Here is a 57,671-nt window from a genome sequence, read left to right as displayed (position 1 = left end):
GATGCAGTCCGCCACGACGCTCATGACCGGCCACGTGAACGTGGGCGGCTTCTTCAAGATCACGAGCGGCAGCGCGGCGCCGCTCGTGTCGCAGTACCCGCGGGTCCTCGAGACGGTGCGCGCGAGGGTGCCGGAGGTCGACTACGTCACGGTGCGCGGCCGCGGCTGGGCGAAGGCGGTGTCCGAGCACGTCTCGATGGATCTCGTGCTCGCCGGCGTGGACGTGGCGCACGAGCCGACGTTCCGCAAGGTGCTGCACGTCGTGGAGGGGGACCTCGAGGCGCTCTCGCAGCCGGGGACGGTGCTCCTCTTCGAGGGGCAGGCCGAGCGGCTCAAGGTGAAGGTGAACGACGTGCTGACGCTCTCGGCGCCGACGGCGCGGGGCGTGAACAACACCGCCGACGTGCGGGTCGCGGCCATCGCGCGGAACGTCGGGCTCCTCTCCGCGTTCTCGGCGTTCATCCAGGCGGACACGCTCCGCCAGCTCTACGGGCTCTCCCCCGCCACGACGGGCGCGATCCACCTGTACCTGCGCGATCCGAAGGACGCGCCGCGCGTCGCCGCGCGGCTCAGGACCGCGCTCGCCGAGGCGGGCTACCGCGTGATGGAGCCGGAGGCGCAGCCGTACTGGATGAAGCTCATGCAGACCGTGCCGAGCGAGGACTGGACCGGCCAGAAGCTCGACGTCACCACCGCGGACGACGAGATGGGCCAGTTCAAGCAGTTCATCCTGGCGCTCCGGGTCGTCACCGGGCTCCTCGTCGTGATCCTCATGGTGGTGGTGGTGATCGGCATCCTCAACACGCTCGCGATCGCCATCCGCGAGCGGACCCGCGAGATCGGGGCGCTCCGCGCCATCGGCATGCAGCGGCGGAAGGTCCTCTGGCTCTTCGTGCTCGAGACGGCGCTCCTCGGCCTCCTCGGCACCGGGGCGGGCGTGGCGGTCGCCCTCGCCGTCGCGGGCGCCGTGAACGCCGCGGGCATCGCGCTCCCCGAGGCGGTGCAGGTGTTCCTCGCGCAGGAGCGGCTCCGCTTCCTGCTCGATCCGGGCGCGATCGCGACCGACGCGCTCGTCCTCGCCGCGGTCGCCGTCCTCGCCGCCGTGTTCCCCGCGCGCCGCGCCGCGCGCCTGAAGCCCGTCACCGCCATGCACCACGTCGGGTGAGCCCTCCCATGCACCGTGCCCTCGCGTTCCTGGCGCTCGCCGCCGCCCTCGCCGCCGGCCCCGCCGCGGCCCTCACCCCGCCGGAGCTCGCCAAGGTCGTCGCGACCATCGACGAGCGGCAGCGCAACTCCGGCGACTGGAAGGCCCTCTGCTACATGGAGGCGAAGGAGAAGGGGAAGACCGACGTCGTCTACGAGCTCGTCGTCTACCGGCGCGACGAGGACGACAAGCAGATGTTCCTCTTCACGAAGCCGCGCGCGGAGGCGGGGAAGGGCTACCTCCGCATCGACAAGAACCTATGGCTCTACGACCCCGCCGTCGGGCGCTGGGAGCGGCGCACCGAGCGCGAGCGGATCGGCGGCACCGACACGCGCCGCGGCGACCTCGACGAGTCGCGCCTCGTCGAGGAGTACGACGCGAAGTTCGAGGCGGACGAGAAGCTCGGGGTGTACGGCGTCCACCGCATCCTGCTCGTCGCGAAGCCCGGGGTGGACGTGGCCTTTCCCCAGGTGAGGCTGTGGGTGGACCAGGCGACCCTGAACGTCCTGAAGCGCCAGGAGCTCGCGCTCTCCGGCCGCCTCATGCGCACGGCCTACTACCCGCGCTGGAAGAAGGTGTTCTCGCCGTCGAAGGGCGCGGACGTTTGGTACCCCGAGGAGATGCGGCTCTTCGACGAGATCGAGAAGGGCAACTCGACGCTCATCCTCATCAAGGAGATCGACCTCCGCCCGCTCGCCGCGAACCTGTTCACGAAGGCGTGGCTGGAGTCGAAGAGCCGGTGAGGTCCGCTCGCGCGCCGCCGCAGGGCGGCGCCGGTCGGGCGGCGCTGATCGCGCTCGAGAGCGAAGGCGGGTCGCCGTCGACGCCGCGCTGGAACGGAGAGGACGATGAGGATCGCAGCCGCGTTCGTCGCGCTCACCGCCGCCACCGCGGCGCTCGCGCAGGATCGCCCCACCGAGGAGGAGCTCTTCGGGAAGCCGCCCGCGGAGTCGCCGCAGGCCGGGCAGGAGGAGCCGCAGGAGCCCGCGCCGCGCCGCGAGGAGCCCGCCCCGGCCGCGCGCCCCGAGGAGGCCGAGCTCTTCGGCGGGACCGGCTCCCCGAACGCCGCGCCGCCGCCGGCGGGGCGGCTCGTCGAGCGCGCCGAGAGCGAGACGCTGCGCCTGGGCGGCCAGCTCTACCTGCGCGCGCAGGCGCTCTGGCAGGAGGACGTCCCGCCCGCGGACTGGGCGCTCTCCTCGCCGAACCTGCTCGACCTGTGGCTCGACGCGCGCCCGAACGACCGCGTGCGCGCGTTCGTGCTCGGGCGCATGCGCTACGATCCCACCGCGCCGGTGACCGTCGCGGCGCCCTCCCTCTCCGCGGCGGAGCAGGGGATCCTGGGCTACGGCACCTCCACCGGCGGGCTCGCCGCGGGCGTGCGCGGTCCCCGCGCGGTGCTCGATCAGCTGTGGGTGAACTTCGACGTCGGCCGCCGCGTCTTCGTCACCGCCGGCCGGCAGCACGTGAAGTGGGGGGTCGGGAAGTTCTGGAACCCCACCGACTACCTCCACCCCGTCCGCCGCGATCCGCTCGCCGTCTTCGACGAGCGGACCGGCACGACGATGGTGAAGGTCCACGTCCCCTGGGAGCGGCGCGGCTGGAACGCCTACGGCGTGGCGCTGCTCGACGACGCCGCCGGGGTGGACAGCCCCACGAACCGGCTCGGGCGCGTGGGGGTCGGCGGGAGGGGCGAGGTGGTGCTGGGCACGGTCGAGCTCGGCGCGGACGCGCTCACGCAGGACGGCCACCACCCGCGCTTCGGGATCGACGCCTCCGCCGGCGTGTGGGACCTCGACGTCTACGCGGAGGCGGCGCTCCGCACGGGCCGCGACGCGCCGCGCTGGCGTGAGGTGAGCCCCGGGGCGCCTCTCGTCACGCGCTTCGGGCGCGTCGATCCGCAGGGCTTCACGCCCGCGGCGGTCCTCGGCGGCAGCTGGAGCGCCAAGTACAGCGACGAGGACACGGTCACGGTGGGCGCGGAGTACTCGTTCGACGACGCAGGCTACGACTCGAAGGGCGTCTACCCGTTCCTGCTCGCCGGCGCGCCGGAGCTCACCGGCGATCCCGCAGCCCCGCTCCGCCAGCGCGACCCGACCGCGTTCCGGCCGTTCTACCTGGGGCGCCACTACGCGGGCGCGTTCGTGCTCCTGCCCTCGCCCGGCAGCTGGAACGACACGACCTTCACGCTCTCCGTCCTGGGGAACCTGTCCGACCGGAGCTTCGTCGCCCGGCTCGACCACGCGCTGCTCGCCCTCACCTACCTGCGCGTCGAGTCCTTCGTCGCCGCGTCCTTCGGCGCGCGCGGGGGGGAGTTCCGCCTCGGGCTCGACGTGCCGCTCTCCGAGGTCGCGCCGGGGCTGCCGCCGGACGTCACCATCTCCGTCCCCCCGCCCGTCCTCCAGCTCGGCGTCGCGCTTCGTGTAGCGCTCTGACGCGTTCGAGCGAGGGCACGCCGCCGCGCCCCGAGAGCGGCGTGCGGGCGGAGCCCCGGCGGACGAAGAGGTCCAGCGGGGGCGGGCGCTGCACCGGTCTCGCGCGCCGAGGCTCCCACGGGCGCACTCGTTACCGGAGGAGGTGGCACGTGGCTGAGCTCGGCATGCGCAGGCAGGTGGCAGGCAAGTACGACGAGGTGCTCGCGAAGCTCCCCGAGCTCCTCAAGGGGGAGGGCTTCGGCGTCCTCACGCGCATCGACGTGACGGCGACGATGAAGGAGAAGCTCGGCGTCGACTTCCGGCGCTACCAGATCCTCGGCGCGTGCAACCCGAAGCTCGCGCACCAGGCGCTCACCTACGAGATCGGCCTCGGCGTCATGCTGCCCTGCAACGTCGCGGTGTGGGAGGACGACGCCGGCAAGGTGGTCGTCTCGGCGGTCGATCCGATGCAGACGATCGCCTCGCAGGACCCCAAGCTCGAGCCCATCGCCGCCCAGGTCCGCGAGAGGCTCTCGCGCGTCCTCGCGCAGCTCGGCTGACTGAATGGGCAACTGGGACTTCCTGACGTTCCTGGCGTTCGCGGCCGGCTGGATCCTCCTGCAGCGCGTGATCCTGCCGCGCGCCGGGGTGCCCACCTGAGGGATGCCGCCTCGCCCCCGTGACGGGGCGAACGAGAACGGCGAAGACGTGGACGGCTGCGGGTAGACGGGACGTCGGCTCCCGAGGCAATCGCAGTCGTGTCCGTGCGGGCCCGCAGGGAGGGGCCCCGCCGCGAAGCGACGGGGAGGGATGCAATCCCTCCCGGCGGGGAGCCGTCGCGCGCCCCGCGAAGGCGGGCGCGACGGCTCACGGGCCCCGCCGAGCAGGGGTGGGGCCCCGACGACGGCGGTCAGCCGTCGCCGGGGCGGGGACGCAGTCCCCGTGAGATCAAAACAGGAACTTCTCGCCCTGCGCCCGGAGCGCCGTGATGGCCGCGAGGTTCACGATCGACTGCACCGAGCAGCCCATCTGCAGCACGTTCACCGGCTTCTGCATGCCGATGAGCACGGGGCCGATCACCTCCGCGCCCGCGACGTTCGCGAGCATCTGGTAGCAGATGTTCGCGGCGTCGAGGTTCGGGAACACGAACACGTTCGCGTTGTCCTTGAGCGTGGAGAAGGGGAACTCCGGGACGCGGACCTCGGTGTTCGTCGCGATGTCGACCTGGATCTCGCCGTCGACCTCGAGGTCGGGGCTGTGCTGCCGCACGAGATCGGTCGCGATCGCCATCTTGCGCGGGCTGTCGCCGGCGGCGGAGCCGAAGCTCGAGTACGAGAGCATCGCCACGCGCGGGACGACGTCGAAGTAGCGCGCGAGGTCGCTCGTGGTGAGGGCGATCTCGGCGAGCTCCGCGGCGGACGGGTCCACGTTCACCGTGCAGTCGGCGAAGAACTTGAAGTCGTTCTTCGTGACCACGATGTAGACGCCCGCCGCGCGCTGCCCGGGCCGCGTGCGGACCACCTCCAGCGCCGGCCGCACCGCGGCCGCGTAGCCGGAGGTGAGGCCGGTGACGAGCCCGTCCGCCACGCCCTGCTCGACCATCACGGCGGCGTAGTAGTTCCGCATGCGGACCCGCCGCTGCGCCTCCTCGAAGGTCACGCCCCGGCGGCGGCGGATCTCCCAATAGCGCGCCACGTAGCGGCTGAACTGGTCGCTCGTCATCGGATCGATGATGGTGACGCCGTCGAGGTCGTCGAGCCGCTGGTCGGCGATGGAGCGCTGGATGACGTCCACCGGGCCGAGGAGCACCGGCTCGCAGATCGCCTCCTCGCGCAGGATCTCCGCCGCCTGCTGGATCTTCGGGTGATGGCCCTCGGGGAAGACGATGCGCGTGAGCTTCTTCTTGGCCTTGGAGGTGATGGAGCCCATCACCTGGTTGGCGCGGCTCTGCATCTTGCGCAGGCGATCGCGGTACTCGCCGAGATCGATCTTCTGCCGCGCGATGCCGGTGTCCATCGCGGCCTTCGCGACGGCCGGGGCGACCCACAGCAGCACGCGCGGGTCGAGCGGCTTCGGGATGATGTAGTCGCGGCCGAAGCGGAACTTCTCGCCGCCGTAGGCGCGCGAGACGGAGTCGGGCACGTCCTCCTTGGCGAGCGCGGCGAGCGCGCGGGCCGCCGCCATCTTCATGTCCTCGGTGATGCCCTTCGCGCGCACGTCGAGCGCCCCGCGGAAGATGTACGGGAAGCCGAGGACGTTGTTCACCTGGTTCGGGTAGTCGGAGCGCCCGGTCGCCATGATGACGTCGAGGCGCGCCTCCTTCGCCTCGGGGTAGCTGATCTCCGGGTCGGGGTTCGCGAGCGCGAACACGATGGCGTCCTTCGCCATCGAGCGGACCATGTCCTGGTCCACCATGCCCTTGGCGGAGCAGCCGAGGAGGACGTCCGCGCCCTTCATCGCGTCGGCGAGCGTGCGCGCCTTGGTGTCGGCGGCGAACTCCGCCTTCCACTCGTTCATCCCCTCGGTGCGCCCGCGGTAGATGACGCCCTTCGTGTCGACCATCACCACGTTCTCGCGGCGCACGCCGAGCGAGAGGTAGAACTTGGTGCAGGCGATGGCGGACGCGCCGGCGCCGGAGACGACCACCTTCACCTTGGCGATGTCCTTGCCGGCGAGCTCGAGCGCGTTGAGGAGCGCGGCGCCCGAGATGATCGCGGTCCCGTGCTGGTCATCGTGGAAGACCGGGATCTGCATCTCCCGCTTGAGCCGCTCCTCGATGATGAAGCACTCCGGCGCCTTGATGTCCTCGAGGTTCACGCCGCCGAAGGTGGGCTCGAGCGCCTTCACCACCTTGCAGAAGGCGTCGACGTCCTTCTGGTCGACCTCGATGTCGAACACGTCGATGTCGGCGAAGCGCTTGAAGAGGACGCCCTTGCCCTCCATGACGGGCTTGCCCGCCGCGGCGCCGATGTCGCCGAGGCCGAGCACGGCGGTGCCGTTGGAGATGACGCCGACGAGGTTGCCGCGCGCCGTGTAGAGGTAGGAGAGGTCCTGGTCCTTCTCGATCTCGAGGCAGGGCTCGGCGACGCCGGGGCTGTAGGCGAGCGCGAGATCGCGCGCGGTCGCCATGGGCTTCGTCGCGACGACCTCGATCTTCCCCTTGCGGCCGGACGAGTGGTACGCGAGCGCGTCCTCCCGGCGGATCTTCTTCTTCGGGATGGGCGAGGACGGCGGGTTTTTCGGCGGGGTGAAGTCCGTGGCCATGGTCCTTCCTTCGCGCGATGCGTAAGGGTGGTGGGCGAACACAACGCACATGGCCCGGTAGTGTCAAGGCAACGACCCCGGCGCCGGAGCGCAAGCGCACCTGAGCGCTCCACTTTTGACGCGACGTGGCGAGGGCGACGCGGTGCGGCTTTCGGGGGGCAGGGAGAACGCGAGCGGGCGTGCCGGAGGTCGCCGGCACGCCCGCGTTCACCCACCGTGATCGTCGGCGCTCGAGCTCAGCGCGCGCGCCGACGGCGGAACCGCAGCGTGCCGACGAGCCCGACGAGGGCGAGGAGCCCGGAGCTGCCGCCCGCCGCGCAGCCGCCGCGCACGATCGGACCCGCCGCGCCCGCCTGGAGCGGCGGGGGCGAGGGCGGCAGGGGCGCAGGATCGCCCGGCGGAGTGGGGGCCGTCGCGCCGAGCGCGATGATCCGCTTCGCGAGCTGCTCGCGCGCGGCCATGACCGTCGCAGGCGCGACCTCGGTGGAGTAGGCGTTCGGGAACAGCGCGTCCGCCACCTGTCGCGCGAACGCCTCGTCGCCGGCGTCGGCGAGGAGCTTCAGGTACTCGTAGTCCTCCATCCCCTCGCGGATCATCTTGAGCCGGATCGAGGCGACCGGGATGTCCGTCGTCCCGCCGATCTTCGCGGGTGTGCCCGGGTAGAAGAGCGTCCCGTCGCCGTTCCCGTTGAAGTCCCACTGGTTCGTCCAGGCGTCGTGCGTGAACGCGTACGCCGTCTCCCAGTAGAGCTCACCCGAGAGCCGGTAGCGGAACGAGAGCCACTCCAGCGCGCGGTTCCGCACCGCCGACGCGTCGATCATGTAGCTCGGCCATCCGGTGAAGTACTGATCCGACGAGGACGGCGAGCCGAAGTTCACGGTGCCGCCGCAGCCGTGGCTCATGCAGCTCTGGTACGTCCAAAGCTCACGCCGCGGCGAGCCCGCGAGGAACGCGTCGTACTTCGACCGCTGGTTCCCGGCGAAGGTGCCCGACTTGTCGTCGAGGTAGTTGATCACCGGCACCATCACGTCGATGTCGCTCGTGACCCCGTTCGCGTCGGCCTCCTGGATCGACGTCGTCACGAGCGTGCGGACGTTCGCCGCGCGCGCGGTGGCGGCGCGCCCGGGGATGTCCGTCCAGGCGCAGGTGAGGGGCGGCTCGTCGCAGGTGTACTGGAAGAGCCGGTCGAGCCAGCCCTTCCCGCCGAAGTAGCTGGACCAGCTGCTCGCGTCGTAGAGGAGCTCGTACGCGGTCATGCGCGCGCCGCGCAGCGACGTCGGCGCCGTCCCGTCGAGCGTGGGGCCGTAGAACGTGCCGGCGTGATCGAGGGCGGAGCTGCCGTCGTCGACGTGGGAGAGCGTGATGCGGTGATCGAGCGCGAGCTGACCGTAGCGCGCGCGCAGCGCGGCGAACGCGTCGGCGGCGGAGATGCCGTGGCCGCTCGGGATCGCGCCGTAGGTGAAGCCGAAGGCGGTCTTGAGCGACGCGGTGGAGGGCAGGGTGAACGGCCAGACCGTGAGCGTCACCGGCACGGTCGCGGCCCCGCCGTCCCAGGCCACGCTCACGTTGCCGCTGTAGTCGCCGGCCGGCGCCTCGGGCGGCACGAAGACCTCCACCCAGATCGCCCGGCTCTCGCTCGCCGGCACGCTGAACGGGAAGGCGTTCCGCCGCTCGTTCGCAAGCTCGTCCACGTCGGGCACCAGCGCGTCCGGCCAGGGACCGGTCGCGCCGTCGAGCGCCGAGGCGGTCTGCACCTGGATGATCGCCTCGCGGTAGAGGCGAACGCCGCCGATCGTGCCGGGGCCCGTGAGCTCGCTCACCGTGGCGCGCACGTTCGTCGCCGCGCCGGTGACGACCACCTGGAAGGCCTCGAACTCGTTCCGTGCGGCGGCGATCCGCGCGCTCGAGTCCGACCGCGCCGCCGTCGCGGGCCGGACCTTCTCCGACGCCAGCGCCGTCCAGACCTGGGCGGCGGCGGCGGGGATCGGGGCCGCGATGCACGCGGCAAGGAAGAGGGGGACGATCCGGCGGATGGAATACGGCAGCGTCGGCTCGGGCACTTGCTCGCCTCGTCGTTGCGGCTGGCCCGTGAGGGCGCCCGCCTTGGTGTGCGTGCCGGGAGGCACCTTGGAGCCGCTTGCACACTAGACGAGGTGGCGAGCGGTCCGACGCAAACCGAACGTGAGGCGGCACGATCGTTATTCCCGGAAGGGGGCACGATCGGCATGACGAGCGAAAGGGAGGCGGCCGAGAGGCCGTGAGCGCGCCGTTTCGCGCGCACATCATACCAGCGGGCTAGCGCTGCTGGGTCAGCGTGGCGGGCGTGCTCCGGACGGAACGTTGGAGCACCGACGAATCGGGCGGCCCGAGGTCGGGGTCGACGTCGAGGTCGGGGTCGATGTCGAGGTCGTTCTGGCCGGCATCGCCGCGGCCGAGGTCACGGTGGCGCGCCGCCAGGGCGGGACCTCGCGGTCCTCGGCGGGCACGATGGACGGGGTTCACTTACTGAGACCGGTTCCGTCCGCAGACCCCGCCGGCAACGCGGGGCCGTGCGGACGGGGTTGCGCATGGGCGAGGTCGGCGCGGCCGACCGCGTTGCATTGCGGTCCGTGGGTCGGGCGGTGCCTACCGCGTCCAGTGCCCGCCTGCGGGCGCGAGGTCCCGCCACGGAGGGCGGCGCGCTGCGGGCGGGATGGGTGAGGGGCTCGGGTCGCCGGTCGTCGCGGGTGCGGTCGCGGTCGCGTGTGAGGTCGGGGTCGGGGTCGAGGTCGGTCGGGGTCGAGGTCGGGGTCGAGGTCGGGGTCGGGGTCGGGGTCGGGGTCGAGGTCGGGGTCGAGGTCGAGGTCGGGGTCGAGGTCGGGGTCGAGGTCGAGGTCGAGGTCGGGGTCGGGGTCGAGGTCGGGGTCGAGGTCGCGGTCGCGGTCGGGGTCGGGGTCGGGGTCGACCGTCGGCGTCGAGGGCTTGAGCGGTGCCGCTACGTCGATCGGCCCCCTCTCCTCAGCGCCGCTTCCCCCGCCGCGCAGCCGCCGGCGGGGGCCGCGTCGCGCCGAGCGCGGGGTTCCGCTCGAGCTCCTCGATCGTGCGCGGCCAGTCCTCCTTGAGGAGCCGCGCGAGCGATCGATCCGACAGGATCTGCCCGCCGGTCTGGCAGCGCGGGCAGTAGTTCACCTCGTTCTCCGCCCGCACGATGCGCTGGACCGCCGTCCCGCACACCGGGCAAGGCTGGCGGTGCCGGCCGTGGACCGCCATCTCCGGCCGGAACGCGGTCACCCCCTCGGGGAACTCTCCCGCAGCCTCCCGGCGCAGGCGCTCCGTCCACTCGGAGAGCACCGCCTGCGTCGCCGCGTGCAGCCGCGCGATCTCCTCGTCGTCGAGGCGCGAGGTGAGGGTCACCGGCGAGAGCCGGGCGCGGTGCAGGATCTCGTCCGAGTAGGCGTTGCCGATCCCGGAGAAGAGGCGGGGGTCGGTGAGGGCGCGCTTCAGGGTGTGGTTCTCGCCGGTGAGCGCGGCGCGGAAGGCGCCGAGCTCGGCGCCGAGCGGCTCGAGCCCGCCGCGGTCGAGCGCGGCGAGCGCCGCAGCGCCCCGCACGAGATGGATCGCGGCGCGTCGCTTCGAGCCCGCCTCGGTGAGCACGAGCGAGCCGCCGGGGAAGTCGAGCGCCGCGAGGCCGACGCGGCCTGGGAGCTTCGCGCCCTCCTCGCGCCAGTGGAGCCGGCCCGCGATCATGAGGTGGATCGCGAGGAAGAGGTCGCCCTCGAGCGCGAGCACGACGCGCTTGCCCACGCGCCGCACCCCGTCGACGCGCTTTCCCCGGGCCTCCTCGAGCGGCGGATCCACGGAGCGGAGCACGAACGGGCTCCCCAGCCGGACGCCGACGAGCGGCTTCCCCTGCACGCGCGCGGCGACGGCCTCCACGTACACCTCGATGTCGGGCAGCTCGGGCACGGGGAGATCCTGCCCGAGAGGCCCGCCGTCGTCAGCGCTCGCCCGGGGCGGCGACGCCGAGCCGCCGCATCCGCTTCCAGAGGGTGACCCGCGAGACGCCGAGCAGCTCCGCCGCCCGCGCCCGGTTCCATCCCGTCCGCTCGAGCGCCTCCACGAGCGCGCGGCGCGCGTCGGCCTCGGGATCGCCCGGCCTCGCCCGGCGCTCCGCGCGGAACCCGAGCACGTCGCGCGGGAGGTGCTCCGGCCGGATCTCGCCCGGCCCCGCGCGGAGCGCGGCGTACTCGAGCGCGTTCCGGAGCTCGCGGACGTTGCCCGGCCAGGGGTAGGCGCGGAGGAGGCGCAGCGCGTCCGGCGACAGGCCGCGGGCGACCCGGCCCGCCGGGCCGAGCTCCGCGAGGAAGCGCTCCGCGAGCAGCGGCACGTCGTCGGCGTGCTCCCGGAGCGACGGGACGTGGAGCGGGAAGGCGGCGAGCCGGAAGTAGAGATCGGCGCGCAGGCGACCGTCCTGCACGAGAGGGCGCAGGTCGCGGTGGGTCGTGCAGAGGAGGCGCACGTCCACCACGACCCGGTGCGCATCGCCGGCGCGGCCGAGCGCGCGCTCCTCGACGACGTGCAGGAGCTTCGCCTGCACCGCGGGCGGCGCGTCGCCCACCTCGTCGAGGACGAGCGTCCCGCCGGCGGCGTCCTCGAGCCGGCCGCGGCGCCGGCCGTCGGGGCCGCCGAAGAGCTCGGCGTCGAGCGCCGCCGGGTCGAGCGTCGCGCACGACACGCGCACGAGCGGGCGCTCTGCGCGGTCGCCGAGGCGGTGGATCGCCTCGGCGACGCGGTTCTTGCCGGCGCCGCTCTCCCCGGTGAGCATCACCGGCGCGCTGGAGGTGGCGACGAGCGCGATCATCCGGTGGAGCTCGCGCATCGACGGGTGACGCCCGACGAGTCCGCAGACATCATCCCCGCGGGGTGCTCCGGCGTCGCGGAGCACGACGGGCTCGGTGGGCACCTCCGTCGCGGCGGGCGCCGTCACGTCGGTGAACGTCTCGAGCGTCCCTGCCGGCAGGCCGTCGGCCGCGTACAGCGCGACGGCGTTCTTCACGATGAGCTGCGGCCGCCCGTCCCGCTTGCGGATCGTGCAGCAGCGCGAGGTGCGCGACCGCTCCGCGACGCCGCAGCTCAGCAGCCCCGCGCCGCACGGGCAGCCATTCACGGCGTCCCCGGCGAGGATCGAGCAGCGCTGGCCGATGGCCTCGCTCCGTGGCCAGCCCGTGATCCGCTCCGCGGCCCGGTTCCAGAAGGTGACCGTACCCTCGCGATCGGTGAGGAAGAGCCCCTCCGGGAGCGCGTCGGCCATCCGGCGGAGGGTCTCCACCGAGTCGAGGCCGAGGAATGGCAGGGGGATCGGCGCGAACTCGGGCACGCGGCACGGATGTTAGCACTGGCCCGGCTGGAGGCGGCGCGGTCGGGGCGCCGCTGTGCTAGGAACGCGGCATGGACGACGCCCGACCGCCCGAGACCGCGACACCTCGCCGCGACTTCCTCCGTGTCATCGCGCTCGCCCCCGCGCTCGCCGCCGGCTGCGCGGGTGCGCGCGCCTCCGCGCCCGGCCCTGCCAGCAAGGAGCCGGCCGCGCCCGATGCGCCCCCCGCTCCCGTCGCGGCCGCCGGCCCCGATCCGCTCGCGCCGCTCCGCGCGTTCCCGCTCGCCCTCGACGCCGAGCCCGCCTTCGTCTTCCGCGCGTCGCCGGCGCGCCCGGGAGCCTAGCGTGGCCGTCTCCGACGACGTCCTGTTCTCCGGAGTCCAGGCGCTCTCGCAGAAGCTCCGCGCGCGCGAGCTCTCTCCCGTCGAGCTCGCCGAGGCGTACCTCGCGCGCATCGACGCGCACGCGGCGCGGCTCGGCTGCTTCGTCACCGTGACGCCGGAGCGCGCGCTCACCGAGGCGCGGGCGGCGGAGGCGGAGCTCGCCGCCGGCCGCTGGCGCGGGCCGCTGCACGGGGTTCCGTACGGGCTCAAGGATCTCGTCGACACGAAGGGGATCCGCACCACCTTCGGCGCGGCGCCCTACGCCGGGCGCGTGCCCGACCGCGACGCGGCGATCGTCACGCGCCTCTCCCAGGCGGGCGCGGTGCTGCTCGGGAAGCTCTCCATGGTCGAGCTCGCGGGCGGGCTCGGCTACCACACCGGCGAGGCGGCGCTGAACGGGCCGTGCCGGACGCCGTGGGACGTGGCCCGCTGGGCGGGCGGGTCGTCGTCAGGCGCCGGCTCGGCGGTGGCGGCGGGGCTCGTCGCGTTCGCGATCGGCTCGGAGACCTGGGGCTCCATCACCTGCCCATCGGCGTTCTGCGGCGTGACGGGGCTCCGCCCCACCTACGGGGTCGTGCCGCGCCACGGCGCGATGGCGCTCTCGTACACGATGGACAAGCTCGGGCCGATGGCGCGGACCGCCCGCGACTGCGCGCTCGTGCTCGACGTCATCGCCGGGCCCGACGCGCGCGACCCGAGCGCCATCTCGTCGCCGCCGGCCGTGAAGCGCGTCCGCCCGGACGTGGCGCGCGGCCTGCGCGTCGCGGTGCTCGGGTTCCCCGACAAGCCCGAGCTCGCGCCCGGCGCTCGCGAGGCGTTCGCCGCGGCCGCCGAGGTGCTCCGCGGGGCGGGTGCGCTCCTCGAGCCGGCGTCGCTCCCGGACCTCCCGTACGAGCCGCTCGCCGGGCTGCTCATCGAGGCGGAGGCCGCCACCGCGTTCGAGGAGCTCATCCGCTCCGGCCGCACGCGCGAGCTCGCCGACGCGTCGCACAAGACGAGGAGGCCGGAGGACTACCTGCCCAAGGCGAACGCGGCCGACTACGTGCGCGCGATGCGCGTCCGCGGCGAGATCCAGCGGGCGCTCGCGGGCTTCTTCTCCCGCTTCGACCTCGTGCTCGCCCCGAACCTGCCGTTCGCGCCGCCGCGCGTGGAGGAGAGCTTCGACGCGCTCTTCGCGAGCCCCGACCCGCTCGGCGCCGCGGGCAACGTCGCCGGGCTCCCCGCCGTGGCGCTGCCGATGGGCTTCTCGGGCAAGCTGCCCCTGTCGATGCAGCTCGTCGGGCCTCCGCTCGAGGAGGGGCGCCTCCTCTCGGTCGCGGCCCTCTTCCAGGCGAGGACGGAGCACCACCTCGCCCGCCCCGACCTCTCGCCCCCCGCCGTGCCGGTCGCCGCCGTGACCGCACGGTGACCTCCGCTCTGGACCATTCGACCGTGCCCGTCATCGCAGCCATCGGCTACTTCCTCACCGGCCTCGTCATCCTGCTGGCGCTCCCGCTGCAGGCGCTGCTCTTCGCCGTCGCGTATCCGTTCGACCGGAACCGCGCCCTCGCGGGCCGCTTCTCGCGGCTCGCCGCGGTCGCCGTGACGAGGACCTTCCCTCCCTGGCGGCTGCGGATCGAGGGGCGCTGGCCGCGCGGGCGCCAGGCGTACGTGGTCGTCGCGAACCACCAGTCGCTGCTCGACATCCTCATGCTCTCGAAGCTCCCCCGCGAGATGAAGTGGATCGCGAAGGAGTCGCTCTTCAAGGTGCCGTGGGTCGGCTGGATGTTCCGTATCTCCGGCGACATCCCGGTCCGCCGCGGCGATCCCGAGAGCGGCGGCGAGGCGCTCGCGAAGGCGCGCCGCTACCTCGATCGCGGCATGAACGTCATGATCTTCCCGGAGGGGACGCGGAGCGTGAGCGCGAAGCTCCTGCCCTTCAAGTCCGGGGCGTTCCGGCTCGCCATCGAGGCGGGGGTGCCCATCCTGCCGGTCGCGGTGCACGGGGCGGCGCAGGGGATGCCGAAGGGGAGCCCGTGGGTCCGGCCGTGCCGGGCCTACGCGCGTATCCTCGAGCCCGTCCCCACCGCCGGCCTCAAGCCCGAGGACGCGGGCCGGCTCAAGGACGAGGTGCGGCGCCGGATCGCCGCCGCGCTCCCGAAGTCGGACGTGGCGAACGGCGACGCGCCGGCGCCTGTGCCTGCGATCGAGCCTGGGGCGCCGGAGAGGTCGTAGGCGTACCGGGGAGGTATCCGCTCGCCCTGAGCGTAGCGGCCGAAGGCCGCGTCGAAGGACAATGGACGGTCGGTCTCGGGGCAGGTCGCGCGGCCGCGGTCGCCACTCCTCGCTCGCCGGACGTACAATCCCGCCGTGACCGTCCTCCTCGGCTACGGCGCCCGCCCCCTCCCGCTGCCGGACGTTCCCGGCGCCCGCGTGCTCCTCCCGCCCGTCGCCCCGCCGGTTCCGGACCTCACGGCCGCGCTCGACGCCGCCCTCGCCCACCCGGTGGGCGCCCGCCCGCTCGCCACGGTGGCCACGGCCCGGACCCGCGTCGTCGTCATCGTGAGCGACTCCTCCCGCGACGAGCCGCGCGCCGAGCTGTTCGCCGCGGCCCGCCGGGCGCTCGCCGTCGTCCCCGACGACCACCTGACGATCGCGGTGGCGAACGGGACGCACGGCCCGAAGCCGCTCGAGCGGCTCGGGCTGCCGGAGGAGGTGCTGCGGCGCCACCGCGTGGTGAACCACGACGCGCGCGACGACGCCTCGATGGTGGAGATGGGGCGGACGAGCCGCGGCACGCGCATCCGCGTGAACCGCTGCGTGGCCGAGGCCGACCTCGTCGTCTCGACCGGCAAGGTGAAGCCCCACTACTTCGCCGGCTGGGGCGGCGGCGCGAAGGGGATCTTCCCGGGGCTCGGCCACGACGTGGACATCCGCCAGAACCACAAGCTGAAGGCGGATCCGGCCTCGTCGCTCGGGCGCGCCGACGGCAACCCGTGCCGCGAGGACATCGAGGAGGCGGTGCGCCGCATTGGGCGCGACACCTATCTCGTCAACGTGGTCGAGGCGGGCGCCACGATCGTGGGCGCGGTAGCGGGCGACGTCGTTTACGCGCATCGCGAGGGCGTGCGCCTCGCGCGCCCGTGGTGCGAGGTCGAGGCGGCGCCCGCCGACATCGTGGTCGTGTCGGCGCCGCTGCCCGTGTCCGGCTCGCTCTACCAGGCCTCGAAGCTCATCCCGCCGGCGGGGCTCCTGCTCCGCGAGGGCGGCGTCGTGATCGTGGCGGCGGAGTGCCCCGAGGGCACCGGCCCGCTGCAGGTCGTGAACGAGGGGATCTTCGAGCTCGGCGTGCGTCGCTTCCTGCCCGCTGGCGCGACGGTGCTGCTCGTGTCCGCGATGAACGAGGCGACCGTGCGCGAGACCTACGCGACCTACGCCCCCGACCTCGCCACCGCGCTCGCGCGCGCCCGCGACATCGTGGGGAAGGCGGAGCCGAGCGTGCTCGTGCTGCCCGACGCGGGGGACCTCGTGCCGCGGGCGCTGTGAGCAGCGCGCTCATCCCTCATCGCATGCCTCTCGGCCACGTCGGGGACTCGAGCTGGCCCGGGGCTGAACGTAACCCGACTGGCGATTCAGCGGGATGCGACCCGCGACCGCGACGACCTCGACCTCGCCCGCGACGACCGGCGCCCCGAGCCCGAGCCCATCACCCACCCCGCCCGCAGCGCGCCGCCCTACGTGGCGGGACCTCGCGCCCGCAGGCGGGCACTGGACGCGGTAGGCACCGCCCGACCCACGGACCGCAATGCAACGCGGTCGGCCGCGCCGACCTCGCCCATGCGCAACCCCGCCCGCACGGCCCCGCGTTGCCGGCGGGGTCTGCGGGCGGAACCGGTCTCAGTAAGTGAACCCCGTCCATCGTGCCCGCCGAGGACGGGAGGTCCCGCGTGGCGGCGCGCCACAGTGACCTCGGCCGCGGCGATGCCAGCCAGAACGACCCTCGACCCCGACCCGCACCTCGACCCGGACCCCGATCAGGACCAGGCAGGACCAGGACCCCGCGCCCGAGCGACGGCCCCGTTCAGTCCTCAGTGCTCGTGGTCGTGCTTCCCGCCGCCCGCGTGCGAGTGGCCGTGGTGATCCGCGCCGTCGTGCGCGTGCCCGCCGTCGTGCGCGTGGGCATGGGAGTGCACGTGCGCGTGGTGCTCCGCGCCGTGCGCGTGGTCGTGCGAATGCTCGTGGGCGTGCGAGTGCGCGTGCGCCGCCGCGCCGAGCCCGATCCCGTCGCGCAGCTCCTCGAGCCACGCCACCCACGCGTCCATGCCCTGGCCGCTGCGCGCGGACACCTCGATCACCCGCGGCCGCGGCATCACGCGGGCGAGCGCGTCGTGGACCTTTGCGAGCTCGACGTCGAGGTGCGGGACGAGATCGCACTTCGTGAGGAGCACGAGGTCGGCGGCGTTGAACATCACCGGGTACTTGAGCGGCTTGTCCTCGCCCTCGGTGACCGAGAGCACGACGACGTTGGCCGCCTGGCCCAGGTCGTAGATCGCCGGGCAGACGAGGTTGCCGACGTTCTCGATGAAGAACACGTCGGTCTGCTGCCAGGGGAAGTCGTGCAGCGAGCGGTGCACGAGCTCGGCGTCGAGGTGGCAGGCCTGGCCGGTGGTGATGGCCTTCGAGGGGATGCCCGCCTTCTGGAGCCGGCGGGCGTCGTTGTCGGTGGCGAGGTCGGCGGACACGGCGCCGAGCTTCCAGCCCTTCGAGGCGGCGGCCTTCGCCGTCGCCTCGAGCACGGCGGTCTTGCCCGCGCCCGGCGAGCCCATGAGGTTCAGGGCGAGGACGCCCGACTCGAGGAAGTGCTCGCGGTTGTGGCGCGCGGCGCGGTCGTTGCCGGCCAGGATCTTCTCGTGCAGCTCCACCGGGACGAGCTCGGTGTCGCCGCAGCCACAGGTCGTGCACATCAGGGGACCTCCATCTCGATGCGGTCGAGGGTCAGCGCGTCGGAGCCGTCGTCGAGCTTGCCCGGCGCGTCGCACGCGGGGCAGCGCAGGATCGCGCCGCGCGCGATGGGCGTCTTGCAGCGCGGGCAGGACCAGCTCGCCGCGACGCGGGTGAGGGTGAGCGGGACGTCCGCGCAGAGGGTGCCCGCGCGGAAGGTCTCGTAGGCGGTCTGGAACAGCTCGGGATCGACGCCCGAGAGCTCGCCCACGCGGACGGAGAGCCTGTGCACCGCGAGCGCGCCGCGCTTGCGAGCCTCCGCCTCCACGCGGGTGACGAGCGCCTCGACGAGGGAGTACTCGTGCATGGGCGCCTAGCAGATCCGCGGGAGGAGCTCGCCCTCGGGCTCCGCGAGCATGCGCTTGCCGAACCCGGTGTCGAGGATGACCGCCCCGGGCCGCTCCCCGATGGCGGTGGCGATCACCGTCGCGGAGGCGCCGAGCGGGTGGGCCCGCAGCGCGGCGAGGACCTTGTCCGCCGAGCGCGCCCGCACGCCGATGACCGCCTTGCCCTCGTTCGCGACGAGGAGCGGGTCGATGCCGATCATCTCGCCCGCGGCGCGCACCTCGTCGCGCACCGGGAGCGCGGTCTCGTCGATGACGATGCCGACCTTGCCCTTCGCGGCCATCTCGTGGAGCACGCCCGCGACGCCGCCGCGGGTCGGGTCCTTCATCGCCACCACGTCCTCGCCGCCGGCGCGGAGCGCCTCGCGGACGAGCCCGTTGAGCGGCGCGACGTCGGAGCAGAGGTCGCCCTCGAGCCGCAGGTCATGACGGCGCGACATGATGGCCATGCCGTGGTCGCCGATGGTGCCGGTGACGATGACGAGGTCGCCCGCGCGCAGGCCCGCGTCGCTGACGACGCGCTCGGCGAGCGCGACGCCGGTGGTGTTGAGGACGATCCCATCCACCTCGCCCTTGCCCATCACCTTGGTGTCGCCGGTGACGATGGGCGCGTTCGCCTCGCGCGCCGTCTCGCGCATCGAGGCGACCACCCGCTCCAGGTCGGCGCGCGGGAAGCCCTCCTCGAGCACCACCGCGCAGGTGAGGCCGAGGGGCTCGGTGGCGCCCATCATGGCGAGGTCGTTCACCGTGCCGGAGACGCTGAGCCGTCCGATGTCGCCGCCCGGGAAGAAGATCGGGTGCACGACGTGGGAGTCGGTGGTGATGACGAGCCAGCGATCGCCGACGCGGATGGCCGCGCCGTCGTCGAGCGCGGAGAGGCCGATGCCGTCCACCGGGGAGGCGAGGGTGAGGAACACGTCCTCGATGAGCTGGCGCATCGCGCGCCCACCGGAGCCGTGCTTGAGGCCGATCCTGGCCGCGGGCTTCTCCATCTACGTGCCCACCTTCCTGAGATCCGGGACGCCGCCGTAGGTGTGCCAGATGCGGCACTGTCCCTCCGACGACACCATGCAGGCGCCCACCGGCGACTCGGGGACGCAGGTCTTGCCGAACAGCGCGCAGTCGCCCGGGTTCGCGAGGCCGAGCATGATCGAGCCGCAGATGCAGCCCTTCGCGGCCTCCTCGGCCTCGTCGTCGCGCACCGGGGCGGTGTCGATGCGGAAGCGCTTGCGCGCATCGAGGTGCGCGAACTCGGCGGTGAGGTCGAGGTTCCCGTCGCGGACCTCGGCGATGCCGCGCCACCTGCCGGTCACCGGGCGGAACACCTTCCAGAGCGAGCGCTGCGCGGCGAGGTTGCCCTCCTTCGTCACGCAGCGCGGGTACACGTTCGCGACCTCGGGCTTCCCCGCGCGCATGAGTTCGGTGAGCTTGAGGATCGCGGCGAGGATGTCGAGCGGCTCGAAGCCGGCGACCACCACCGGCTTGCCGGTGCGCGCGGCGAACGGCTCGAAGATGCCCCAGCCGGTGATGATGGCGGCGTGGCCCGCCGCGATGTAGCCCTCGATGTTCGTCTCCGGGCTCTCGGCGACGACGTTCATCGCGGCGGGGACGTACTTGTGCACCGAGAGGATGGAGAAGTTCCTGGGCGGGCTCGCGAGCGCCACCGCCGCCGTGGCGACGGCGGTGGTCTCGAAGCCGGAGCCGAGGAAGACCACCTCGTCCTCGGGGTGCTTCTCGGCGAGCTCGAGCGCCTGGGACACGGAGTAGACGACGTCGACCTTGGCGCCCTCGGCCTGGGCGTCCGCGAGCGAACGCGCGGTCCCGGGCAGGCGCAGCATGTCACCGTACGTGCACACGCGCGCGCCCTGGACCGCGAGCGCGACCGCCTCGTCCACCTCGGGGCCGTCGGTGACGCACACCGGGCAGCCCGGGCCCATGATGAGCTCGAGGTCCGGCGGCAGCACCGCGCGCAGCCCGAAGCGCGCGATGGCCTGCTCGTGGCTGCCGCACACGTGCATGACCGAGACGCGCCGCCCGAGCGCCGCGACCTCGTGCCCGATCGCCTCGGAGAGGGCGCGCGCGCGCACCGGGTCGCGGAACTTGAGCTCCTGGAAGAGATCCTTCGCTGCCATGGGGTCTCCACGCCACCGCGCGCTCGCCGGAGCGCCGCGCCGGCGGCTCGCTACTCCTTGTGCTTCGCCGCCGCGATCTCGCCCCGCACGTCGGCGGCCATGAGGTCCGCCTTCGCGCCGGAGACGTCGAGGATCTGGTCGAACAGCGCGAGCGTCTCCTGCACCTCGTCCGGCGGGATGCGCCGGATGGCGAAGCCGACGTGGTTCAGGACGTAGTCCCCGACCGACACCGGCTCGTCCACGATGTCGAGGCGGAGCTCCTTCCTCACGCCGAAGAAGTCCACCGTCGCGCTCATCCCGTCGATGGCGAGGACCTTCCCTGGAACGCCGAGGCACATGTGTTGGGCTCTCCGATTACGGGTGTGCGCGGCCGTCCGCGACGAGCGCCTGGCCGAGCGCGATCCCGCCGTCGCCGGGGGGCACCTGACCGTGTGGGTATACCGCGAAATCCGCCGAAAGCTCGCCGAGGAGGCCCTCGGTGAGCCGGGCGTTCTGGAAGCAGCCGCCGGTGAGCACCACGGGCAGCCGCCCGGTCGTCCGGCTGGCGTGCCGGACGAGCGCGGCGCCCGCGCGGGCGAGCGCGGCGTGGAAGCGGGCCGAGATCGCCGCGGGCGCGGTGCCGGCGAGGACGTCCGCGACGAGGGCGCGCCACAGCGGGCGCAGATCGAGCTCGGCCGTCGGGCCGCCCGTGTCCACGTCGAACGGGTAGGGCGCGGCGCCGGGGCCTGCGTCGGCGGCGTTGTCGAGCGCGAGCGCGACCTGCCCCTCGTAGTGGGAGACGCCGCGGCCGAGCGCGAGCGCTCCGGCGGCGTCGAAGGCGCGGCCCACGCCGTGGGCGCGCGGCGAGTTGAGGCCGGTCGCGAGCAGGCGGCGCACGACGGCGAGCTCGCCCGGGGCGACGGCGCGGAAGAGCGGGAGGTCCTCGAGCGGCGCGTCCTCTCCGAAGGCGTCGAGCACCGCCGCGAGGGCGAGGCGCCACGGCTCGCGGATGGCGCGGTCGCCGCCGGCGAGGGCGAGCGGCCGGAAGGTGGCGAGCCGCTCGAAGCGGCCGCGCTCGGCGAGGAGGAGCTCGCCGCCCCAGGCCGTGCCGTCGGAGCCTAGGCCGGTGCCGTCCCAGGCGAGTGCGAGCACCGGACCGTCGAGGCCGTGCTCGGCCATCGCCGCGGCCGCGTGGGCGTGGTGGTGCTGCACCTCGACGAGCGGGACGCCGAGCGCGGCGGCGCGCTCGCGCGCGTAGCGGGTCGAGAGGTAGAGCGGGTGGAGGTCGCAGGCGACGACCTCGGGGCGGAGCGCGAGGAACCCCTCGAGCCGCGCGATGGCCGCCTCGAACGCCGCGTAGGTCTCGAGGTTGTCGAGGTCGCCGACGTGCGGCCCGAGCACGGCCTCGTCGCCGCGCGCGAGGCAGAAGGTGTTCTTGAGCTGCGCGCCCACCGCGAGCACCGGACGCTCGAAGCGGCGGTGGACGGTCACCGGTCGCGGGACGTAGCCGCGCGAGCGCCGCATCACGAGGGGCCGGCCGGCGATGGTCCGCGCGACCGAGTCGTCGCAGCGCGAGGCGATGGGGCGATCGTGCACGAGGAACAGGTCGGCGATCGCCCCGAGCCGCCGGATCGCCTCGTCGTCCTCGAACGCGATCGGCTCCTCGGAGAGGTTGCCGCTCGTCATGACGAGCGGGCGGCCCGCGGCGTCGAGGAGGAGGTGATGGAGCGGCGCGTAGGGGAGGAGGAGCCCCACGAGCGGGCTGTCCGGCGCGATCTCCGGCGCGAGCGCCGCGTCGGGGCGGCGCCGGCACAGCACGATGGGCCGCTCGACCGAGGCGAGCAGCGCCGCCTCCGCTTCGCCGAGGTCGGCGACCGCGCGCGCCGCGTCGAGGTCGCGGACCATCAACGCGAGCGGCTTCTCCTCGCGGCGCTTGCGCGCCCGCAGCGTGGCGACGGCGGCGCTGGAGGTCGCGTCGCAGGCGAGGTGGAACCCGCCGATGCCCTTCACGGCCGCGATCTGCCCGCCCGCCAGGGCGGCCCCGACGTGCGCGACGGGATCGGCGGCCTCGACCGGCGTGCCGTCCCGCGCGACCACCCGCACGCGCGGCCCGCAGACGGGGCAGGCGTTCGGCTGCGCGTGGAAGCGGCGGTCGAGAGGATCCGCGTACTCGCGCGCGCACGCCGGGCACATGACGAACGCCGCCATGGTGGTGGCCGGCCGGTCGTACGGGGCGCCGTGCGCGACGGTGAAGCGCGGGCCGCAGTCGGTGCAGTTCGTGAACGGATAGCCGTGGCGGCGGTCGCGGGGGTCGAAGACCTCGCGCTCGCAGGCGGGACAGGTGGCGAGGTCGGGCGGGATGGCCGTGCGCCGCTCGGCAGCGGGCCCGCTCGCGACGATCTCGAACCCGTCCATGCGCTCGGCCGCGATGGGCTCGCTCCGGAGCGTCTCGATGACCGCCGCCGGCGGCCGGTCGCTGCGCAGCCGCCGCTCGAGCTCGTCGAGCGCGACGGCCGGTCCGAACGCCTCGATGGTCACGCCGGACGCGTCGTTCCGCACGCGCCCCGCGAGCCCGGCCTCGTGCGCCAGGCGGTACACGAACGGGCGGAAGCCGACGCCCTGGACGGTGCCGGTGACCCGGACCCTCCGCCCCACGATCGGAGGGGCTCCGTCGCCTGCTCGCGCCGCGCGTGTCATGCCGGGTGTTGCGGTGGGGCGGCGTCGCCAGGCCGTTCCGACCGGATGGGTCTATTTACGCCTTCCTGGACCTGGGCCGCAAGCTGGAAAAGCTCCGGATCGCAGTGGCTTGCGTCGTCTTCATGGCCGGGTCGCTCCGCGGGTGCGGGTCAGGCGTCCTCGCCCGGACGAAGGCGCGAGGCGGTCGAGTCGCGGTCCAACCGGATGAGGCGCGGAACTCTCGGTCTGGCGCTTCCGGTCTGGCGCTTCGTTCCCGGCGCTGCCCGACACTCTCGGTCTAGGGCGCGCTGGGTCGCCTACGCGGACCTTCGGTTTCGGGCGCTGGGGGCCTACACGGTGCGCTTCGGCTGGCGGCTCCGCGCAATTTCGCGCCCCTCGCCGTCGTAGGTCGTGACGATCGCCTCGCCCCCCTCGTACGCGATCGTGAGGCGCTTCTCGAGCGACCCGTCCCGTCGCCGCCACTCGTCCTGAACGGTGTCGCCTCGCTCATCGAATGACCGGACGAGCGTCGTGCCGTCCCGGTACGAGGTCACGCCCTCTACGCGCCGTCCGCTTCCGTCGAAACGCTCGACGGTCCGGTCGATCGCATCGTGCGCCCGGTAGACGCGTAGGCGCTCTTCGAGGCGGCCGCGCGCGTCGCGGGTGACGACCTCTTTCACCCACGGCGCCTCGACCGGAGCGCGGCGGAGCCTCAGGATGCGTGCGACACGGTCGCGAAGTGACATGTCAGTTCGCTTTCCTGCCGACTTCCTGGATCAAGGTTACCGCAGGATTCTTCAAGAGCGCGGGCAGTTCCACCTGCTCGTACACGCGATCGGGCCTGGCGCCCTCCACGAGCGAGGTCACCTTCCCGCGTGCACCATCGGCGAACTTCTTGGACGCGGCCTTCCAGACCCAGTCGGGCAATTCGCTCGGGTTTCTCTGGAACGCGTTGAGCCACGCACCGCCCGGTGTGTCCGCGATCGTCTGCTTCCCCATCATCCGGGCGTAGGTCTCGGCCACCTTCCACTGCCCGGGTCCAGAGTAGAATACGGCCTTCCCTTCTTCGGTCGCGAAGCTTCGGAACGCGACGTTGGCGCGCGCAACCACGGCGCGGGCCTGGCGCTCCACGGCTTGGGCCCCCGCCTTGAGCCCTTGTCCCGCGCGGGCGAGCCCGGCCTTGACGACCGGCGCCACCTTCGTGGCGACCGCCCCGATCGCCTTCCCGGCGAGCTTCGCCGCGGGCCCCATCGCCCCGCCGAGCACGGCGTCCGTGCCGATGGACACGGGGTCGACCGTCTTCGAGAGGCTCCGCGTCTCGATCGCCCGCTGCGTGAGCCCGCCGGCGACGCCGGCGCTCATCCCCTGCACGACCAGGCTCGCGCCGCCCGTCGCGGCGGCGACGGCGCCGGACACCGCGCCCCCGGCGAGGGACGCCCCGAGGCCGCGGCCGCTGAACTCGCCGGTGACGGCCGCCTTGACGAGGTAGACGCCGCCGCCGATCGCCGCGCCGATGAGCGCGCCGACGAGGATGTGCGGGAGCCGGCCGTCGGGGTCCACGTAGCCGGTGGGCGTGTTCCGGGCGTAGGCGTAGACGTCGAGGAGCTGGGGATCGCCGACCGCGAGCTCGGGGTCGGCGAGGACGGCCGGGTCCGGTGAGAGGAACCGCCCGAGGGCGGGGTCATAGACGCGGGCGCCGAAGTCGTAGAGGCCGGTCTCCGGGTCGCGCTCCTTGCCGGTGAAGGCGTACGGCTCGGTGGAGGACGCGAGCTCGCCGCCGAAGGGATCGAAGGCGGTCTCTGCGACGACGGCGCCCTGCTCGTCGGTCTGGACCGCGACGCCGCCCAGGTGATCGCCGTGGTAGTAGACCGCGGCGAGCACCTCCGGGCCGGCCGATGCGTCGCCGTGCGTCGAGCAGCCGGCGGTCGTCACCGACAGGAACGCGAAGGCGGTCGCCAGGGCGACGGCGGGGCGGAAGCGGCGGCGGGTCGTGCGCGCGAGCGAGAGCGCCAGCGCGGCGAGGACGGAGAGCGCCGCGCCGAGGCCGAGGATGGGCGGCAGCGCGGTGAGGGTGCCCGCCGCGACGGGCTCGGGGCGCGGGCCGCCGAGCTTCGCTACGCGCCGGTCGCCCGCGAACACGTAGTCGACGAGCGCGCCGTCACGCTCCTCCGCGAGCCGGTCGACGTAGACCGTCCGGTGCGCGCCGCCCGGGCCGTCCGTGGACTTCACGATGCGTGCGCCCGTGTAGTCGTAGCGGAAACGGACCTCGGTGCCGTCATCCATCGTGATGGTCTTCAGGCGCCCCTTCGCGTCGAACGTCTGCACCGAGCCCGGGCGCTCGACGACGTTCCCCGCCTGGTCGAACCGGTAGGCCTTGCCGGCGACGTCGGTCGCCTGGTGCGCTGCGCCGTACGCGTAGACGCCCAGGTCGGAGCGCGAGGCGAACCGACCGTCGGGGTGGTACGCGTAGCTCCAGGTGCGATCCGCGCCCGTGCCCGAGACGAGCCGGTAGAGGTCGTCGTAGCCGTAGGCGCGTCCCGCGGAGAGCGTCCCGCTCGCGCGGAGCGCGTCCGAGATCTGGAGCAGGTTCCCGACGCGGTCGTAGCCGTACGAGGCCGACTGGACCGTGCGTCCGCCCGCGACCGTCTCGAGCCCCGCGACGCGGTCCATCTCGTCGTACCGCGCCGTCGAGACCGTGCCGCTCGCGTACTCGAGCCGGGTGGCACGCCCGCGCGCGTCGTGGTCGATCCGTGAGATGACCCCAGGGACCGACTCGAGGAGGCCGCGCGCGCCGTAGCGATACTCGAGCGTCCGATCGTCCGGGTAGGTCACCGCCTTCACGCGGTCGAGCCCGTCCAGCGCCGTGGCGATCCGGTAGCTCTTGCCGTCGACCTTCCGGACGGTCTCGACGAGCCGCCCGCGCGTGTCGCGCCGGTAGTGCTCCTCGCCGCCCGCGTCCTCGACCCAGGCGAGGTCGCCCGTCGCGTCCTCGCCAGGGAAGAGCGGCGACGGTGCGTCGTAGTGGTACCGGACCACCTCCTCGTCCTGCCCGGCCCCGTCGACGAGCCGCTCGACCGTCGGCCGCCCGATCGCGTCGTACGCCGTGACCACGCGCGCGCCGCGCGCGTCGATCCGCTCGAGCAGCCGCCCCGCGGCGTCGTAGACGAACGTGGTGCTCCCGGCGTCCGGGTGGACCGACGCGACGACTCGGCCGAGGCCATCGTGCGCGTAGGTGGTCTCGCGCCCCGCGGAGTCCACGAGCGAGACGACGCGCCCGAGCGCGTCGCGCCGGAAGTGGGTCACGACGCGCTCGGCGCCGAGCCGCTCCTCGACCTCCACGACGCCGAGCGCGCTGAGCCGGTCGGTCTTCGGCGTCGCCGCGTGAGGCGAGGCGGGGTCGAGGTCCTCCGCGTCCCAGGACTCCACCGCGAACGGCGCGTAGCGCGTCTCGGCGCGCGAGCCGTCGGGCAGCACCGAGGCGACGCGGCGCCCGAGCGCGTCGTAGGCGTGGCTCGTGAACGGCGTCGCGGGGGCAGGTGGGTCGAAGCCGTCCGCGAGGAACGGCTCGTACTCCCGGACGACGCGCCCCTGGAGGCCGAGGTGACGCATGCCGGAGACGAGCGTCTTCCCGTCCTCCGCCGCCTCGACGAGCGCGAGCGAGCGGCCGAGCCCGTCGTACAGCATCTGCTTCTCGAGCACGGCCTCCCCGCCGGGCTCGATCCGGCTCCGCGTCACGACGCGCGAGACCGGATCGCCGTAGCGGTACTCGAACGTCACCGATGGCTTCGCGTCGCTGTCGCCGGGGCGGACGATGGCGGTGAGGTGGAAGAGCGGGTCCCAGAGGAAGCGCGTCTCCGCGCCGCCGGCGTCGCGGTACGACGTGAGCGTGCCGAGGACCGGGTCGTAGGCGGCGTGGAAGGTGAGGGCGCCGCCGCCGTCGAGGAGGACGCGCTCGGTCACCGGGAAGCGGTGGGTCGCCTCGTCGAGCGTGACCTCGCGGCGCGTGCCGACGGCGTCGAGCGTCGCGACGACGTTGCCGTAGTCGTCGCGCTCGACGCGCTCGGTCTGCGCCCAGCGATCGCCGTCGATCCAGGCCTCGGTCCGCGTGGGGAGGCCGCGGGGCCCGAGCTCGCCGTACGCGAGCCCGAGGAACGCCGGGCCGTCGTAGTAGGTGCGCGCCTCGGAGAGCCGCGTGCCGGCGGCGTCGGTCACGGTCTTGTGGTAGGCCCGGCCGAGCAGCCAGCTCTGCGGGTCGTTCAGGTACTCAGTCGTCGTGATCCGCTCGTCGCCCCCGACGCGGAGATCAGTCCCGCGCACGATGCCCCACTCCGACGCGACGACGACGTTCCCGTACTCGTCGTGCTGCAGCTCCTCGCGCGTGGTCACCGGCGAGGCAGAGCCCTCGACGTGGTCCACCTCGTGCCAGCGCCTGCGGGCGTGGCGGACCTCGGTGCCGTCGAGGCCGGTCACGAGCACCGGCGCCTCGTACCCGGTCCGCTCGCGGCGGAGCACGACCCCCGCCTCGGTGCGGGCCTCGATGGCGAGGGGCAGCCCCTTCAGCGCCTCGAGCGTGGCGCCGAGGTCGAAGTCGTGGATCGAGACGGACGTGGCCTCGCTCTCGTCGCCGAGCTCGGTCCGCATCGCGCGCGCGAAGCCGCGAAACTCGCGGGTCTCCGGCGCGTACCAGCCGTCGCGGTACGCGTAGCTCGTGACGTGGAGGTTCCCGAGGCCGTCCTGGAGCGTCGACGAGGCGAGCACCTGCACCGGGAACGGCACGCGGGTGCCCCACGGCTCGCCAGCGGCGCGGGCCCGCCCGTACTCGACGCCGCTCGACCCGTAGCGGAGCTCGAGCCGCTTGCCGAGCCCGTTCTCCACGGCGACGAGCAGGTTCGGGCGGACGTCGCCGACGAGGTCGAGGTAGACGAGCTTCTCGCCCGCGGGGGCCGATGGCGTCGACCAGACGAGATCCGCCGAGCCGTTCCCGTTCATGTCCGCGAGCCGGATCGCGGTCGCCGCGGGGTCGCGGTAGGGCGTCCCGAGGATCCGGATCCGCTCGCCGAAGGCGTCGCCGGGGAGGAGCGGCCACACGTCGACGTGGTCCGGCGCCACCCACAGCAGATCCGCGAGCCCGTCGCCGGTCATGTCGGCGAGCAGGAGGTCCGCCTCGGCGAGCGGGCCCGGTGCCGGCGCGTTCGCGATCGACACCGCGGGGCCGAACTCACCCCATCCGCGGCTCGGCCAGTACGTCACCGAGCCGTCGAGCACGTAGACGAGGTCGAGGAGACGATCGCCGTTCACGTCCGCGAGCTTCAGCTTCGCGTCCTCGAAGCGGACGACGGAGCCGTCGGGCGGCAGCGCCGCCGTGAACGGCCCCTCCCAGCTGCCGTCGCCGCGGTTGCGCCAGAGGTGGAAGCCGTCGACCGTCGACTGGACCGCGTCCACGAGCTTGTCGTGGTCGAAGTCGAGCATCCGGACGTTCGGGTCGTCGAGCCCGAAGGGCGGGCTCGTCGTGAACACGACGTCGCCCTCCCAGCGGCCGCGCCCCGCGCTCGGGAACGTGTGCCACTCGGGGTTGGTGAGCCCGAGCCGCGCGAGGAGGTCCGGCAGGCCGTCGCCGTTGAAGTCACCGATCTCCACGCCCCTCGTCGAGAGCGCGACCGACGGGCTCCAGGGCATGTCGACCCGCGGGCCGAAGCGGGCGCCGCCGTCGTTCAGGGCGTACCAGTGCGCGCCGGACTCGGCGTGGAGGAGGTCGGGGAAGCCGTCCCCGTCGACGTCGACGAGCTCGTCGTCGCCCGCGCCAGGGCGGGGCAGGGCGTCCGGCACATCCGTCATCGAGACCGGCGCCGGCTGCGTGGCGAGGGTCGAGTACCAGAACCTGAGCGGCGGGAGCGCGCTCCGATCGTCGGCCCCGATCACCGAGACGGACGAGAGCAGCGAGATCCCGTTCGCGACGTCGTAGGCGAAGATCCAGCGGCGGACGAGCGCGCCGCCGGAGAACGCCGAGATCCGCCGGAGCCGCTGCGCGGTCGCGATCTCGAAGCGCGCGCGCCCGTCGGTGAGCGGGTCGGGGCGGGGCTCGTAGTCGAGGACGATCCGGTGGTCGGCCGCACCGGCGCGGAGGTTGTAGTCGATCCCGATGAGGTACGGCTGCCCGTGGTCCTTCGCGTACGAGTAGGCGATGCGGTTGCCGAAGAGATCGACGACCTCCTCGAGCGCCCAGCTGAAGATTCGCCCCGAGTCCTCGACGCGCGCGTCGGCGGTGAGGCCGTAGCGGAGGGTCTTGCCGTCCGGTGCGTCGACCTCCCAGTGCTCGCCGACGCGCCGCGCCCGCGCGAAGCGGCCCTCGTTCTTCTGACGGTAGACGCCCGTCGAGACCTCGACCAGTTCCGCGCCGTCGAGGAGGAAGCGGTCCGAGCCGTCGTAGCGGGGGAGCCCCTTCTCCGTCTGGACCTGGATCGTGGAGAGGCCGAGCGACCAGCCGAGGCCGAGCGGCCCGTTGCCCTGGCCGCTGTCATAGGCGAGGCCGAGCGTCGGGGTGAGGCCGGCCGTCCCAGGAGGCAGGTCGATCGCCACGGACTCGCGCACGGACCCGGTGTTCAGGTTTGGCTCGAACGACTCGCCGAGCCCCGAGATCGAGCCGGGGCCGGACGGGACGGCGATGACGTTCGGCCGCGCCGACGACTTGTCGGCGGCGGGTGCCTGGGTCGCGAGCGCGAGCGCGGCGAGCGCGAGCGCGAGGCGGACGGCGTGCGGGAGCGGCATGAACGCCTCTAGGGCCGGACGTGGCCACCGCGTGGCGCGGCGGCCGTCGGCGGATCAGGGGAACGCCTCGATGGGTGCGGGGGTCGCGCGGCCGATGCCCGTGAGGCCGCTGCCGAGCTGGCCGGACGCGTCGTCGCCCCAGCACACGCCCGAGCCGTCCGCGAGGAGCGCGCAGGTGTGGCGCGCGCCCGCGTGGACGGACACGGCGGTCGTGACGCCCGAGACGGCCACGTGCAAGGGGCTGTCCTGGAGCGCGCCGTCGCCGAGCTGCCCCTCCGTGCCTGCGCCCCAGCACGCGACGGTGCCGCCGGCGCGCACCACGCACGCGTGGGCCCCGCCGACGGAGACGTCGATCGCGTCGTCGACGCCCGTGACGCTCACGGCCAGGCTGAACGGCGTCGTGGTCCCGTTCCCGAGCTGGCCGCGGGTGTTCGAGCCCCAGCACGAGACCCCGCCGCCCGCGGTGATCGCGCACGCGTTCTCCGCGCTCGCGGCCAGATCGATCGCGGGGACGACGCCCGCGTAGGACTGGACGGGGGTGCTCTCGCCCGTCGGGGAATAGCGGCCGAGCTGGTGCTCCGCGCCCCTGCCCCAGCACAGCACCACCCCGTCGCTGCGCAGCGCGCAGGAGAAGGCAGCTCCGAGCGCGATCCGCCGGACGCTCGCGAGGTTCTGGACGAGCGCCGGGGTGGAGCGCGACACGAACGAGCCGTCGCCGAGCTGACCCGAGGCGTTGTCGCCCCAGCAGGACACGAGCCCGCCGGCGAGCGCGCAGACGTGCCCCGTCCCGACGGCGACGGCGGCGACCCCGCCGGAGATGCCGATGACCGCGGGGGCGCTGTTCGACGACGACGTGACGCTCGGCCCGAGCTGCCCGTGCGCGTTGTCGCCCCAGCAGGCGACGTCGCCGTCCGGCCTCACGGCGCAGCTCGTCGCCCCTCCGACCGCGACGGCGCGAGCGGCGAGCCCGGGGACCTCCACCGGCAAGGGCACTCCCTCGGAGGAGGCCGATCCCGCCTGCCCTCGATCGTTCGCTCCGAAGCAGACGATCTGGCCGGCCGTGAGCGTCGCGCAGGCCGAGTCGCCGGCGACCGAGAGCTGCCGCGCGGCGTTCGCGCTCGCGATCGCCGCGGGGGAGGGGCTGGAGCGAAGCGTCGTCGTGCCGTCGCCGAGCTGGCCGACCGTGTTCCGTCCCAGGCACCGGGCCACACCGTCGGCACCCACGGCGCACGTGTGCGTGAACCCTGCGGCGAGGGCGATCGAAGGCGCGGGCGAGGTCAGGAGGACGGGCACCGGCGACGTGGTCGAGGAGAGCGCACCGAGCTGCTGGTACGAGTCGTCGCCCCAGCACCACGCCTCACCGTTGCCGCGCAGCGCGCAGGTGTGCCCGGATCCGCAGGCGATGGCGACGACGCCGCGGACCTCCGGCGTGACGGGGCTGGGGCTCGACGTCGTCGTCCCGTCTCCGAGCTGCCCGGAGCCGTTCAAGCCCCAGCACCGCACCGAGCCATCCTCGCGTGCCGCGCAGGTGAACGCGCCGCCCGCGGAGACGCTCACGAACCCCGACCCGATGACCGCCGCAGGGGTCAGGCGGCGAATGCCGTACGCCATCGCGCCGTCGCCGATCTGCCCGTAGTCGTCGCTGCCCCAGCACACGGCCGTCCCGGCTGCCCGGACCGCGCACGTGTGCATGCCGCCTGCCGAGAGCGAGACGACGGTGTCCAGGCCGGAGACCGCCACCGGGGAGGCCGCCGTCGAGGTCGAGCCGTCGCCGAGCTGTCCGTAGCCGTTGTCACCCCAGCAGCGGACGGCTCCGCTCGAGAGCAGCGCGCACGTGTGCCTCGCGCCCGAGGTGACGGCCACCGCGCCGTGCAGCCCGGGCACCACCGCGGGGGACGTGCGGGCGAGACGATCTCCGACCCCGAGCTGGCCCTCCGCGTTGCGCCCCCAGCAGCGGACGGTCCCGTCGACGAGGACGGCGCACGCGTGCTCGAAGCCCGCGTCGAGGGAGATCGCGCCCGCGACGCCCGCGACGGGAGCGAAGGTCGGGCGCGACGACGTCGTCCCGTCGCCGAGCTGCCCCGACGTGTTCACCCCGGCGCATTGCACCGTGCCGCCGTCGCCGAGCACGCACGTGAACTCCTGGCCGACGGTCACGCTGCGCTGCCCCGCCGGGCCCGGCAGCCGGGCCATCGCCTGGCGCAGGTTGGCGTCGCGGTGCCCGAGCGCGTCCCGCGCGCGGACGGCGAAGAAGGAGCGCGCGTCCGGCGTGAGGCCGGTGACGTCGAACGACGTCGCGCCGGTGACCGTGTCGCTCGCGACGAACGCGTCGCACCCATGCCACGCGTCCGTCCGGCAGATCTCGTAGGTGATGTCCGCCGGCGCCGTGGTCGCGTCCGACGCGGCCGGCCACGTGAGGCGCACGGTGCCGGGCCCGGTGGCGATCGCGGCGGAGATCCCGGCGAACGAAGGCGGCGTCCCGTCGTGGACGAAGGACCTCCCGCTCGAGCACGCGGAGAGGTTCCCGGCGCGATCCCGCGCCCGGGCGCTGAACCACGTGGTCGCGTCCTGGGCCGCGTTCACCTGCGCCGAGAACGCGCCGCTCGCGTCGGCGGTCACCTCCGCAGCGGCCGCGCCGGTGCAGTCTGCCGAGGCGTGGACGGTGACCGACGCGCCGGGCTCGGTCGAGCCGCTCGCGGTGAGGGTGGCGACCGTGGACGGCGACGCGGGGGCGAGCGAGAGCTCCGGGGCCGCGGGGCCGAGGCTGTCCTCGACGTAGGTGATGCCGGGGCCGCACTCGGAGCGGTGGCCGGTCGGGTCGGTCACCACGCCGTGGAACGTCGTGGTGGAGTCGTCCGCCACGTGGACGCTGGCCCGGAACGTCCCGACGGGGATGGGCTCCGACGCGAGCGGCGGACCGCTGCAGAGCGGATCGGCGTACACCTCGACCGTCGCGCCGCGCTCCGCCGCGCCGGAGACGACCGGCCAGTTGTCGTTCGCCGGGCCGTTCGGGCTCACGGTGAGCGTGGGGGGCGGAGGCTGGCCGTCGTGGAGGTACCGCGGGCCCGAGGCGCACCGGGAGACGTTGCCGGCGGCGTCGACGGCGGTCGCGGAGAAGACGGTGGCCATGTCGTGCGGGACGGTGACCGGGGTCGAGAAGACGCCCGCCGCGTCCGCGCCCGCTGACGCCGAGGGCGCTCCCGAGCAGTCCGGCGAGGTGTAGATCCGCACCGTCGCCCGCGGCTCCGCGGTCCCAGCGAGCACGGGACGGTCGTCGGCCGAGGCGGCGTCCGGAAACGACGTCGTGAAGACGGGCGCGCCGGGCGGCGTCGTGTCCCGGCCGCCCCCGTCGCACGCCGTGCCCGCCGCGAGCGCGGTCACGGCGACGAGGAGCGCGACGCGCCGCCCAGGACGGGCGGCGGCGGGCATCGATGCGTGGTCCCTCGCGCGCTCCCGCATCGCCGGGGTCTCCGCCTACTCGACGACCTTGATGATCCAGTTCACCGCGACGTTCGCCGGTCGCGTCTCGCCGTCGCCGCCCGAGACGGTGTGCTCGTGGAAGAGGTTGATGGAGGCGGGCTGGGTGTCGCGCGTCTCCTCGCACCGATTGTTGTCGGTGTCGCTCGAGTGAGATCCCGTGCGATCGCCGTTGGGCGGGTAGGACGGGCACCACGCCTCGGCGAAGTACCAGTCGTTGTACCGGTGCGAGTGGTTGAGGTTCACCGCGTCCGCCTTGAGGGCGTTGCGCGGAAGGCCGGTCGTCCAGTCCTGGAACGCGCCTGGGTCGCGCCCGAGGAGGTCCCCGGCGTTGTCTGCGCGGAGGCCACGCAGGAAGCGGCCGCCGAGGTCCGGCAGGTCGAACGTATTCCCCGATCCACCGTACGTGTAGCCGATCGCCCCGAAGAGCGCTGGATACTGGGCGGCGTCGAGGTGCTGCCCGCGGCACGGCAGCCAGCCCGCGGGGACCTTGTCGTCGGGCCCGCCGAACGCGACGATGCTGCCCGTCGGGATGGCGCTCGTCGCCGCAGCGTACTGTGCGTAGGGGACGGAGAGGAGCCGCTGACGGCCCGCGAGCGGCTGCCCGTTCACCGACACCTGCAAGTACAGCGAGGGCTGGGCGAAGAGCTCGGGCCGGATCGGGAAGTCATCGCCGAGCGCGACCGTGAAGTTCCCGTCCATGACGGAGACGCTCCGCGTCTCGGACCAGACCGCCAGCGCGCCGTTGTCCAGACCGGCGTCGTTCGTGAAGAGCTCGAACGTCATCGGGACCGCGGCGTCGGTGACGGGAGCTCCGTTCTGCTCGAGGTAGCCGCGGTAGGGGATCTGGCGCGGCACCCGCTCGCCCGGGCCCGCCGGGTTCGCCGCGATCGCGACGACGCCGGCGAGGACGAGCGCCGCGGCCCCCGCGCCGAGCGCGGCGCGCACCGGCCAGCGCCGCAGCCCGCTCGCGAGCTCGCCGCGCCGCACGTGGCGGTCGACGAGCGCGGCGCGGATCCGGACCTCGTCGCCGAACCTCACCGACGGGAGCGTCCCGTCGGAGACCAGCGCCGCCACGGCCTCCGGCGGGAGGTTGTAGCTGCGGGCGACCTCTTCGATGGACAGGTAGGCGTTCGTGGGGTCTGCCATGTCGGGTTCTCCTGCGAGGCGCGGAAGGGAGCGTCAGCGGGGGACGAGGCGGTAGCCGCTCGCGCTGTCGGCGAGCGGCGTGTCGGTGACCGGGATCACCGGCACCTCGCCGCGGAGCCGGTACGCGCCGGCCCCGTCCACGAGGTCCTTCGCCTCGCTCGCCGCGAGGTCGCCGCACACGTGGTAGCAGCCCTGCGCCGAGGGGTTCAGCGGATCCGAGCCCGGGCACAGGTAGGGGAAGCCGTTGCACTGCACGATGCAGCCGCGGAAGTACTGCGAGCTCTCGGCGAGCTGCACGGCGGCCCAGACGACCTTGCCGACGTGCTCCGGGCTCGGGAGCACCGGCTTGCAGGTCATCACCGGATCGCGCGGGTTCGGCCCGCTCGCGATGGGGACGCTCGGATCCGCGGTCAGCTCGCACTCGTTCACGGTGGCCCGCAGGTATTCGCTCGGCGCGTGGGCGGTCCCGGGCGCGCCGAGCGTCTCGACGGTCTGGAGGTGCCGGTTCAGCGCGGCCGCCTTCGTCGCGTAGGTCGTGTCGTCCACGACCTGGACGCACTTGAACTGGCTGTGGTGGGTCATGCCCTTCCACGTGCGGTTCGGCGCGCTCACCGACGCGAAGTCCATCCCGATCGCCGGCGCGGTCGGCGAGAACCAGGCGTCGCGCGAGCGCGGGCAGTCCTGCCAGAAGTCGCTCGTGCGCACCCCGCTGGCCTCGAGGCCGTAGCGCAGCGGAAAGCCTCCGCCGACGCCGCGGCGCTTCTCGGCGATGTGGTAGGAGCCCGGGCCGCCCACCGCGCCGGCCTCGTACCACCCGCGGTGCAGCTCGATGAAGTAGCTGAACCGTGTGTACACCGCGACGAGCTCGCTCGGGAGATCCGACGACGCTGCCACCGGCGCCTGGTCGTAGGGAGGCCGGCCCCACTCCGACACGTCGTTCAGCTTGTTGTCGTTGTGATCGGCCTTCTCGCCGACGCAGGCCTTCGTGAAGCCGTTCAGCTCGGCGGCGCGGAGCGCGCGGCCGCCCGCGCCGTAGATGGGCACCTCCGCCGTGCCCGACACCTGCTCGAGCCGTGCAGGGTCGTCGTTCCGCGTGCTCTCGTAGAGCGGGATCGCGGACGTGAGCGTGATGAGCTTCGGCGGGCTCCCGCGGTCGTCTTGCAGCCAGAAGCGATCGATCCTGCGCAGGTCGCACCGCGCGTTGTCCTTGAGGGCGGGGTCGTTGCTCTCGAGGTAGTAGCGCGCCTCCGCCCGGACCCAGCCGTCCTGGTCGGCGTCGCACGGCAGCGCCCCCGCGATGCCGCCGACCGCGTAGAACCAGCCCGGCAGCGTCTTGCAGATGCACCGCCCGTCGGTCGTCGGAGTCGGCGAGACGCCGTCCTCGCCCGGGCCCTGGCACGTGGGGCAGATCGCGTCCCGGCAGTACGCGTCGCTCGTCGCGGTGCCTGGAGTGCACGTCTGGTCCGCGGGGCAGGGCGGGAGCGTCGCGCAGGAGTAAGGGGGGCGGCAGGCCCCGGTCGTCACGTCGCGCACGAGCCCGGCCTTGCATGCGCCGCACACGGCGCCGCCGCCCGGCGGCTCGTCGCAGACCTCGTTCTTCGCGTCGCAGCCGGCCTGGATCTCGGCGCACGTGAGGGCGACGCACGCGGCGCCGCTCTGGGCGTAGCCGGGAGCGCAGCCGCCGCAGACCGCGTCAGCGTGCGGGCCGGGCGGCGTGCAGGACAGGTGGTTCGCGGTGCAGCCCGCGCTGTCGCACGTCTTGACCGGGCGGCACGTGCGGCTCTCCTCGAGGTAGCCTTCGAGGCAGCCGCCGCAGTGGGCCGAGGTCCCGTCCTCGACGCAGGCGCGGTAGGCGCCCACGCAGGCGCCCAGGATGCTGCCGGGCTCGCTCGCCGCGCACGTCGCGTTGGGATCGGGGTCGCAGCGCGCGGCGACCGAGTTCCAGACGAAGCCGACGTCGCAGGACGGAAGGCAGGTCGCGTCGGCGATCACCGTCCCGGGCGTGCACTGCTGGTAGAGCGCACAGGCGTCGCAGCCCTTCGCGGCGCGGCACGCGCCGGTCGTGCCCTCGCAGACGAGGCCCTGGCAGAGGCCGTTGTCGCACGGGCAGCCGGCGACGTCGGCCGTGCAGGTCCGGCACGTCCCGCTCGCGCACGTGAGCGACGCGTCGCAGCTGCCGTCCGCGCGGCACGCGCAGGCGAGGGTCCCGTCGGGGCAGGCGTCCGCGACACAGACGCCGTTCCGGCACGAGAGCGCCGCGTCGCAGGTCGACGTCGAGGTGCACGCGCAGCTCTCCGCGCCGGCGACGCAGGTCGCGCAGGTCGATCCGCGGCAGGCGAGCCCGGCGTCGCAGCTGCCGTTCGCGAGGCAAGCACAGCCGGCCAGGCCGGGCGCGCACGCGGCGCACGCGTTGCCGGCGCCGCACGTGAGCCCGGCGTCGCAGCTCCCGTCGACGCGGCACGTGCAGCCGCCGGTGCCCGCGGCGCAGCTCGCCGGTGGCGACCCACACTGGCAGCCCGACGCGACCGCCAGCGCGAGCGTGAGGAGCGCGGTCCGGGTGGTCCAGCGCATGCCGCCTCTCCGATCAGAGCTGCGTGAAGTCGGTGTAGTAGACATACAGCCGGATGTCGGTGAGCGACTGGAGGTCGATGTCCTGGTTCGCGAGCTCGTCCTTCTGGTTCAGGATGAGCTCCCAGTGCGTGTTCACGAAGGGTCGATCGCGCATGCGGTCGCTCCGGTAGACCTCCGGGCCGAACACGCGCACGCCGTTGAAGAGCGGGTTCAGGACGGCGGTCCGCTCGGGGAGGCGGTAGTAGCGCTTCTCGCCGGTGACCGACTGGACGGTGCCCGTCCCGCGCTGCCGGACGTAGACGCGCCCGACGGTGTCGCCGACGTCGGAGCCGATGATCTCCGCCTCGACCGCCAGGATCTTGTGGTTGCGCGTGAGGGGCGAGAGGCGCGCGAGGCTCGTCGAGAACGGCAGCGTGAGGTAGCCGCGGTCGTCGAGGTGGGCGGAGTCGCCGAGCTCCGCGCGGAAGAGCGCGATGCGCGACGCCTGCGAGAGCGACCGGCCCCCGCCGTCGAGCCGCGGGATCGCGAGCACGTCGTCGCGGAGCGACACGATCTCGACGCGCGTGTCGGGGTTCCCGTACTGCTGCTGGAACTCGCGGTAGGCGTTCTCGAGCTCGGAGAGGTAGGTCTCGAGGTTGTAGTCCCCGTGCGCGACCATGCGGATGAGGAACAGGTCGACGAGGTGCGCGTAGCTCTGGCTCGTGTAGTACTCGAGGACCTTCGTCGCCTTGTACGCGTCGGCGACGGCCTCGGTGAACGTCTGATCGGCGAGGATGACGGCGTCGTTCTTGTAGATGCGGACGTTCGGGTCGTTGCGCGCCGCCTCCACGTTGATCGTCTGCTGCTCCGTCTCCTCCTGCTCGGCGAGCGTGCGGGTCGCGTCGTTCGTGAGCCGCTGAACGTCCGCGAACGCGAGCTTCATCCGGTACTGCGTCTTGAGCGCCTCGAGATCGAGGCTCGCGAGATCGAGGAGGAGCTTCTTCACCGCGGCGTCCGAGTCCGTGCGCATCACCTCGCACTGCTGTTGCGACTCCCACCGCGTGGTGGTCCGGTTGATGAGGGAGATCTCGTCCTGCGCGGAGGAGATCTCCGCGTCCAGGGCGGCGAACGCCGCGGTCTGGACGGTGTAGGTGGCGACGTAGGTCGCCGCCGCCGCGGCCGCCTGGGGGCAGCTGGACGACGTGCCCACGCTGCAGTTCGCGAGGCTCGCGAGCTGCTCGATCTTGGCGAGGTACCGGCCGAGGTCGCCCTGGGTCCGCTGCGCGTCCCGGACCGCCGCCTCCAGCGTCGCGACCTGTCCCTGGGCGGCCCAGCGGTAGTCGGCGAGCTTCAGGGCGAGGCCGCACTGCTGCTCGACGCGCGCCCGCTCGATCTCGATCTCGGCCAGCACCCGGTCGTACTGAGCGGCGACGCCCTTCATGTCGAGCCCGACGAGCTCGAGCTCGCCCATGGCGGCGTGGAGCTTGCCGTTGCCCACGCGACCGCAGGGATTCCCCATGAGACGGCCGATCTCGTTCAGGTGCGCGTAGGTCCGGGTGGCCGGATGGACGAGGCCGTCGTCTCCGAGGAAGGTCCCGCAGATGTCCGCGAGCTGGGACTCGTAGTTGTTCCGGATCCGGATGAGCTCCGCCTGGAACTGGGCCGCGTCGGTGTCGAACGCCCGGGTCGAGGAGAGCGCGACCTCCTCCTTCTTGCCGGCGTCGGCCGCGCTGGCCTTCGCGGCGGAGAGGAGCTTCGTGAACGCGTTCACGTCGCCCGGCTCGAGCGCGGGGAACGGGATGAAGTCGGGCGCGAAGCCGAAGTAGGTCGGATCGTCCTTGATGCGCGCGTAGGCCTCGCGCATGTCGAGGAGCGCGGCACGGTACCCGAGCGCCGCGAGCTCGGCGCGGCTCCGGATGAAGTCCCGGTCGGCCGGGTCCGCGACGCTGACGACCCGCAGCATCATGCGCGAGAGGACGATCGACTCGAGGTACGCCGCGCTGTAGGCGCGCTCCGCCACGTGGCGGGCGAGATCGGGCCGGTTGAAGCTCTGGTACCGCTTCGCGACCTCGCTCCACGCGCGCGACTTCTGCGTGGACGCGCGGATGAGCTTGTCGAAGTACGCGACCACCGTCTCCTTGGTCACGAAGTTCCGCGACGCGTCGGTGCCCATCGCCTGCACCGACTGCCAGAGGTAGCCGCTCAGCGCGTAGAAGCGATCGAGCGCCGTCTGGTAGTACTGGGCGGCCTGGTACAGGTTGTACATCTCGTTCCCGGCGCCGCCCGCCAGGTTGATCCCGTTCGGCTCGAACAGGCTCCCCTGGAACGAGACCATGCGCGAGCCGGCGAGGTCGAACCGCGACGCGAACGCGCGCGTGTACGCCTCGTCGCCGAGCATGATGAGGAGCTCGGCGTCGAGCCGCTCGAACCCGTCGTAGGTGATCGGCACCGTGCCGGTCAGGTCCTGGGAGTAGCCGAACGCGGTGACGAGGAAGCTCCGGAGCTCGCTGCGCGCCGTCGCGCCGAGGCTGACGTCGGCCCTCGAGAACAGGTCCAGGGCACAATCGACGCGCGCGCGCGCCTCCTCGATGGCGGGCGGGTCGTAGCAGTACGGGATCGCGTTGGAGTCCGGGACGCAGATCTCCGGGGCGAAGCCGACGGTCGCCCCGGTGCGGCTGCGGAACTGCGTCTTGTAGCGGAACGCGGCGTCGATGGCGGTGAGGAGCGGCACGAACACCGCGTTGCTGGCCTTGGCGTAGAACTCCTTCTGCGAGCGCAGGTCGAGCCGGTCCGTGTCGCAGTAGACGCCGCGCTGCAGGGTCGACGGGTCGAGGGCGCACCGCCAGATGGGGTCGAGCCGGAGGCCGAACGTCGCGTTCGCCCGCCAGAGGTCGAGCGTCTCCTGGCAGGACCCCGCCTGCTGGCACGGGAGGTCCGCGATCTGCCCGCGGTCGAGGGTGTTCGTGAAGAACGTGACGCCGCTCCCGGCTGGGCAGGCGACCTTCACGTCGAGGCCGGCCTTGTCGTTCGGGCCGCCGTCGAAGAGCCCCGTGTCGTGGCACAGGTAGTGGACCTTCTCCGGCTGCGAGCCGTCGAGGGGGACGGGGTCCTGCCCCGGCGCGATCCCGTCGAGCACCCCGGTCGCGAGCGCGTCCGGGTTGTCGAGCACCGCCGCGCCCTGACCCAGCACCTTCTCGACGATCGCGGGCGTGCACGCGGTGCCGAGGACGCCTTCCGGCGGCGTCCGCGCGTCGCTGGCGGCGTGCCCCTGGTACGCCGTCGCGTCCAGCTCCGCCGGGCTGCGCGTGAGCGTCATGAAGCCGTACGCGGCGAAGCCGGCCGTGTCCTTCGGCCCGAGGAACGACTCCTCGAACCGCTCCCGGTACAGGATGAGCAGCGTGTCGCCGTTGATGAGCGCGCCGTCGACGAGCTCGAGCCGGCGGACGCGCGGGCGGCCGTCGGGGATCGGGTTCGCCTGGGCGAAGCTCAGGTTCACCGGCTCGGCGCCGGTGCCGAACGGCAGGAGCCGGTCGCGGCATTCATACCGGTAGCGAACGCCCGAGGCGGCGTCGAGCGTCGAGCCCTCGGCGAAGCCGGGGACGAGCCACGGGATCGCCGCCTGCGAGAAGGTGCCCGGCTGGGCGCGGGCGCAGCCCGTGTCCGCGGCCGTCGTGACGTAGCGGCCCCCGACGCGGATCTGCGCGTCGAGAGACGCGAGCGGCGCGATGCAGGCCGAGCCGACGTCGCCCTTGCAGGAGGACGGGTCGGCCGCGAACGTGAGCGTTACGGCGGGGTCCCCCGCGTACTGGAGCGACTCGGCGGTCACGATCTTGCCGACGAGCTGCAGCGGGTCGGCGTCGCTCGCGCGGAGGTTCAGCGCGATCGGGAGCTCGGAGGCGGCGGTGGGGATGGGGGCCGAGTCGAGCGCCTCGACGTACGTCGCGTAGCCCGGCGAGCGGTGGTACGGGTAGCACGCCGCGCCCTGGCGACAGAGGCTCCGCACCGACTCCCAGCGCCAGGACTCGTTCAGCGTCGCCGTGACGACCGCCTGGAGCTCGTCGAACGTGATGCGGCCCTGCCGGAACGCGCCCCACCGCTGGATGAAGCCGTTGCCGACGAGGCTCAGCGCGGAGGTGCTGGTCCGGTCCGCCATCCACGCGTCGAGCCCTGCCACGCCGAAGTTGGCGAACGTGTGCATCTTGCCCGCCCAGCGGCCCTCCGGGCGCGTGACGTAGCTCAGCGAGACGACCCGCCGGCCGAGCTTCGCGTTCGCGATCTCGACGCGGCCCTCCCACCGACCGAGCCCCGGTTCCGACGCGATCGCCAGCTTGAGCTCGGCCGTGCCCCCGTTGCCCTCGACGAACACGGTGACCTGGTCGACGACCGTCGGCGTGCCGGCGCCCATCGCGAGCCAGGGGAGGGGGCTCGCGGTCACGCGGACGGGCCCCTCGGGCGGGAACTCCGTGTGCTCGAGCTTGCGCACCGTGAACTCGAGGCCGACCGGCGCGTCGTTCCGGAGCACGAGCGTGCCGGAGAGGCGCGAGCTCGAGAGCGCGACGCTCTCCGCGGACAGCGTGAACGTCCCGGCCACTGCGAGCTGCGGCTGGCCGTCGCTGCGGCGGATCGGGAGGCAGAAGCCGGTGTCGCCGTCCGTGGTGACGCAGGCCGTGCCCGTCGGGCAGGTGTCGCTCGCGGCGGTGCAGGGCGCTCGGCACACGTGCCGGTAGCACGAGCGACCGCCGGAGCAGTCGGCGTTCGTCGAGCACGTCGCGTAGCACTTCCCGGCGATGCAGGTCTGGAAGTCGGGGCAGTCGAGCTCCGTGGCGCACGCTGGGGCGGGGGCGCCGGGGGCGGTGCAGGAACCCTCCGTGCAGACCTTGCCGTCGAGGCAGCGCGCCATGAGGCCGTCCGCGGGGCAGGGGACGTACGTCCCGTCGGACAGCGCCAGCCCGCTCTGGCACGGGCTGTAGCAGACAGGCGCCGCGGGCGGGGTCAGCGTGTCCTGGGCGACGCAAGCGCCCTTCACGCAGGCCCCGGCGTCGCAGCTGCCGTCCGCACGGCACGGGCAGCCGGGCTCGCCGACGGGGCAGGTCGCCTTCACGCACGTCCCACCTGCGCACGCGAGGGTCGGGCCAGTGCTGCTCTGCCCGCACCGCCCGTCGGAGAAGCAGGCGCAGCCCTCGGTGCCGGGGGTGCACGTCGTCTGCTGGCACGTGGCGTCGCCGCCACAGAAGAGGGACGCGTTCGCGCAGCCGCCGCCCGGGAGGCACGCGCACCCGAGCTCTCCGGGCGCGCAGCCGGGCGAGCCGCAGGTCCCGTCGGCCTTGCACGTGAGCCCGGCGTCGCAGGCGTAGTTCGGCCGGCAGGCGCAGCCCGCCGAGCCCTCCGCACAGGAGGCGGCGCCGCAGATCCGGCCCTGACAGAGGTACCCAGCGTCGCAGGTCCGGTCGATCCTGCACCCGCAGTCGAGCCCGCCCGGCGTGCACCCGGGCAGCTCGCACCGAGCGTGCCCCGGCTCGCCGGAGCAGGTGAGGCCGCTCGTGCAGGTGCCCGCGGCCGAGCAGGAGCACCCGAGCGTTCCGGACGGGCACGGCGCTGCCGCGCACCGGCCGCCGTCGCAGGCGAGCCAGGCGCCCGAAGCGTCCTTCCCGCAGGTCGCGTCCGCGAGGCATGCACAGCCGAGGGTGCCCTGCGAGCACGCGGGGGTGTCCCTCGAGCAGCCAGAGAGCGCGATCGAGCCGAGCGCGATGGCGATGAGCACATGGCGAAGCGACCGCGAGTGCGGTCTCGGAACTGCGTACACGTCGACCCCCTTCGACGCGACACGAGCCCCGGAGCACGCTCCGGTGCCCACGCGCAGGTCTCAGCTGATCAGGGCGGCCGTCGCTGCTCCCCCGGTACGCCCCCGCGTTTCACGATGCGGCGATCCCGTATAGCACGCTGTGTGACGGTCATCCAACACGAACGGCGAGATTGCCCGGCGCGCGCCGTGGCGGCGCGCTGCGCTCGGCGTGAATCTTCGATGGAAGGAGAGCTTCCGGCGCGGGCTCAGGCCCGCGGCTTCTCCCACCACAGGTCCGGTTCTGCCGGCGGCACCCGCTCCGTCACCGCCACCCCGAGCGCCGCGAGCTCCTTCGCGACCTTCCGACCCGAAGGAGGCGGATACGCGGGTGAGCCGCGCGGACGCGTCCGGCGGTGCCGGCGCCGCTATAACTGCCGCAAGGGAGAGCCCATGACCACGCGACGCGAGGAGATCGACGTCGAGACCGCGGACGGCGTCGCCCACGCCTGGATCCACCGCGAAGCGAAGGCCCCGCGAGCCGCGGTGCTCTTCTACACGGACGCGTTCGGCGTGCGCCCCTCGATGCACGAGATGGCCGCCCGCCTCGCGCGCCTCGGCTACCTCGTGCTGCTGCCGGACGTCTTCTACCGTGCGCGGGAGTTCCCGCCGTTCGACGCCGCCACCGTCTGGAGCGACCCGCCCGAGCGCGAACGTCTCACGGCGCTCCTCCGGTCGCTCACTCCGGAGCGAATGGCCGTGGACGCGGGCGCATATCTCGGCGCGATCGCCGCGCAGCGAGGCGTCCGCGAGGACCGCGTCGGCGTCACCGGCTATTGCATGGGCGGTCGTCTCTCGTTCCTCACGGCCGCGCTGCATCCGGACCGGGTGCGCGCCGCTGCGGCGATCCACGCCGGGGGCCTCGTGACCGACGCTGCGGACAGCCCGCACCGCCTCGCCCAGCGCGTCCTGGCGTCGCTCTACGTCGGCGTCGCCGACGAGGATCGCGGCTGCACGCCGGAGCAGCAGGGGACGCTGGCCGCAGCGCTGGGCGCGGCCCACGTCCGCTACTGCCTCGAGCTGTACCCGGGGAAGAAGCACGGGTTCGCGGTGAGCGACCATGCCGGCGCGTACGACGAGGACGCGGCCGACCGCCACTGGCGACGCCTCGAGTCGTTCTTCGGCGAGACGCTGGGTTAGGCCGCGTCGATCAGCCCCTCGGCCGACCAACCGGAGCAGGCTGAGGAGCTCCACCGCCACGGTCCGAATCGGAGCGTACCGCGCGGTCGAGGCCGGCGGCTCATCTAAGGTGACGTCGAGCGGGCGGCGGCGGATTGGTGGGTCACTCGGGCGTGAGGATGAAGTATCCGGTCTCCCCCTGGCCCGTTTGCCCCCCAGTCCCCCAGGCCAGAATCTGGCCATGGGCATTGACCGCTTGTGCGACTACGAGGCGCCAACCAGGAGAAAGGTCCGTGAGGTATTCGAGCGGAACCAACCTATCTTCGGCGACGAAGTAGACGAGAGGGACGTCCCCTCTCCAGTCGCAGAACCCCGGTCCGACCGCGACGGAGCCGGATGGGTCGATCCGGTGCAGCGCCGCCGCGACGCAGCCCTCTGGCGGCTCGACCACGCGCAAGTCACCCGTCTCGAGATTGTAGACGTACGCGGCTCTCGCGAGACCGAAGGAGCGGAGGCCCCCGACGACGATGCCGGTGTCGCTCACATCCGCGGCGTAGGAGGGCTCGTCGATGGGCAGGAGGACCACCGAATCCGGGAGGATCTCCACCGACCACCCCACCGTCGCGCTCCCGATCGCGAGCCCGGCGTCCAGCTCCTGTTTCCCCACGACCCGGCCGGCGCTGTTCACGGCGGAGGCGAAGACGTCGGGCGATCCTCCGCCCCAGATCTTCACCGTCGTGCCGTCGTACACCCAGGGACGGGTGTGCATATCCATCTCCTGGATGGAGCCGACCAGCCAATCGTGGTCGGAGAGGTCGCACACGGGCTTCCCCCCGGACGACCACACCATTCCGTCCTGCCAGAAATCCCCGACAGCCGTCACGATCAACCCGTCGTCGTTCGCGCGGACAGCGCTGACCCCCTCGTTCAGACCGTAGAGACGTTCGAAGGTCCCCTTCGCCGCGTCGAAGCGCACCGGGAACGAGGAACCGGAGGGATAGGGGGAAGCGATCCCGACCGCGTTTCCGTGACCGTCGAGGTCGCTCCGGGCGACTTCGCTGAAGCCCTTCAGCTCGTGTCCGCGTCGAGCCGGAGGGCGCAGCGCGTGGCCTTTTCGCATGGTCCGGCCGCGTGCTCGATGGCCGCGCCCTCGCGCGGGACGATCTCGAGCGTGAGGTCGCTGGGAACCTTCAGCTCGAACGAGCAGGAGCTGCGGCACACCCGGCGTTCTCCGCTCGTGACGACGACGGAGCCAGGCCCCTCTACCGCGATCTCGAGCCGTGCATGCTGCTCTCGGCCACACGCGGCGGCCGCCAGAGCGGCGACCACGACCACGGTGCGTACGCAAACGTTCACGCCTCTTTCCGGGGAACGAAACGAAGACGGGCGTCCTCAACATAGAGCCCGCGTCCGAGGCGGCTAGGCGCGTGCGCCAGACACCCCCTATTCGACCGCACGTCTGGCCCCATGAGGTCAACGCCAGCTCGTGTAAATAGCCCGCTCAGCGCTCGGCGATATCCACGCTCCAGCGCTGACGCGTGCGGAACTCTCGGTCGGGCGGTGGCCGGTCCGGCGGTAGGCCGCCGAGATCGAGCATCCCACGGCACGCGTGCGCGCCTGCGCGCGACGCGCCTTACGAAACTGTGAGAAACGAGGCTTCTCGTACGCCGCGCCAAGCCGCGCGTCGAAACGACCGCCTCGCCCCGCTCAGCCCCGCGGCTTCTCCCACCACAGGTCCGGCTCGGCGGCCGGCACCCGCTCCGTCACCGCCACCCCGAGCGCCGCGAGCTCCTGCGCGACCTGGGCGACGGCGCCTTCGATCGCCGCCCGCACCTCCGGGCTGAGCCCGATCCCGGTCGCGACGCTCGCCGGGACGACGCCGACGAGCTTCACCACCTTCGGCGAGACACCCATGAACTCCGCGTTCATGAGGGCCTCGCGCACGCCCGGCTCGTGGGGGCTCATCGCGAGGACCGGCGCCTTGTGCAGCAGCTCTTCCTTGTCGTACACGCGCCGCGTGCCCGGCGCGGCCTTCGCCTTCACCGCGTCCACGAGGACGAGCGCCTCGAGCCCCGCGATGAACGCGGTGAGGTCGTAGCCTGGGGTGCCGGCGTCCATCACCTGCACGTCGGGCGGCACCGCGTAGCGGGCCTCGAACACCCGGACGACGTGCGGGCCCACGGCGTCGTCGCCGGTGAGCACGTTGCCGATGCCGATGACCGCGATGCGGGGGGTGGACATGAAGCTCCTGCGTCGAAAGAAAATCCCGTCCCGGGAGAGGCCGGGACGGGATCGGTTCTACCATCCACGACGCTCGCGCTTCGACAGGCTCAGCGCGAGCGGTTGACTGGGCGGCCGGTCGCTACAGCACCTTCACCCGCGAGATCTCCTCTCCCTCCGCGTCCACGGTGTGGATGGCGCAGGCGAGGCACGGATCGAACGAGTGGATGGTGCGGAGCGCCTCGAGCGGCAGCTTCGGGTCGGCGATCGGGTTGCCGACGAGCGACTTCTCGTAGGGGCCGAGCTGGTCCTTCGCGTCGCGCGGGCCGGCGTTCCAGGTGGACGGCACGACGGCCTGGTAGTTGGCGAGCTTCATCGTCTTGCCGTCGGACTCGATGACCGACCAGTGCGAGAGCGTGCCGCGGGGCGCCTCGTGGAAGCCGACGCCCTTGTACGTGCCGGGCTTCAGGTTCTTCATCGGGTCGACGAAGACCGCCGTGTCGCCCTTGCCGATGTTCTCGACGAGGAGCTTCCAGTGCTTGAGCGCGAGCTCGCCCATGGTCGCCGCGCGGATCGCGCGGGCGGCGTGGCGGCCGAGCGTCGAGTGGAGGACTGCCGGCGTGAGCTTCACGCCCGCGATCTTGCCGGCGGTGCCGAGGCAGAAGTCCGCCCACTTCTTGATGCTCTCGTGGCCGCCGGCGTAGCCGACGAGCACCTGCGCGAGCGGGCCGACCTGGACCGGCTTGCCCTCGAGGCGCGGGGCCTTCACCCAGGTGTACTTCTCGGGCGCGGGCGTCTCGGCCTTCCACTCACCGGTGTACTTCGGGTTCGTCTGGCCTTCCCACGGCTGGCGGACGGTGTCGCCCTCGTAGTAGGCGCGGGCGATCGACTCGGTGACGTTCTGCTTCAGGTAGTCGTCGTTCCAGCTCGCGACCGGCTTCACGTTCGAGAGGTCGCCGTTCCAGATGACGCCGCCGGGCAGGTCGAACTGCGTCATCTTCGCGTCGGTCGGCATGTCCGGCACGGCGAGGTAGTTCGTCACGCCCGCGCCGTACTTGAGCCAGTCCGGGTAGCTCGCCGCGATGGCGGCGACGTCCGGCAGGTAGACCTGCTGCACGAAGGTGACGACCTCCTCGAGGAGCGTCTTCACCTGGTACAGCTTCTCCATGTTGAGGGCGGCCGCGCTGTCCAGGTTGATCGCGTTGGCGACGCCGCCGACCGCGAGGTTCTGGATGTTGGGCGTCTTCGAGCCCAGGATCGCGACGACCTGGTTCGCCTTGCGCTGCACGTCGAGCGCCTGCAGGTAGTGCGCGACGGCGAGCAGGTTCACCTCCGGCGGGAGCTTCATCGCCGGGTGGCCCCAGTAGCCGTTGGTGAAGATGCCGAGCTGGCCGGCCGCGACGAAGCCCGCCACGTTCTCCTTCACCGCCTTGAGGGCGTGCTTGGAGTTGCCCGCCCACTGGAGGCCGAGCGAGTCGGCGAGGTTCGCCGCCTTCTCCGGATCCGCCTTCAGCGCGGCGACCACGTCGACCCAGTCGAGCGCGGAGAGCGCGTAGAAGTGGACGATGTGATCGTGGAGCGCGTGCGCGCTCATGATCACGTTGCGGATGAGCTGGGCGTTGAGCGGGATCTCGAGGCCGAGCGCGTTCTCGACGCTGCGCACCGAGGCGATGGCGTGCACGGTGGTGCACACGCCGCAGATGCGCTGCGTGAACACCCAGGCGTCGCGCGGATCGCGGCCCTGGAGGATGGTCTCGATGCCGCGCCACATGGTCCCGGAGGACCAGGCGTTCTTGACCGCCCCGCCGTCCACCTCGACGTCGATGCGGAGGTGACCCTCGATCCGAGTGACGGGGTCGATGGTGATGAGCTTACCCATGGACGTTCACCTCTCTGACTAGCGGCTGGCCACGGCCTTCGCGGGGCCGCTGCCGACGGTGGTGTGCGCGCGGACGTCCTCGACGACCACGACGGGGAACTTGCGGGAGATGAAGATGAACAGCGCGACGCCGATGGCCGCCATGCCGACCGTGACGATCGTCTCGCCCAGCGACGGCCAGTAGTTCCAGCCGGCGGCGATGGGCTTGCCGTCCGCGGTCCAGCCCGCCGGGCGGTACATGGTGAGGTAGGCGTCGACGCGGTACGCGGCGCCCGCCGCGACGGCGAGCAGCGCCGCCCCGAACATCCGGCCCTTGTTCCGCTGCACCCGCGGCGAGAGGAACATGAGCGCCGGGGCGAGGAAGAGCGCGAGCTCGGCCACGAACAGGAACGTGGGGAAGTCGAGCGCGAGGAAGCGGAGCTTGCCGCTCCACGCGACGTCCGCGACGCGGAGCACCACGTAGAAGAGCAGCATGCCCGCGTTCACCTTGGACATGTCCGCGAACAGCTTCGGGTCGTGCTTCGCGTTCCAGGTGAGGTTCAGGATCGTGACGAGCGCCACGACCGCGCCGAACCCCATCGACAGGCAGGAGACGAGGAACAGCGTGGGCAGGAGCGCCGTGTGCCAGAGCGGGTGGATCTTGGGGCCGGCGATGAGCATCAGGCCGCCGAGGGAGCTCTGGTGCATGGTGGGGAGCAGGATCGCGAGCGCGATGATGTACGGCATCGCCTTCGCGAGGCGCGGGCCCCAGGTCTTGCCGATCGCCGACCAGCGCGGCGAGCGGCTCGCGGCGGCGCCGTCGAGGACCGACGGCAGCACCTCGATCCACAGCACGCTCACGTAGACGATGACGCAGATGGCGACCTCGAGCAGCGCGGAGCTGAGGTTCCACCACGGGACCCACGGCAAGAGGTACGAGTTCCAGTACCGGCCCAGCGCGATCATGATCGAGCTGCCGCCGAGGGTGTAGGCGATGGCGCCGACGAGCACCGCCGGCCGCACGAGGCCGTGGTACTGGCCCTTGTTGAGGAGGTAGCAGAGCAGGCCGACCGAGTACGCGCCCGCCCCGATGCCGGTGAAGACGACGACGTTGACCGGCTCCCAGATGCCCCAGGTGAAGCCGTCCGTCATGTTCGACACCGGCCCGACGCCGGCGAAGAAGCGGTAGGCCATCACCACGGCGGCGACGCCGAACAGCGCGAGCAGCATCAGCATCGAGCGGTCGAGCAGGCTCCCGCCGATGGCCTTCGGATGATCGTGGGCGCTCATCTACTTGCCCTCCTCGCGGTGCTCGGCCGCCTCTTCCTTCTTCCGGCTGCGCGCGATGAGCGCGGCCATGCCGAGGTACAGCGCGACCGGCGTGACGCCGTGCAGGTACGGCGCGTGGGAGACGCTCTCCGAGAACGAGGCCTGCGAGCGGTCCGGCAGCTCGGGCAGCCCGAGCTGCGTGAACGAGACGCCCGCGGGGGCGAGGTACAGCACCTGGGTGCCGCCGCCCTCCTTCTCGCCGTAGACGTGCTGCTGGTAGCGCGTGGGCGCGGCGGCGATGCGCCGCTTCGCCTCGGCGAGCAGCTCCTCGCGCCGGCCGTAGACGACCGCCTCGCGTGGGCAGACCTCGCAGCAGGCGGGGTTCGCGATGGAGAGGAGCCCCTCCTGCTTCGGGTCGGCGCGGTGCCGGCACAGCTCGCACTTCACGATGAGCGGGAAGGCGTCGAACCACTCGAACTTCGGCACGTTGAACGCGCAGCCGATCTGGCAGTAGCGGCACCCGACGCAGGTGTTCTTGTCGTAGACGACGATGCCGGTCCCGGCGCGCTCGCCGGGGATCTTCTTCTTCCCCTCGCCCTCCTTGTGGAGGGCGCCCATCATGCAGACCGACACGCACGACGGGTCGACGCAGTGCATGCACTGCTGCTTCATGTAGGTCGGGCCGTTCGCGCCCTCGACCGCCTTGATGACGTTCTTCGTCGTGCTGTTGAGATCGCGGGGCGCGTCGTACTGCCCGCCGGTCTCGCCGGTCTCGAGGTCCACCGGCAGCTTGTTGGCGCGCTTGCACGCGGTCTGGCAGGCGCGGCAGCCGACGCACTGGGTGGCGTCGAAGAGCATTCCCACCGCCTCGGGGCGCGGCTCGACGGCTTCTCGAGCGGACGCGGTCCCGGCGAGCGCGGTGGTCGCCCCCGCAACGGCCGCTCCCTTGAGCAGGTCTCGTCGTGAGATGCGCATAGGGGCGTTACTCCTTCCGCTCGCTCTTCTCGGACTCGGCGCTGATCTTCCGCGTCGCGACCACGCCCGCGCCGACGATGGCGCCGATCACGGCGCCGCCGACGCCGACCGCGAGCGCGCTCTTGCCGAGCACCGTGTGGTCGGGGTGGACGGCGGGGTAGGCCATCGGGGCGGTCGGGTTCTGGATGGGCAGGTTCGTGTAGATCGGCACGTTGAAGCCGATGCCCTGCTCGGTGCAGCCGACGCACGGGTGGCCGATGCCGACGGGCCACGCGCCGGGGACCTCGCAGAAGTCGAGCAGCGAGCAGTTGGCGTGGGTCTGGGGGCCCTTGCAGCCGAGCTTGTAGAGGCAGTAGCCGTTGCGGTGCCCTTCGTCCCCGAACGCCTGCGCGAACCGGCCGGCGTCGAAGTGCGGGCGGCGCTGGCAGTCCTCGTGGATGACGCGGCCGTAGGCGAACTTCGGGCGGCCGAGGTCGTCGAGCGCGGGGAGCGTGCCGAAGGTCGCGTACTGCAGCACGGTGCCGAGCAGGTTGTAGGGGTTCGCCGGGCAGCCGGGCAGCGTGACGACCGTCTTGCCCTTCAGGATCTGCGGGGCGCCGGTCGCGCCCGTCGGGTTCGGCGCCGCGGAGGGCACGCCGCCCCAGGACGCGCAGGAGCCGATGGCGATGATCGCCCCGGCCTTGGCGGCGACCGCGTTGAGCGTGTCGATCGCCTTCTTGCCGCCTACCTGGCAGTAGATGCCGCCGTCCTTCTCCGGGATGGCGCCCTCGACCACGAGGACGAACTTGCCCTCGTTCTCGTGCAGCGCCTTCTCGAGCGCCTCCTCGATCTGGCGGCCGGCCGCCGCGAACAAGGTCTCGTGATAGTCGACCGAGACGAGGTCGAGGATGAGCGAGCCGACGTCCGGGTGGCTCGTGCGGAGCAGCGACTCGGTGCAGCCGGTGCACTCCTGGAAGTGGAGCCAGATGACCGAGGGCTTTTTCCCCTTGGCCACGTTCTCCGCCATCTTCTCGCCGGCCCAGGCCGGGAGGCCCACGGCCGCCGCCGCGGTGGTGCAGACCTTGATGAAGTCACGGCGGGAGACGCCCTTGGTCTCCAGGCCGAGCACTTCGGAGTCCATATCGTTCATTCCGTCCTCCGGGTGCCGCGGAGACTACTGTCCCGACCTCAAATTGCAACCTGCTAAAATTCCGGCGCTTTTCCGATTTTCACCCAACGAAATCTTTGCGGGCCGATCGTGCGGCAATCGGTCGCCGCGCGGTATCGGCGCACCCGTCCGTCGAGCGTCGCAATTGACGGACGTCACGCCCCACCCCGGTCAAACCCGAAAACCGCCCCGCGAAATGGCCTTTGTGGACTCCGCGAGGCAACATTGACGGGACCGCTCCACGTTAAAATTGCGCGGGCGATTTTGGGTCGAAAACCGCGGAAGGCGCGGCGGATCAGCCGGATCGCGCCGTCGGACCCGGCCCTCGCCGCCCTCGGCGCGTAGTCGGTAGAGCCGGTCGATGACGGAAAGTGAATGGTTCAGCCCGCTCACCGACCGTGCGGGCGCGACGAAAAGTGAAAAGGGCCCCCGCCCTCGGGAGGCGTGCCGGGGCTGCGAGCGGGTGGAGGAGGACCGTCAGCGGCCCGCGGCCGGGTCGGCGAGCTCCGGGGCGACGACCGCCCGCGGGGCGATCTCGATCGCGGCGAGCGCCTCGAGCTCCGCGTCGGCGGGTGCGGCCGAGAGCGCCTCGAAGCGCCGCGCCGCCGGGAGCACCCGCGCCTCGAGGGAGCCGATCGCCCGGTTGTACGCCTCGACGGTGCCGCCGAGCGCGCGCCCGAGCCGGGCGAAGTGCCCGCCGAGGTCGGCGATCCGCTTGTACAGCTCCCGGCCGAGCGCCGCGACCGCCTCGGCGTTCTCGGCGACCTCGGCCTGGCGCCAGCCGTGCGCCACCGCCTTGAGGAGGGCGATGAGCGTGGTCGGCGTCGCCACGATCACCTGCCGCTCCACGCTCGCCTCGAGGAGCGTGGGGTCGGCCTCCAGCGCCGCCGCGTAGAAGCTCTCGCCCGGGAGGAACAGCACCGCGAACTCCGGCGCGGGGCGGAGCCGCTCCCAGTACGCCTTGCGCCCGAGCTGCTGCACGTGCTCGCGGAGCTGCCGCGCGTGATCGGCGAGGTGCGCCCGCCTCGACCCCTCGTCCTTCGCCTCGATGGCCTCGAGGTACGCCGCGAGCGGCGCCTTTGCGTCGACGACGACGTTCCGTCCGCCGGGGAGGTGCACGACGAGGTCGGGGCGGAGCCGGCCCTCGTCGCCGTCCACGGTGGCCTGCTCCTCGAAGTCACAGCGGTCGAGCATGCCCGCGAGCTCGACCACGCGGCGGAGCTGCAGCTCGCCCCAGCGCCCGCGGGCCTGCGGCGCCCGGAGCGCCTTCACGAGGTTCGCCGCCTCGCCGCGGACCTGCGCCTGCGCCTCCGCCACCTGCCGGAGCTGCTCCGTGAGCGCGCCATAGGCGCCCTCGCGCGCCCGCTCCATCCCGCGCAGCTCGCCGTCGAGCTTGCCGAGCGCCTCGCGGACGGGGGCGACGAGCGCCGCGATCGCCTCCTCGCGCCGGGCGAGGTCGCCGTCCGCCGCCGCGCGCTCGCGGCCGAGGGCGGCGCGCGCGAGCTCGAGGAAGGAGGCGCTGGAGGCGCGGAGCGCGTCGGCGGAGAGCGCCTTGAAGGCGTCGGAGAGGCGCGCGCGCGCGTCCTCCACGAGGGCGCGCTTCTCCTCGGCCCCGGCCCGCTCGGCGGAGAGCGTCGCCTCGAGCTCGGCGATGCGCACCGCCCGCTCGGCGGCGCGCCGCGCCTCGCCGCTCCGCGCGAAGAAGCCCAGGGCGGCGCCGAGCGCGACGCCGAGTGCGAGGAGGAGGAGCCCCGTCGAGTCCATGTGGGAGAGCCTACTCCCGCGGTCTGTCCGCCCCGTTCGCCTGCGCGGCGCGGGCCCTCGCCCCGGTGTAAAAGGACCGGACCCCGTGGAGGACCCCTCGATGAACATCGCCGCCCGATCCCTCGCCGCCGCACTCTCCGTCGCCGCGCTCCCAGCCGCCGCCGCGCCCCGGAAGCTCCCCGACGCCGCCGCCCTCCGCCGCGCCGACGCGCGCTACGCGCCGGTGGACCTGCGCCTCGATCTGTCCCGGCTCCCCGAGGGCGAGCAGCGCGCGCTCGCGCGCCTCGTCGAGGCGGCGCGGGTGATGGACGCGCTCTTCCTGCGCCAGGTCTGGGCCGGGAACGAGCCGCTCCTCCTCTCGCTCGCCGAGGACCGCTCGCCGCTCGGCGCGGCGCGGCTCGCCGCGTTCCTCCGAAACAAGGGGCCGTGGGACCGGCTCGATCACGGCGAGCCGGCGTTCCTGCCCGGCGTGCCGGAGAAGCCGGCCCAGGCGAACTTCTACCCGGCCGGCGCGTCGAAGGAGGACGTGGAGCGCTGGCTCGCCGGGCTCGCGCCGGAGGCGAAGGCGGCGGCGACCGGGTTCTTCACGACCGTGCGCCGCGCGCCGGACGGCGGCCTCGTCGCGGTCCCGTACGCGCTCGAGTACCAGGGCGAGCTCGCCCGCGCGGCGGAGCTCCTCCGCGAGGCGGCGGCGGCCACCGCGGACGCGGGTCTGCGCAAGTTCCTCGAGGCGCGCGCCCAGGCCTTCGTCTCGAACGACTACTACGCCTCCGACGTCGCCTGGATGCAGCTCGACTCCTCGGTGGACCCGACCATCGGGCCGTACGAGGTCTACGAGGACGGCTGGTTCAACGCGAAGGCGGCGTTCGAGGCGTTCATCGGCGTCCGCGACGACGCCGAGACCGCCAAGCTCCAGCGCTTCGCGGCGGAGCTCCAGGGCATCGAGGACGTGCTCCCCATCGACGCGGCGATGAGGAACCCGAAGCTCGGGGCCATGGCGCCCATCCGCGTGGTGAACGAGGTGTTCGCGGCGGGCGACGCGATGCACGGCGTGCAGACCGCCGCCTACAACCTGCCGAACGACGAGCGCATCGTCCGCGAGATGGGCTCGAAGCGCGTCATGCTGAAGAACGTGCAGGAGGCGAAGTTCGAGAAGGTGCTCGTGCCCATCGCGGGCGTCGCGCTCTCGAAGGCGGACCGCGGCGCCATCGCGTTCGATCCCTTCTTCACCCACATCCTCATGCACGAGCTCCTGCACGGGCTCGGGCCGCACGAGATCACGGTCGCCGGCCGCAAGACCACGGTCCGCGCCGAGCTCGGCGACACCTACAGCGCCCTCGAGGAGGCGAAGGCCGACGTGGCGGGCCTCTTCGCGCTCCGGAAGCTCCTCGACGAGGGGAAGCTCGATCGCGCCATGGAGCGGACGCTCTATCCGACCTTCCTCGCCTCCGCCTTCCGCTCCATCCGCTTCGGCCTCGGGGAGGCGCACGGGCGCGGCATGGCGCTCCAGCTCAACTGGCTCCTCGACGCGCGCGCGATCGTCCCGCGCCCGGACGGCACCTTCGCCATCGACGGCGCGCGGATGAAGGAGGCGGTCGTCTCGCTCACCCGCGAGATCATGACCATCCAGGGGAAGGGCGACCGGGCCGCGGCGAAGGCCCTCCTCGAGCGGATGGCCGTGGTGCGGCCGGAGGTGAAGCGCGTCCTCGACCGGCTCTCCCGGATCCCGGTCGACATCGCCCCGCGGTTCGTGACCGCCGAGGAGCTCGGCGGGTAGCACGGGGCTGCGCCCCACCCCGCCTGCCGGTCCCGTGCGCCACCGCGGGCGGCTTCGCCGCGAACGCGGTGGCGTCCCGGCGGACTCGCTTCGCTCGTCGTCTAACCAGCGCGGAGCGGGGCGGGGGCGCGCGCGAGGGCCGCCTCGATCGCGCCGAGCGGCGGGGGCTTCGCGAGGTGCTCGTCGAAGCCCGCCTCTGCGGCGCGGCGGAGGTCGTCCGGCAGCGCGTAGCCGGTGAGCGCCACGAGGTAGGCGCCGCGCGTCGCCGGATCGGCGCGGCACGCGCGCGCCACGCCGTAGCCGTCGAGCTTCGGCAGCCCGATGTCGCAGAAGACGACGTCCGGGCGGAGGGCGCGCGCGGCCTCGACCGCGGCCTCCCCGTCGTGCGCCACGGCGACCTCGTGCCCGGCGAGGACGAGCAGGTCGCGCAGGGTCTCGGCCGCGTCCTCGTTGTCGTCGACGACGAGGACGCGCCGCCGCGCCCCCGCGGCCGGGGTGGCGGGGACGGGCGCGCGCTCCGCCGCGGTGGCCGCCACCGGGAGGCGGACCACGAACTCGGCGCCCGCCCCGAGGCCCTCGCTGTGCGCGTAGACCTGGCCGCCGTGGAGCTCCGCGAGGCGCCGGACGAGCGCGAGCCCGAGCCCGAGGCCGCCCCGGCTGCGCTCGAGGCTCACCTCCGCCTGGGCGAACGGCTCGAACAGGCGCTCGAGCATCTCCGCCTCCATGCCGATGCCGGTGTCGCGCACGCGGAGGAGCGCGTCCGCGCCCAGCGCGAAGAGCTCGAGCAGCACGTGTCCGCCGGGAGGGGTGAACTTGGCGGCGTTCTGGAGGAGGTTGCCGACGATCTGCGTGAGCCGGGTCGCGTCGCCCGAGACCGGCACGGGGGCGGCGGGGACGTGCACGTCGAGCGCGACGCCCGCCTCCGCGAAGAGCGAGCGGTGGTCGTCGGCTGCGCGCCGAACGACCTCGCCGAGCGACACCGGCGCCTTGCGGAGCTGGATCTTGCCGCGCGAGATGCGGGTGAGGTCGAGCAGGTCGTCGACCAGCCGCGACAGGTGCGCGAGCTGCCGCTGCAGGACCGCCCGGGCGCGCCGCGCGGGCTCCCCGGCGGGATCGGCCCGGTCGAGCACGTCGAGCGCGTTCCGCATCGGCGCGAGCGGGTTCCGCAGCTCGTGCGAGAGCACGGCCAGGAACTGGTCCTTGCGGCGGTCGGCGGCGACGAGGGCCTGCTCGGCGTGCTTGCGCTCGGTGACGTCGAGCGCGATCCCGCGGACGCGCACGGCCGCCCCGGAGGCGTCGTACTCGGCGCGGCCGATCTCCCAGAGCCAGCGCTCGCCGAGCGCGGGGTGCTGGATGCGGAACTCGGCGCTGTACTCCTCGCCGTGCTTCACCGCCTGGGAGAGCGCGGCCGCGGCGGCCGCGGCGTCCTCGGGCACCATCCGCCGCTGCCAGGCCGCGATGTCGGGCCCGCGCGCCGCGAGCGCCGTGCCGAACAGGCCGTGGCACTCCGGGGACATCCACGCCGTCCCCGCGATGAGGTCGAGCTCCCAGACACCCGCGTGGGCCGCGCGCTGCGCGAGCCGGAGGAGCGCCTCGCTCGCGCGCAGGTCCTCCTCGATGCGCCGGCGCGCGGTGATGTCGTGGACGGTCGCGACGGTGCGGAACGGCCGCTCCTCCGCGTCCCGCAGCACGGACCCGGTCACCACCACCCACGCGGTCTGGCCGTCCTTGCGGAGGTAGCGCTTCTCGATGGTCCAGCCGTCGGTCTCGCCCCGCAGCGCCGCCGCGATGGCGGCCGCGTCCCGGGCGCGGTCGGCCGGGTGCGTGAGCTCGGCGATGTCGCGCGCGAGCAGCTCCTCGACGGAGTAGCCCGTGATCTCGCAAAACCGGCGGTTCACGCGGATGAAGCGGTTCCGCGCGGGGTCCCCCATGGCCTTGCCACTGCCGGCGAGGTCGAAGATGGCGCGGAACTCGCGCTCGCTGGGTGCGTCCTCGGAGGGTGCGCCTTCGTCGAGCGGCTCGGGGGGAGAGGTGTTCCCGGCGGTGGCTTCCAGCGGCGAGCGCCTCGGCACGATGACTCCGGTGCGGGTAGTTCGGGAGCGCGGATGTTAACGCGCGCGACGCGGCGCGATATACGCGGCTGCGCGGCCCCGTTGGGCCCGCTTCGCCGCGACGCACGCATTCGGGGCGCGCGGACCTCCCTCCGATCGAACCGCGCGCCCCGCCCGGCGCCTCCGTGCGTCAGCGCTTCCGCGACCCGCGGTCGCTGCCTGCCGGCGCTGCGGCGTCGCTCGCCGGGGCGCGTCCACCGCCGAGGAGCGCGAGGCGACGCCGTGCGAGGACGTTCGCACCCGAGGGGTCCTCGGCGCCGTCGACGAGGTCCGGCTTCACGCGCCCGTACGCGGCGCGCGCCGCCTCGGGGAGCGCGAAGCCCTCCGCGATGCGACCGGCCACGAACCAGTCCGCGCTCTCGAGCGGGCGCCCGTCGTCGAGGGAGCGGAGGAAGACGCTGCGCGCCTCCGCGGGACGGCCGAGCTCGGCGTACACGGCCGCGAGGGTGTTCAGCGCGGCGTGATCGCCCGGGGCGGCCTCGACCGCGCGGCGCGCCCAGCCGAGCGCCTCGGCCGAAGCGCCGCCGCGGAACAGCTCGAGCCAGGCGCCGTCGTTGTAGACGGCGGCGCTCGCGCGCCCCGTCTCGACGAGCCGGCGGAACCCGCGCGCGGCGCCGTCGCGATCGCCGAGGAGGAGGCGCGAGCTCGAGGCGAGCCCGAGCACCTCCGGGTCGTCCGGGAGCCGCGCGAGGATCGCGTCGGCGGCGCGGGAGAGGTCCGCGCCGCGCCCGAGCCGCCGGAGCGCCCAGGCCTTCGCCGCGAACGCCTCGCGCGAGGCGGGATCCTCGGCGAGCAGCGCGTCGGCGGTCGCGAGCACCGCCTCCGCCCGGTCGCCGCTGCGGTGCGCCTGCGCGAGCGCGAGGAGCGCCGCCCGGCGCACCGCGGGTTCGCGGCTGTCGCGCCCGGCGGCGAGGATCTCGAC

Annotated in this window: 35 protein-coding genes and 1 pseudogene (1 of these 36 running past the window's edge); 10 read left to right on the top strand and 26 right to left on the bottom strand. The window is 73.3% G+C overall.

All coding sequences use genetic code 11. From position 1 onward, the window contains the following. The 4 genes from MNY62_RS07480 to MNY62_RS07465 all read left to right on the top strand — a co-directional run. Nucleotides 1-1,165: the 3' portion of an ABC transporter permease gene (locus MNY62_RS07480; protein ID WP_242343495.1), read on the top strand. It extends 143 nt beyond the left edge of the window; 1,165 of the gene's 1,308 nt are visible here — the last part of the coding sequence; the start codon falls outside the window, past its left edge; its stop codon occupies nucleotides 1,163-1,165. A gap of 8 nt (nucleotides 1,166-1,173) precedes the next feature. After that, nucleotides 1,174-1,947, top strand: coding sequence for an outer membrane lipoprotein-sorting protein (locus MNY62_RS07475; RefSeq protein WP_242343494.1), 774 nt, complete (start codon nucleotides 1,174-1,176; stop codon nucleotides 1,945-1,947). A 105-nt stretch (nucleotides 1,948-2,052) separates the two neighbouring features. Beyond that, nucleotides 2,053-3,636 carry a hypothetical protein gene (locus tag MNY62_RS07470; RefSeq protein ID WP_242343493.1) on the top strand — a complete coding sequence of 528 codons (1,584 nt, stop codon included), beginning with the start codon at nucleotides 2,053-2,055 and terminating at the stop codon, nucleotides 3,634-3,636. A 149-nt stretch (nucleotides 3,637-3,785) separates the two neighbouring features. Continuing rightward, nucleotides 3,786-4,175: a DUF302 domain-containing protein gene (locus tag MNY62_RS07465; RefSeq protein WP_242343492.1), complete on the top strand. Its 390-nt coding sequence runs from the start codon at nucleotides 3,786-3,788 to the stop codon at nucleotides 4,173-4,175. Nucleotides 4,176-4,563: 388 nt separating this feature from the next. Here MNY62_RS07465 and MNY62_RS25770 read toward each other — a convergent pair whose 3' ends face one another. The 4 genes from MNY62_RS25770 to MNY62_RS07445 form a co-directional block, all read right to left on the bottom strand. Continuing rightward, the gene (locus MNY62_RS25770; RefSeq protein ID WP_242343491.1) at nucleotides 4,564-6,879 is read right to left on the bottom strand and encodes an NADP-dependent malic enzyme; all 2,316 of its coding nucleotides are present in this window, start codon (nucleotides 6,877-6,879) and stop codon (nucleotides 4,564-4,566) included. A 236-nt stretch (nucleotides 6,880-7,115) separates the two neighbouring features. After that, on the bottom strand, nucleotides 7,116-8,939 hold the full coding sequence (locus MNY62_RS07455; RefSeq protein WP_242343490.1) for a DUF4091 domain-containing protein: 1,824 nt from the start codon (nucleotides 8,937-8,939) through the stop codon (nucleotides 7,116-7,118). 937 nt (nucleotides 8,940-9,876) lie between these two features. Continuing rightward, nucleotides 9,877-10,824: an Fpg/Nei family DNA glycosylase gene (locus MNY62_RS07450; RefSeq protein ID WP_242343489.1), complete on the bottom strand. Its 948-nt coding sequence runs from the start codon at nucleotides 10,822-10,824 to the stop codon at nucleotides 9,877-9,879. Between the two features lie 31 nt (nucleotides 10,825-10,855). Then, nucleotides 10,856-12,235, bottom strand: coding sequence for a sigma-54 interaction domain-containing protein (locus MNY62_RS07445; protein WP_242343488.1), 1,380 nt, complete (start codon nucleotides 12,233-12,235; stop codon nucleotides 10,856-10,858). Between the two features lie 71 nt (nucleotides 12,236-12,306). Here MNY62_RS07445 and MNY62_RS07440 point away from each other — a divergent pair, with 71 nt between their 5' ends. From MNY62_RS07440 to MNY62_RS07425, 4 genes are all read left to right on the top strand, one after another. Continuing rightward, nucleotides 12,307-12,579 (top strand): hypothetical protein, encoded by a 273-nt coding sequence (locus tag MNY62_RS07440; RefSeq protein ID WP_242343487.1) that lies wholly within the window; start codon nucleotides 12,307-12,309, stop codon nucleotides 12,577-12,579. Between the two features lies 1 nt (nucleotide 12,580). Continuing rightward, a complete protein-coding gene (locus MNY62_RS07435) occupies nucleotides 12,581-14,026 on the top strand; it encodes an amidase (RefSeq protein ID WP_242343486.1) in 1,446 nt (481 codons plus the stop codon). Between the two features lie 23 nt (nucleotides 14,027-14,049). After that, nucleotides 14,050-14,832: a lysophospholipid acyltransferase family protein gene (locus MNY62_RS07430; protein ID WP_242343484.1), complete on the top strand. Its 783-nt coding sequence runs from the start codon at nucleotides 14,050-14,052 to the stop codon at nucleotides 14,830-14,832. A gap of 135 nt (nucleotides 14,833-14,967) precedes the next feature. Continuing rightward, nucleotides 14,968-16,143, top strand: coding sequence for a lactate racemase domain-containing protein (locus tag MNY62_RS07425; protein WP_242343483.1), 1,176 nt, complete (start codon nucleotides 14,968-14,970; stop codon nucleotides 16,141-16,143). Nucleotides 16,144-16,685: 542 nt separating this feature from the next. Here the strand turns inward: MNY62_RS07425 and hypB are convergent. The 12 genes from hypB to MNY62_RS07365 all read right to left on the bottom strand — a co-directional run bounded on the left by hypB (nucleotide 16,686) and on the right by MNY62_RS07365 (nucleotide 42,431). After that, nucleotides 16,686-17,561 carry a hydrogenase nickel incorporation protein HypB gene (gene hypB / locus MNY62_RS07420; protein WP_242343482.1) on the bottom strand — a complete coding sequence of 292 codons (876 nt, stop codon included), beginning with the start codon at nucleotides 17,559-17,561 and terminating at the stop codon, nucleotides 16,686-16,688. Beyond that, nucleotides 17,561-17,905 carry a hydrogenase maturation nickel metallochaperone HypA/HybF gene (locus MNY62_RS07415; RefSeq protein ID WP_242343481.1) on the bottom strand — a complete coding sequence of 115 codons (345 nt, stop codon included), beginning with the start codon at nucleotides 17,903-17,905 and terminating at the stop codon, nucleotides 17,561-17,563. Before MNY62_RS07415 ends, hypB begins: the two co-directional genes overlap by 1 nt. A 6-nt stretch (nucleotides 17,906-17,911) precedes the next feature. Further along, nucleotides 17,912-18,934, bottom strand: coding sequence for a hydrogenase expression/formation protein HypE (gene hypE / locus MNY62_RS07410; protein WP_242343480.1), 1,023 nt, complete (start codon nucleotides 18,932-18,934; stop codon nucleotides 17,912-17,914). Further along, entirely contained in the window at nucleotides 18,935-20,074 is a 1,140-nt protein-coding gene (hypD, locus tag MNY62_RS07405; protein WP_242343479.1) for a hydrogenase formation protein HypD, read from the bottom strand. A gap of 50 nt (nucleotides 20,075-20,124) precedes the next feature. Next, on the bottom strand, nucleotides 20,125-20,412 hold the full coding sequence (locus tag MNY62_RS07400; protein ID WP_242340155.1) for a HypC/HybG/HupF family hydrogenase formation chaperone: 288 nt from the start codon (nucleotides 20,410-20,412) through the stop codon (nucleotides 20,125-20,127). Nucleotides 20,413-20,428: 16 nt separating this feature from the next. Then, nucleotides 20,429-22,708: a carbamoyltransferase HypF gene (hypF, locus tag MNY62_RS07395; RefSeq protein ID WP_242343478.1), complete on the bottom strand. Its 2,280-nt coding sequence runs from the start codon at nucleotides 22,706-22,708 to the stop codon at nucleotides 20,429-20,431. A 371-nt stretch (nucleotides 22,709-23,079) separates the two neighbouring features. Next, nucleotides 23,080-23,409 (bottom strand): hypothetical protein, encoded by a 330-nt coding sequence (locus tag MNY62_RS07390; protein WP_242343477.1) that lies wholly within the window; start codon nucleotides 23,407-23,409, stop codon nucleotides 23,080-23,082. Between the two features lie 67 nt (nucleotides 23,410-23,476). Next, complete coding sequence (locus tag MNY62_RS07385; protein ID WP_242343476.1) at nucleotides 23,477-29,494, bottom strand: toxin TcdB middle/N-terminal domain-containing protein; 6,018 nt, start codon at nucleotides 29,492-29,494, stop codon at nucleotides 23,477-23,479. A 54-nt stretch (nucleotides 29,495-29,548) separates the two neighbouring features. Then, nucleotides 29,549-32,923 (bottom strand): RCC1 domain-containing protein, encoded by a 3,375-nt coding sequence (locus MNY62_RS07380; protein ID WP_242343475.1) that lies wholly within the window; start codon nucleotides 32,921-32,923, stop codon nucleotides 29,549-29,551. A gap of 45 nt (nucleotides 32,924-32,968) precedes the next feature. Continuing rightward, nucleotides 32,969-34,120, bottom strand: a complete 1,152-nt coding sequence (locus MNY62_RS07375) for a tail fiber protein (protein WP_242343474.1) — start codon at nucleotides 34,118-34,120, stop codon at nucleotides 32,969-32,971. Nucleotides 34,121-34,153: 33 nt separating this feature from the next. Next, complete coding sequence (locus MNY62_RS07370) at nucleotides 34,154-36,691, bottom strand: variable surface family protein (RefSeq protein WP_242343473.1); 2,538 nt, start codon at nucleotides 36,689-36,691, stop codon at nucleotides 34,154-34,156. A gap of 13 nt (nucleotides 36,692-36,704) precedes the next feature. Beyond that, nucleotides 36,705-42,431, bottom strand: a complete 5,727-nt coding sequence (locus tag MNY62_RS07365) for a hypothetical protein (protein ID WP_242343472.1) — start codon at nucleotides 42,429-42,431, stop codon at nucleotides 36,705-36,707. A 471-nt stretch (nucleotides 42,432-42,902) separates the two neighbouring features. On the opposite strand from MNY62_RS07365, the gene MNY62_RS07360 reads away from it, so the two are divergent. Beyond that, nucleotides 42,903-43,649, top strand: coding sequence for a dienelactone hydrolase family protein (locus MNY62_RS07360; protein WP_242343471.1), 747 nt, complete (start codon nucleotides 42,903-42,905; stop codon nucleotides 43,647-43,649). Between the two features lie 142 nt (nucleotides 43,650-43,791). Here MNY62_RS07360 and MNY62_RS07355 read toward each other — a convergent pair whose 3' ends face one another. The 8 genes from MNY62_RS07355 to MNY62_RS07320 all read right to left on the bottom strand — a co-directional run bounded on the left by MNY62_RS07355 (nucleotide 43,792) and on the right by MNY62_RS07320 (nucleotide 52,861). Beyond that, nucleotides 43,792-44,748, bottom strand: coding sequence for a hypothetical protein (locus tag MNY62_RS07355; protein ID WP_242343470.1), 957 nt, complete (start codon nucleotides 44,746-44,748; stop codon nucleotides 43,792-43,794). After that, nucleotides 44,697-44,849 (bottom strand): hypothetical protein, encoded by a 153-nt coding sequence (locus MNY62_RS07350; protein WP_242343469.1) that lies wholly within the window; start codon nucleotides 44,847-44,849, stop codon nucleotides 44,697-44,699. The genes MNY62_RS07355 and MNY62_RS07350 overlap by 52 nt, the downstream gene beginning before the upstream one ends. A gap of 486 nt (nucleotides 44,850-45,335) precedes the next feature. Beyond that, nucleotides 45,336-45,869, bottom strand: coding sequence for a hydrogenase maturation protease (locus tag MNY62_RS07345; protein ID WP_242343468.1), 534 nt, complete (start codon nucleotides 45,867-45,869; stop codon nucleotides 45,336-45,338). A gap of 121 nt (nucleotides 45,870-45,990) precedes the next feature. Then, nucleotides 45,991-47,727, bottom strand: coding sequence for a nickel-dependent hydrogenase large subunit (locus tag MNY62_RS07340; RefSeq protein WP_242343467.1), 1,737 nt, complete (start codon nucleotides 47,725-47,727; stop codon nucleotides 45,991-45,993). Nucleotides 47,728-47,745: 18 nt separating this feature from the next. Next, the gene (gene nrfD, locus MNY62_RS07335; RefSeq protein ID WP_242343466.1) at nucleotides 47,746-48,996 is read right to left on the bottom strand and encodes an NrfD/PsrC family molybdoenzyme membrane anchor subunit; all 1,251 of its coding nucleotides are present in this window, start codon (nucleotides 48,994-48,996) and stop codon (nucleotides 47,746-47,748) included. Next, nucleotides 48,997-49,950 (bottom strand): hydrogenase 2 operon protein HybA, encoded by a 954-nt coding sequence (gene hybA, locus MNY62_RS07330; RefSeq protein ID WP_242343465.1) that lies wholly within the window; start codon nucleotides 49,948-49,950, stop codon nucleotides 48,997-48,999. Nucleotides 49,951-49,957: 7 nt separating this feature from the next. Beyond that, the gene (locus MNY62_RS07325; RefSeq protein ID WP_242343464.1) at nucleotides 49,958-51,070 is read right to left on the bottom strand and encodes a hydrogenase small subunit; all 1,113 of its coding nucleotides are present in this window, start codon (nucleotides 51,068-51,070) and stop codon (nucleotides 49,958-49,960) included. A gap of 504 nt (nucleotides 51,071-51,574) precedes the next feature. Further along, complete coding sequence (locus MNY62_RS07320; protein WP_242343463.1) at nucleotides 51,575-52,861, bottom strand: DNA recombination protein RmuC; 1,287 nt, start codon at nucleotides 52,859-52,861, stop codon at nucleotides 51,575-51,577. A gap of 100 nt (nucleotides 52,862-52,961) precedes the next feature. On the opposite strand from MNY62_RS07320, the gene MNY62_RS07315 reads away from it, so the two are divergent. Then, complete coding sequence (locus tag MNY62_RS07315; RefSeq protein ID WP_242343461.1) at nucleotides 52,962-54,638, top strand: dipeptidyl-peptidase 3 family protein; 1,677 nt, start codon at nucleotides 52,962-52,964, stop codon at nucleotides 54,636-54,638. A gap of 101 nt (nucleotides 54,639-54,739) precedes the next feature. On the opposite strand, the gene MNY62_RS07310 is transcribed toward MNY62_RS07315, so the two are convergent. Both MNY62_RS07310 and MNY62_RS07305 read right to left on the bottom strand, forming a co-directional pair. Next, on the bottom strand, nucleotides 54,740-56,710 hold the full coding sequence (locus MNY62_RS07310; RefSeq protein ID WP_242343460.1) for a PAS domain-containing hybrid sensor histidine kinase/response regulator: 1,971 nt from the start codon (nucleotides 56,708-56,710) through the stop codon (nucleotides 54,740-54,742). A 169-nt stretch (nucleotides 56,711-56,879) separates the two neighbouring features. Next, a pseudogene (locus MNY62_RS07305) lies at nucleotides 56,880-57,671 on the bottom strand (DUF3857 domain-containing protein); the annotation flags it as partial.

Origin of the sequence: Anaeromyxobacter terrae, from assembly GCF_022690685.1 — a bacterium.
Classification (GTDB): Bacteria; Myxococcota; Myxococcia; order Myxococcales; family Anaeromyxobacteraceae; genus Anaeromyxobacter; species Anaeromyxobacter terrae.
This window is presented reverse-complemented; position numbering and strand designations above follow the sequence as displayed.

Bases quoted from the DNA above. Each gene is read 5' to 3' on its own strand.
- MNY62_RS07475 (WP_242343494.1), top strand. From the start codon at position 1,174: ATGCACCGTGCCCTCGCGTTCCTGGCGCTCGCCGCCGCCCTCGCCGCC.
- MNY62_RS07470 (WP_242343493.1), top strand. From the start codon at position 2,053: ATGAGGATCGCAGCCGCGTTCGTCGCGCTCACCGCCGCCACCGCGGCG.
- MNY62_RS25770 (WP_242343491.1), bottom strand. From the start codon at position 6,879: ATGGCCACGGACTTCACCCCGCCGAAAAACCCGCCGTCCTCGCCCATC.
- MNY62_RS07440 (WP_242343487.1), top strand. From the start codon at position 12,307: ATGGACGACGCCCGACCGCCCGAGACCGCGACACCTCGCCGCGACTTC.
- hypB (WP_242343482.1), bottom strand. From the start codon at position 17,561: ATGTGCACGACCTGTGGCTGCGGCGACACCGAGCTCGTCCCGGTGGAG.
- MNY62_RS07415 (WP_242343481.1), bottom strand. From the start codon at position 17,905: ATGCACGAGTACTCCCTCGTCGAGGCGCTCGTCACCCGCGTGGAGGCG.
- hypE (WP_242343480.1), bottom strand. From the start codon at position 18,934: ATGGAGAAGCCCGCGGCCAGGATCGGCCTCAAGCACGGCTCCGGTGGG.
- hypD (WP_242343479.1), bottom strand. From the start codon at position 20,074: ATGGCAGCGAAGGATCTCTTCCAGGAGCTCAAGTTCCGCGACCCGGTG.
- MNY62_RS07400 (WP_242340155.1), bottom strand. From the start codon at position 20,412: ATGTGCCTCGGCGTTCCAGGGAAGGTCCTCGCCATCGACGGGATGAGC.
- MNY62_RS07385 (WP_242343476.1), bottom strand. From the start codon at position 29,494: ATGCCGCTCCCGCACGCCGTCCGCCTCGCGCTCGCGCTCGCCGCGCTC.
- MNY62_RS07380 (WP_242343475.1), bottom strand. From the start codon at position 32,923: ATGCCCGCCGCCGCCCGTCCTGGGCGGCGCGTCGCGCTCCTCGTCGCC.
- MNY62_RS07375 (WP_242343474.1), bottom strand. From the start codon at position 34,120: ATGGCAGACCCCACGAACGCCTACCTGTCCATCGAAGAGGTCGCCCGC.
- MNY62_RS07370 (WP_242343473.1), bottom strand. From the start codon at position 36,691: ATGCGCTGGACCACCCGGACCGCGCTCCTCACGCTCGCGCTGGCGGTC.
- MNY62_RS07360 (WP_242343471.1), top strand. From the start codon at position 42,903: ATGACCACGCGACGCGAGGAGATCGACGTCGAGACCGCGGACGGCGTC.
- MNY62_RS07355 (WP_242343470.1), bottom strand. From the start codon at position 44,748: ATGCGAAAAGGCCACGCGCTGCGCCCTCCGGCTCGACGCGGACACGAG.
- MNY62_RS07345 (WP_242343468.1), bottom strand. From the start codon at position 45,869: ATGTCCACCCCCCGCATCGCGGTCATCGGCATCGGCAACGTGCTCACC.
- MNY62_RS07340 (WP_242343467.1), bottom strand. From the start codon at position 47,727: ATGGGTAAGCTCATCACCATCGACCCCGTCACTCGGATCGAGGGTCAC.
- nrfD (WP_242343466.1), bottom strand. From the start codon at position 48,996: ATGAGCGCCCACGATCATCCGAAGGCCATCGGCGGGAGCCTGCTCGAC.
- hybA (WP_242343465.1), bottom strand. From the start codon at position 49,950: ATGCGCATCTCACGACGAGACCTGCTCAAGGGAGCGGCCGTTGCGGGG.
- MNY62_RS07325 (WP_242343464.1), bottom strand. From the start codon at position 51,070: ATGGACTCCGAAGTGCTCGGCCTGGAGACCAAGGGCGTCTCCCGCCGT.
- MNY62_RS07320 (WP_242343463.1), bottom strand. From the start codon at position 52,861: ATGGACTCGACGGGGCTCCTCCTCCTCGCACTCGGCGTCGCGCTCGGC.
- MNY62_RS07315 (WP_242343461.1), top strand. From the start codon at position 52,962: ATGAACATCGCCGCCCGATCCCTCGCCGCCGCACTCTCCGTCGCCGCG.